Origin of the sequence: Pseudomonas sp. NPDC087185, assembly GCF_044744955.1 — a bacterium.
Classification (GTDB): Bacteria; Pseudomonadota; Gammaproteobacteria; order Pseudomonadales; family Pseudomonadaceae; genus Aquipseudomonas.
Map to the genome: position 1 here is coordinate 193841 of NZ_JBIUZK010000005.1, position 57671 is coordinate 251511.

48 protein-coding genes (2 of these 48 running past the window's edge) are annotated in these 57671 nt (G+C 64.2%); 17 read left to right on the forward strand and 31 right to left on the reverse strand.

Annotation, left to right across the window (positions count from 1 at the left end; translation table 11 throughout):
- A protein-coding gene (locus ACIPIJ_RS18535) for a primosomal protein N' (protein WP_401079301.1) crosses the window boundary here: on the reverse strand, window positions 1-1138 show its 5' portion. 1082 nt of this gene lie to the left of the window's left edge; 1138 of the gene's 2220 nt are visible here — the first part of the coding sequence; its start codon is at window positions 1136-1138; its stop codon lies beyond the left edge, outside the window.
- Window positions 1139-1305: 167 nt separating this feature from the next.
- Here ACIPIJ_RS18535 and rpmE point away from each other — a divergent pair, with 167 nt between their 5' ends.
- The 3 genes from rpmE to ACIPIJ_RS18550 all read left to right on the forward strand — a co-directional run bounded on the left by rpmE (window position 1306) and on the right by ACIPIJ_RS18550 (window position 3794).
- Entirely contained in the window at window positions 1306-1521 is a 216-nt protein-coding gene (gene rpmE / locus ACIPIJ_RS18540; RefSeq protein ID WP_054891182.1) for a 50S ribosomal protein L31, read from the forward strand.
- A gap of 2 nt (window positions 1522-1523) precedes the next feature.
- Window positions 1524-2345 (forward strand): thermonuclease family protein, encoded by an 822-nt coding sequence (locus ACIPIJ_RS18545; RefSeq protein WP_401079303.1) that lies wholly within the window; start codon window positions 1524-1526, stop codon window positions 2343-2345.
- Window positions 2346-2525: 180 nt separating this feature from the next.
- Entirely contained in the window at window positions 2526-3794 is a 1269-nt protein-coding gene (locus ACIPIJ_RS18550) for a malic enzyme-like NAD(P)-binding protein (protein WP_401079305.1), read from the forward strand.
- A 132-nt stretch (window positions 3795-3926) separates the two neighbouring features.
- Here the strand turns inward: ACIPIJ_RS18550 and ACIPIJ_RS18555 are convergent, their stop codons facing one another.
- Window positions 3927-6377: a penicillin-binding protein 1A gene (locus ACIPIJ_RS18555; RefSeq protein ID WP_401079846.1), complete on the reverse strand. Its 2451-nt coding sequence runs from the start codon at window positions 6375-6377 to the stop codon at window positions 3927-3929.
- 180 nt (window positions 6378-6557) lie between these two features.
- Here ACIPIJ_RS18555 and pilM point away from each other — a divergent pair, with 180 nt between their 5' ends.
- The 11 genes from pilM (at window position 6558) to ACIPIJ_RS18610 (ending at window position 21482) form a co-directional block, all read left to right on the forward strand.
- Window positions 6558-7406 carry a type IV pilus biogenesis protein PilM gene (pilM, locus tag ACIPIJ_RS18560; RefSeq protein WP_401079307.1) on the forward strand — a complete coding sequence of 283 codons (849 nt, stop codon included), beginning with the start codon at window positions 6558-6560 and terminating at the stop codon, window positions 7404-7406.
- Window positions 7406-7942 (forward strand): PilN domain-containing protein, encoded by a 537-nt coding sequence (locus tag ACIPIJ_RS18565; protein ID WP_401079309.1) that lies wholly within the window; start codon window positions 7406-7408, stop codon window positions 7940-7942. Before pilM ends, ACIPIJ_RS18565 begins: the two co-directional genes overlap by 1 nt.
- A complete protein-coding gene (locus ACIPIJ_RS18570; protein WP_401079311.1) occupies window positions 7939-8955 on the forward strand; it encodes a pilus assembly protein PilP in 1017 nt (338 codons plus the stop codon). Before ACIPIJ_RS18565 ends, ACIPIJ_RS18570 begins: the two co-directional genes overlap by 4 nt.
- The gene (locus ACIPIJ_RS18575; RefSeq protein ID WP_401079313.1) at window positions 8879-10147 is read left to right on the forward strand and encodes a type IV pilus secretin PilQ; all 1269 of its coding nucleotides are present in this window, start codon (window positions 8879-8881) and stop codon (window positions 10145-10147) included. The genes ACIPIJ_RS18570 and ACIPIJ_RS18575 overlap by 77 nt, the downstream gene beginning before the upstream one ends.
- Window positions 10148-10151: 4 nt before the next feature.
- Window positions 10152-10670 (forward strand): shikimate kinase AroK, encoded by a 519-nt coding sequence (aroK, locus tag ACIPIJ_RS18580; protein WP_401079315.1) that lies wholly within the window; start codon window positions 10152-10154, stop codon window positions 10668-10670.
- 94 nt (window positions 10671-10764) lie between these two features.
- Window positions 10765-11862 carry a 3-dehydroquinate synthase gene (gene aroB / locus ACIPIJ_RS18585; RefSeq protein ID WP_401079317.1) on the forward strand — a complete coding sequence of 366 codons (1098 nt, stop codon included), beginning with the start codon at window positions 10765-10767 and terminating at the stop codon, window positions 11860-11862.
- A 15-nt stretch (window positions 11863-11877) separates the two neighbouring features.
- Window positions 11878-13482: an SPOR domain-containing protein gene (locus ACIPIJ_RS18590; protein ID WP_401079319.1), complete on the forward strand. Its 1605-nt coding sequence runs from the start codon at window positions 11878-11880 to the stop codon at window positions 13480-13482.
- Between the two features lie 374 nt (window positions 13483-13856).
- A complete protein-coding gene (gltB, locus tag ACIPIJ_RS18595; protein WP_401079321.1) occupies window positions 13857-18302 on the forward strand; it encodes a glutamate synthase large subunit in 4446 nt (1481 codons plus the stop codon).
- A 106-nt stretch (window positions 18303-18408) separates the two neighbouring features.
- Window positions 18409-19827: an FAD-dependent oxidoreductase gene (locus ACIPIJ_RS18600; RefSeq protein ID WP_401079323.1), complete on the forward strand. Its 1419-nt coding sequence runs from the start codon at window positions 18409-18411 to the stop codon at window positions 19825-19827.
- Window positions 19828-19957: 130 nt separating this feature from the next.
- Window positions 19958-21022 carry a uroporphyrinogen decarboxylase gene (gene hemE, locus ACIPIJ_RS18605; RefSeq protein WP_401079324.1) on the forward strand — a complete coding sequence of 355 codons (1065 nt, stop codon included), beginning with the start codon at window positions 19958-19960 and terminating at the stop codon, window positions 21020-21022.
- Window positions 21023-21134: 112 nt separating this feature from the next.
- Entirely contained in the window at window positions 21135-21482 is a 348-nt protein-coding gene (locus ACIPIJ_RS18610; protein WP_401079326.1) for a YgiW/YdeI family stress tolerance OB fold protein, read from the forward strand.
- A 105-nt stretch (window positions 21483-21587) separates the two neighbouring features.
- Here the strand turns inward: ACIPIJ_RS18610 and ACIPIJ_RS18615 are convergent, their stop codons facing one another.
- A complete protein-coding gene (locus ACIPIJ_RS18615) occupies window positions 21588-22832 on the reverse strand; it encodes an MFS transporter (protein ID WP_401079328.1) in 1245 nt (414 codons plus the stop codon).
- A gap of 109 nt (window positions 22833-22941) precedes the next feature.
- Here ACIPIJ_RS18615 and ACIPIJ_RS18620 point away from each other — a divergent pair, with 109 nt between their 5' ends.
- Entirely contained in the window at window positions 22942-23835 is an 894-nt protein-coding gene (locus tag ACIPIJ_RS18620) for a LysR substrate-binding domain-containing protein (RefSeq protein WP_401079330.1), read from the forward strand.
- 14 nt (window positions 23836-23849) lie between these two features.
- Here the strand turns inward: ACIPIJ_RS18620 and ACIPIJ_RS18625 are convergent, their stop codons facing one another.
- From ACIPIJ_RS18625 to ACIPIJ_RS18705, 17 genes are read right to left on the reverse strand one after another with little or no spacing between them, the layout of a single operon-like run.
- Window positions 23850-25076 carry a beta-ketoacyl-ACP synthase gene (locus ACIPIJ_RS18625; RefSeq protein WP_401079332.1) on the reverse strand — a complete coding sequence of 409 codons (1227 nt, stop codon included), beginning with the start codon at window positions 25074-25076 and terminating at the stop codon, window positions 23850-23852.
- Window positions 25076-25804: a 3-oxoacyl-ACP reductase FabG gene (fabG, locus tag ACIPIJ_RS18630; RefSeq protein WP_401079334.1), complete on the reverse strand. Its 729-nt coding sequence runs from the start codon at window positions 25802-25804 to the stop codon at window positions 25076-25078. Before fabG ends, ACIPIJ_RS18625 begins: the two co-directional genes overlap by 1 nt.
- Window positions 25797-26267 (reverse strand): 3-hydroxylacyl-ACP dehydratase, encoded by a 471-nt coding sequence (locus tag ACIPIJ_RS18635; protein WP_401079336.1) that lies wholly within the window; start codon window positions 26265-26267, stop codon window positions 25797-25799. The genes fabG and ACIPIJ_RS18635 overlap by 8 nt, the downstream gene beginning before the upstream one ends.
- Complete coding sequence (locus ACIPIJ_RS18640; RefSeq protein WP_401079338.1) at window positions 26264-27457, reverse strand: beta-ketoacyl-[acyl-carrier-protein] synthase family protein; 1194 nt, start codon at window positions 27455-27457, stop codon at window positions 26264-26266. Before ACIPIJ_RS18640 ends, ACIPIJ_RS18635 begins: the two co-directional genes overlap by 4 nt.
- Complete coding sequence (locus ACIPIJ_RS18645) at window positions 27454-27939, reverse strand: hypothetical protein (RefSeq protein WP_401079340.1); 486 nt, start codon at window positions 27937-27939, stop codon at window positions 27454-27456. Before ACIPIJ_RS18645 ends, ACIPIJ_RS18640 begins: the two co-directional genes overlap by 4 nt.
- Complete coding sequence (locus ACIPIJ_RS18650; RefSeq protein ID WP_401079342.1) at window positions 27936-30266, reverse strand: MMPL family transporter; 2331 nt, start codon at window positions 30264-30266, stop codon at window positions 27936-27938. Before ACIPIJ_RS18650 ends, ACIPIJ_RS18645 begins: the two co-directional genes overlap by 4 nt.
- Complete coding sequence (locus tag ACIPIJ_RS18655) at window positions 30256-30849, reverse strand: outer membrane lipoprotein carrier protein LolA (RefSeq protein ID WP_401079344.1); 594 nt, start codon at window positions 30847-30849, stop codon at window positions 30256-30258. The genes ACIPIJ_RS18650 and ACIPIJ_RS18655 overlap by 11 nt, the downstream gene beginning before the upstream one ends.
- Window positions 30846-31271: an acyl-CoA thioesterase gene (locus ACIPIJ_RS18660; RefSeq protein ID WP_401079346.1), complete on the reverse strand. Its 426-nt coding sequence runs from the start codon at window positions 31269-31271 to the stop codon at window positions 30846-30848. The genes ACIPIJ_RS18655 and ACIPIJ_RS18660 overlap by 4 nt, the downstream gene beginning before the upstream one ends.
- Complete coding sequence (gene hutH, locus ACIPIJ_RS18665) at window positions 31264-32808, reverse strand: histidine ammonia-lyase (RefSeq protein ID WP_401079348.1); 1545 nt, start codon at window positions 32806-32808, stop codon at window positions 31264-31266. Before hutH ends, ACIPIJ_RS18660 begins: the two co-directional genes overlap by 8 nt.
- Entirely contained in the window at window positions 32789-33721 is a 933-nt protein-coding gene (locus ACIPIJ_RS18670) for a glycosyl transferase (protein ID WP_401079350.1), read from the reverse strand. The genes hutH and ACIPIJ_RS18670 overlap by 20 nt, the downstream gene beginning before the upstream one ends.
- Window positions 33718-34452, reverse strand: a complete 735-nt coding sequence (locus ACIPIJ_RS18675) for a glycosyltransferase family 2 protein (RefSeq protein ID WP_401079352.1) — start codon at window positions 34450-34452, stop codon at window positions 33718-33720. Before ACIPIJ_RS18675 ends, ACIPIJ_RS18670 begins: the two co-directional genes overlap by 4 nt.
- On the reverse strand, window positions 34445-36124 hold the full coding sequence (locus ACIPIJ_RS18680) for an AMP-binding protein (RefSeq protein ID WP_401079354.1): 1680 nt from the start codon (window positions 36122-36124) through the stop codon (window positions 34445-34447). Before ACIPIJ_RS18680 ends, ACIPIJ_RS18675 begins: the two co-directional genes overlap by 8 nt.
- Window positions 36121-36663: a hypothetical protein gene (locus ACIPIJ_RS18685; protein WP_401079356.1), complete on the reverse strand. Its 543-nt coding sequence runs from the start codon at window positions 36661-36663 to the stop codon at window positions 36121-36123. The genes ACIPIJ_RS18680 and ACIPIJ_RS18685 overlap by 4 nt, the downstream gene beginning before the upstream one ends.
- Complete coding sequence (locus ACIPIJ_RS18690) at window positions 36660-36914, reverse strand: acyl carrier protein (RefSeq protein WP_401079358.1); 255 nt, start codon at window positions 36912-36914, stop codon at window positions 36660-36662. Before ACIPIJ_RS18690 ends, ACIPIJ_RS18685 begins: the two co-directional genes overlap by 4 nt.
- 9 nt (window positions 36915-36923) lie before the next feature.
- Entirely contained in the window at window positions 36924-37196 is a 273-nt protein-coding gene (locus tag ACIPIJ_RS18695; RefSeq protein WP_401079360.1) for a phosphopantetheine-binding protein, read from the reverse strand.
- On the reverse strand, window positions 37165-37983 hold the full coding sequence (locus tag ACIPIJ_RS18700) for a lysophospholipid acyltransferase family protein (RefSeq protein ID WP_401079362.1): 819 nt from the start codon (window positions 37981-37983) through the stop codon (window positions 37165-37167). The genes ACIPIJ_RS18695 and ACIPIJ_RS18700 overlap by 32 nt, the downstream gene beginning before the upstream one ends.
- On the reverse strand, window positions 37959-38675 hold the full coding sequence (locus ACIPIJ_RS18705) for a beta-ketoacyl synthase chain length factor (protein WP_401079364.1): 717 nt from the start codon (window positions 38673-38675) through the stop codon (window positions 37959-37961). Before ACIPIJ_RS18705 ends, ACIPIJ_RS18700 begins: the two co-directional genes overlap by 25 nt.
- Window positions 38676-38987: 312 nt before the next feature.
- Between ACIPIJ_RS18705 and ACIPIJ_RS18710 the strand changes: the two genes are divergently transcribed.
- Window positions 38988-39761, forward strand: a complete 774-nt coding sequence (locus ACIPIJ_RS18710) for a ParA family protein (protein ID WP_401079366.1) — start codon at window positions 38988-38990, stop codon at window positions 39759-39761.
- 39 nt (window positions 39762-39800) lie between these two features.
- Here ACIPIJ_RS18710 and trxC read toward each other — a convergent pair whose 3' ends face one another.
- The 7 genes from trxC to betI form a co-directional block, all read right to left on the reverse strand.
- A complete protein-coding gene (gene trxC / locus ACIPIJ_RS18715; RefSeq protein ID WP_401079368.1) occupies window positions 39801-40235 on the reverse strand; it encodes a thioredoxin TrxC in 435 nt (144 codons plus the stop codon).
- Between the two features lie 37 nt (window positions 40236-40272).
- The gene (gene selO, locus ACIPIJ_RS18720; protein ID WP_401079370.1) at window positions 40273-41733 is read right to left on the reverse strand and encodes a protein adenylyltransferase SelO; all 1461 of its coding nucleotides are present in this window, start codon (window positions 41731-41733) and stop codon (window positions 40273-40275) included.
- A 45-nt stretch (window positions 41734-41778) separates the two neighbouring features.
- On the reverse strand, window positions 41779-45087 hold the full coding sequence (gene mscK, locus ACIPIJ_RS18725; protein ID WP_401079372.1) for a mechanosensitive channel MscK: 3309 nt from the start codon (window positions 45085-45087) through the stop codon (window positions 41779-41781).
- 58 nt (window positions 45088-45145) lie between these two features.
- Window positions 45146-46888 (reverse strand): potassium/proton antiporter, encoded by a 1743-nt coding sequence (locus ACIPIJ_RS18730; protein WP_401079374.1) that lies wholly within the window; start codon window positions 46886-46888, stop codon window positions 45146-45148.
- A 262-nt stretch (window positions 46889-47150) separates the two neighbouring features.
- Window positions 47151-48848: a choline dehydrogenase gene (gene betA, locus ACIPIJ_RS18735; protein WP_401079376.1), complete on the reverse strand. Its 1698-nt coding sequence runs from the start codon at window positions 48846-48848 to the stop codon at window positions 47151-47153.
- 76 nt (window positions 48849-48924) lie between these two features.
- On the reverse strand, window positions 48925-50397 hold the full coding sequence (gene betB, locus ACIPIJ_RS18740; protein ID WP_401079378.1) for a betaine-aldehyde dehydrogenase: 1473 nt from the start codon (window positions 50395-50397) through the stop codon (window positions 48925-48927).
- Window positions 50398-50435: 38 nt separating this feature from the next.
- Window positions 50436-51092 (reverse strand): transcriptional regulator BetI, encoded by a 657-nt coding sequence (gene betI / locus ACIPIJ_RS18745; RefSeq protein WP_401079380.1) that lies wholly within the window; start codon window positions 51090-51092, stop codon window positions 50436-50438.
- Window positions 51093-51568: 476 nt separating this feature from the next.
- Between betI and ACIPIJ_RS18750 the strand changes: the two genes are divergently transcribed.
- Entirely contained in the window at window positions 51569-53572 is a 2004-nt protein-coding gene (locus tag ACIPIJ_RS18750; RefSeq protein ID WP_401079382.1) for a BCCT family transporter, read from the forward strand.
- A 53-nt stretch (window positions 53573-53625) separates the two neighbouring features.
- On the opposite strand, the gene ACIPIJ_RS18755 is transcribed toward ACIPIJ_RS18750, so the two are convergent.
- The 4 genes from ACIPIJ_RS18755 to gpmI all read right to left on the reverse strand — a co-directional run.
- The gene (locus ACIPIJ_RS18755) at window positions 53626-54393 is read right to left on the reverse strand and encodes a divergent polysaccharide deacetylase family protein (protein ID WP_401079384.1); all 768 of its coding nucleotides are present in this window, start codon (window positions 54391-54393) and stop codon (window positions 53626-53628) included.
- 8 nt (window positions 54394-54401) lie between these two features.
- Window positions 54402-55724, reverse strand: a complete 1323-nt coding sequence (locus ACIPIJ_RS18760; RefSeq protein WP_401079386.1) for a S41 family peptidase — start codon at window positions 55722-55724, stop codon at window positions 54402-54404.
- Window positions 55725-55803: 79 nt separating this feature from the next.
- On the reverse strand, window positions 55804-57093 hold the full coding sequence (locus tag ACIPIJ_RS18765; RefSeq protein ID WP_401079388.1) for a murein hydrolase activator EnvC family protein: 1290 nt from the start codon (window positions 57091-57093) through the stop codon (window positions 55804-55806).
- Between the two features lie 220 nt (window positions 57094-57313).
- A protein-coding gene (gene gpmI, locus ACIPIJ_RS18770) for a 2,3-bisphosphoglycerate-independent phosphoglycerate mutase (RefSeq protein ID WP_401079390.1) crosses the window boundary here: on the reverse strand, window positions 57314-57671 show its 3' portion. The gene runs 1178 nt beyond the window's last position; the window shows 358 of its 1536 coding nt (coding positions 1179-1536); its start codon lies off the right edge, out of view; its stop codon occupies window positions 57314-57316.

A 57671-nucleotide genomic window follows, 5' to 3' on the forward strand; every position in this document is an offset into this window, starting at 1 on the left:
GTAGCAGGCGGTAGCGGCCGGTCAGGGCGTTGTGCAGGGTTTCCAGCGAAGGGGTGGCCGAGCCAAGCAGAATCGGGATGTTTTCCTGGTGGGCACGCACCAGCGCCAGGTCGCGGGCGTGGTAGCGCAGGCCCTCCTGCTGCTTATAGGAGCCGTCGTGCTCCTCGTCGATGATGATCAGGCCCGGGTTTTTCATCGGCGTGAACAGTGCCGAGCGCGTGCCGATGATGATATCGGCCTCGCCATCACGCGCCGCCAGCCAGGCGTCGAGGCGTTCGCGGTCATTGACCGCCGAGTGCAGCAGGGCGATGCGGGCGTTGAAGCGCTGTTCGAAGCGGGCCAGCGTCTGCGGGCCGAGGTTGATCTCGGGGATCAGCACCAGCGCCTGCTTGCCGGCTTCCAGGGTTTCGCGGATTAGTTGCAGGTACACCTCGGTCTTGCCGCTGCCGGTAACGCCAGCCAGGAGGAAGGCATTGAAACCGTCGAAGCCCTCGCGCACGGCATCGAAGGCTTCACGCTGTTCGTCGTTGAGCGGCAGTTCTGGCTGAGCCAGCCAGTGCTCATGGCGCTGCGCCGGCAGGTGGCGGCGCGTTTCGAGCCGGACCAGGTCCTTGGCCAGCAACAGGTCGAGGCTGTCTTTGTTCAGGTTGAGCTTGCTCAGCAGGCTGTGCGCCACGCCGTGCGGGTGCTGGGCCAGGGTCTTGAGGGCATCGCGCTGGCGCGGCGCACGGGCGATGCGCGGGTCTTCGAGGCGGGCGTCCGGGGCGACGTGCCAGAAGCGTTCCTGGCGCATCTCGGCCGGTTCGCCCTGGCGCAGCAGCGTGGGCAAGGCCCAACTCAGGGTGTCGCCAAGGCTGTGCTGGTAGTACTGGGCTGTCCACAGGCACAGCTTGAACAGCGACGCCGGCACCGGCGATACCGGGTCGAGCAGGGCGCTGGCCGGTTTGAGCTTGTCGGCAGGGACCTCGCTGTGGTCGCACACCTCGACCAGCACGCCGATCATCTCGCGGCGGCCGAATGGCACGCGGATGCGCATGCCCGGGGTGAGTGCCTGGCGCGCCATGCTCGCCGGCGCCCGGTAGTCGAACAGGCGACGCAGCGGGGAGGGCAGGGCAAGGCGCAGGATGACGTCGGACACGCGGAAGGTCTCGCAGGGCGTTTCAAAGACTGGCGAGCCTAGCAGACGACGGTCGGTGCAAGCGACAACTTGCGTTGGTGTGAAGCTCTGGTATTATTTGCCGCCTAATTACGTGCGGTATTCAACAATTGGTGTTGGGTGGCGGCACGCAGCTCGAGGAAGTGACCATGAAAGCTGATATTCATCCGAACTACGAAGCGGTTGCAGTGACTTGCAGCTGCGGCAACAAATTCGAAACGCGTTCGACCCTGGGCAACACCCTGGCGATCGACGTTTGCAACCTGTGCCACCCGTTCTACACCGGTAAGCAGAAAGTCCTGGACACCGGTGGTCGCGTACAGAAGTTCGCCGATCGCTTCGGTATGTTCGGTACCAAGAAGTAATCATGCGCATGGCGAACCCTTCGGGCTTCGCATTGTTGCTGAAAAAGGCGCCCCTTGTGGGCGCCTTTTTTGTGGGCGCGATCTGGCAGGCGTCGGCCCTGGCGTTCTGCCCGCTGCCAGGCAAGCCGCAGCAGGCGGCGGTGCGTCAGGTGGTGGATGGTGACACGCTGCGCCTGACTGACGGCCGCAGTGTGCGCATGATCGGCATCAACGCCCCGGAAATCGGGCGCAAGGGGCGTACCAGCGAGCCTTATGCCGAGGCTGCCAAACAGCGGCTGCAAGCGTTGGTCAAAGCCAGTGACGGCCGTGTAGGGCTGGTGCCGGGCATCGAGGGCAAGGACAAGTACGGGCGCACGCTGGCCAATATCTATGGCCGCAATGGCGACAATTTCGAGGCGCGCTTGCTCAGCGAGGGGCTTGGCTACCGTGTCGCGGTGGCGCCCAATATACGCCTGGTGGCTTGTCAGCAAGCTGCCGAGCAGGCGGCGCGCAAGGCCGGTGCCGGCCTCTGGCGTAGCTCCCCGGTGCTGCGCGCCAGCGAGGTCAGGCAGTCGGGGTTTGCGGTTATCGGTGGCAACATTCAGAGCATTGCACGCAATCGCGGCGGCATCTGGCTGGAGCTGGAAACTGACGTGGTGCTGCAGGTTCCCGCTCGTCTGCAACGCAACTTCCCCGCAGGCTTCTTCGATAACCTCAAGGGACGCCAGGTCGAGGCGCGCGGTTGGGTGCTGGATCGTTCCCGCAAGGGTGGGCTCAAGCCAGGGCAGCGACGCTGGGTGTTGCCAATAACCGATCCGAGCATGCTGGAGCGTGCTTCAGGCTGAAAAGATGTAGACATTTCGCTATTGGATTGTACACACTGATGGCTCCAATGCCACCGTGTGTTATAGCGTAAAGTCGTAGGCTAAAGGCCTTGACACAAGTGACCGGCCAGTCTTGTAGCTCCCCGGCTCTTTGCGTATCCTCGGCGGTCCGTCAGAACAGTAAATAGCGGAATGCCCACCATGTCAGACCTGAAAACCGCCGCTCTCGAATATCACGCTCAACCTCGTCCGGGGAAACTGAGCGTCGAGCTCTCCAAGCCCACCGCCACCGCCCGTGATCTCGCCCTGGCTTACAGCCCAGGCGTTGCAGAACCGGTGCGTGAAATCGGCCGTGATCCTGAGCTGGCTTACAAATACACCGGCAAGGGCAACCTGGTTGCGGTGATTTCCGATGGCACCGCCATCCTCGGTCTGGGTGACCTTGGCCCACTGGCGTCCAAGCCGGTCATGGAAGGCAAGGGTGTTCTGTTCAAGCGTTTTGCCGGTATCGACGTATTCGACATCGAAGTCGAGTCGGAAAGCCCACAGGCTTTCATCGACACCGTTCGCCGCATCTCGATCACCTTCGGTGGTATCAACCTCGAAGACATCAAGGCACCTGAGTGCTTCGAAATCGAGCGCACCCTGATCGAACAGTGCGACATTCCAGTATTCCACGATGACCAGCACGGCACCGCGATCGTTACCGCGGCCGGCATGATCAACGCCCTGGAAATCGCCGGCAAGAAGCTCGAGGACGCCAAGATCGTCTGCCTGGGTGCCGGCGCTGCCGCCATCTCCTGCATGAAGCTGCTGGTCAGCATGGGCGCCAAGGTCGAGAACATCTTCATGATCGACCGCAGCGGCGTGATCCACGCAGGCCGCGACGACCTGAACCAGTACAAGGCCCAGTTCGCCCACGCCACCGACAAGCGTACCCTGGCTGATGCCCTGGACGGTGCCGACGTGTTCGTTGGCCTGTCCGGCCCGAACCTGCTCAGCCCGGAAGGCCTGAAGTCGATGGCGGCCAACCCGATCGTGTTCGCCTGCTCGAACCCGGACCCGGAAATTTCGCCAGAGCTGGCTCACGCCACCCGCAGCGACGTGATCATGGCCACCGGTCGTTCCGACTACCCGAACCAGGTCAACAACGTACTGGGCTTCCCGTTCATCTTCCGTGGTGCCCTGGACGTTCGCGCCAAGCGCATCAACGAAGAAATGAAGATCGCCGCCGCCATCGCCCTGAAGGATCTGGCCAAGCTGCCGGTGCCTCAGGAAGTGTGCAAGGCCTACGGTGTTGATGCCCTGGAGTTCGGCCGTGAGTACATCATTCCGAAACCTCTGGACGCACGTCTGATCACCGTTGTTTCCGATGCCGTGGCCAAGGCCGCGATCGAATCCGGCGTGGCTACCCTGCCGTATCCGAAGCACTACCCGCTGAACAGCGTGGATGAAGTGTTCAACGGCTGATTCAGCCCGTAGCGACACAAAAAAGCCCCGGCTCGTATGAGTCGGGGCTTTTTGTTTGCCTTGATATTGGTGCTGTTAGGGCCGGCCATTTCGCGGGACAAGCCCGCGAAAAGGCCAGCGCCGATCCTGCGATCAGAACAGGTCCATCGGTGCCGCTTCATCCGCCGGCAGCGGGCTGCCTGGTGCAGCACCATTGCCCAGCTCATCCACCGACGGTGGCGAATCCTCGGCCTTGAACAGCTCGAAGTACGCATTCGGCGTGCTCGGCGAGGCCGCACGGCCGCTGACTGGGTCGACCCGCAGGCTGAGGATGCCTTCCGGTTCGGCAGGTGCGTGGTTGGGCTTGTCCTTCAGGGCCGCGCCCATGAAGCTCATCCAGATCGGCAGCGCCGCAGTGCCACCGTATTCGCGACGGCCCAGGGTCTCGGGCTGGTCGAAACCGACCCACACGGTGGTGACGTAATCGGCATTGTAGCCGGAGAACCAGGCGTCCTTGGACTCGTTGGTGGTACCGGTCTTGCCCGCCAGGTCAGTACGGCCCAGCGCCAGCGCCCGGCGCCCGGTACCGCGCTTGATCACGTCCTGCAGCATGCTGGTGAGGATGTAAGTGGTACGGCCGTCGATGATCTGTTCGGCGATGACCGGCGCCTGGGGGGCGGGCGCTATCTGGCCAAAGGCGGATGGTGCCTCGCCCGGCATTGCCGCTGTGCTGAAGGGCTGTTCCGGTGCGGCCAGGCCTGCAGGGGCTTCGGCGCCTTGCGGCACGCGAGCCGGGTTGGCGGTAAACAGCGTCTCGCCGTTGCGGCTCTCGATGCGGTCGATCAGGTACGGGTTGATCTTGTAGCCGCCGTTGGCGAAGGTGCTCCAGCCGGTGGCAATCTCCATCGGTGTCAGCGTCGCGGTGCCCAGCGCCAGCGACAGGTTGCGCGGCAGGTCCTGCTTGTTGAAGCCGAACTTGGCGATGTAGTCGATGGTGCGGCCTACGCCCATGGCCTGCAGCAGGCGGATCGATACCAGGTTGCGCGACTTGTACAACGCTTCACGCATGCGGATCGGGCCGAGGAAGGTGTTGGTGTCGTTCTTCGGTCGCCATTCCTTGTCCAGGTACTCGTCGACGAACACGATCGGTGCATCGTTGACCAGGCTGGAGGCGGTGTAACCGCTGTCCAGCGCCGCGCTATAGATGAACGGCTTGAAGCTCGAACCGGGCTGGCGTTTAGCCTGCATGGCGCGGTTGTAGTTGCTCTGCTCGAACGAGAAGCCGCCGACCAGTGCGCGAATTGCGCCGTTGTACGGGTCGAGGGTGACCAGCGCACTCTGTGCCCCCGGCACCTGGCTGAACTTGAGCTTGCCGTCGTCCAGGCGCTGCAGGCGCACCAGGTCGCCGACCTGGGCCACGTCTGCCGGCGATTGCGGCGCTCGGCCTTGGGAGTTGCTGTTGAGGAACGGGCGCGCCCACTTCATGGTGTCCCAGGCGACGGTTTCTTCCTTGCCGCCACGGGTCAGTACCGTCAGGCCGCCCTTGTCGACGTGGGTAACGATGGCCGGTTCCAGCCCGCCCAAGGTACGCTGCTTAGTCAGTTCCTGCAGCCAGGCAGCCTGGGTCTTGCCCGGGAAGCGTGACTCGGGGCCACGGTAGCCGTGGCGCTCGTCGTAGTCGGAGAGGCCATTGAGCACGGCCTTGTTGGCCATTTCCTGCATGTCGCTAGGCACTGTGGTGGTGACGCGGAAGCCTTCGGTGTAGGCCTCGCTGCCATAGCGGCCGACCATTTCGGCGCGGGCCATCTCGGCGATGTACGGCGCATTCACCTCAGGCGTCGGTACGTGGTAGCTGGCGTTGAGCGGCTCGGCCAGGGCGGCCTGGTAGCTCGCCTCGTCGATCTTGCCGAGCTTGTACATGCGGCCCAGGATCCAGTCGCGGCGCTCTTTCGCACGTACCGGGTTGGCCAGGGGGTTGAAGCGCGAGGGCGCCTTGGGCAAGCCGGCGATCATCGCCATCTGCGCCAGGCTCACGTCACGGATCGACTTGCCGTAGTACACCTGCGCGGCGGCGTCGATGCCGTAGGCGCGGTTGCCCAGGTAGATCTTGTTCACGTACAGCTCGAGGATCTCGTCCTTGGTCAGTTCGCGCTCGATCTGCAGGGCCAGCAGAATTTCGTTGGTCTTGCGCGAGAAGCTGCGCTCGCTGGTCAGGAAGAAGTTCTTCGCTACCTGCATGGTGATGGTGCTGCCGCCGGTCTGGATGTGACCGGTTTTCACCAGCTGGGTCGCGGCGCGCATCAGGCTGCTCGGGTCGACCCCATAGTGATTGAGGAAATTGTCGTCTTCGGCTGACAGAAGCGCCTGAATGAACTGTGGGGGAATTTCCGCGAAACGGATCGGCGAGCGGCGCATTTCGCCGAACTCGGCAATCAGCTTGCCGTCGCTGCTGTACACCCTCAGGGGGATCTGCAACTGGATGCTTCTGAGCGAATCGACCGACGGCAGGTTGGGGCTAAGATACAGAAACGCACCGCTCACACCGAGTACGAGCGCGCAGATGACTGCGACGAAAGACCACCAGAAGAACTTCAGCAGGCGTATCAAGGCTTTTGGGTGTCCAGGTTGAGGGGTGAATTGCGCACGGAGCCGGCGGACGAAAAAACGCTGGGCATTATAAGCATTTTTCGCCTCGCCGGGTGACCGGCCGGGCGGCCCGCTGCACCGCCTGGCCGTCTGGGCCTGGTGCGGGTGCGGGTTTACGGTTGCCACAAAGGAGCAGCGATGCTTGGACGTATGGGCAAGGATGCCGGTTCACTGTTGGGGGTAGAAATTGCCTCCGATTCCGTACGAATGGTGCAACTGCGGCGGCGCAAAGGGCGGTATGAGCCTATTGCCTGGGCGCTTGAAGCGTTCGAGCCGTTTGCCGCTGGCGACTGGTGGCAGGCCCCTGATCGGGTCGTGGCGGCGCTGCGCAGTGCTTATCGGCACAGTGGCAGCCGCCAGCGTCGGGCCGCAGTTGCGTTGCCGGCCTCGCAGGTTATCTGCAAGTTGTGCCAGTTGCCGGCAAATCAGCCTGAAACCGAGATGGAAGCGCAGCTATTGGCTGACGCGGACCGATTGTTCCCGTTTCCGTTGGAAGACCTGGTGATGGACTTCCAGTTATTGGGCGCTTCAAGCGTGCACGTCGGCATGCAGGACGTGATGGTGGCCGCCTGTAGACAGACGGTGCTACAGCCTCTTGAGGCGCTGTTCGACGAAGCCGGGTTGCAACTGGAAGTGGTGGAGGTCGACAGCATTGCCTTGCAGCGGCTGGTGCCACTACCGCGTACAGGCGGTTGTGCGCTGCTGCGGTTAGAGCCCGATAGCGCAACGCTGCATAGCTGGTCGCAGGAGGTGCTGCCCCAGCGCCGAGCGTTAGCTCTGGAGCGGTTGGGTGAGTCATTTGTCGATGGCTTGCAGCTGGATGATCTGGTTGTCACCGGCACCGCGATGCTCGAACAAGGCCGCCTTCAAGCGCTGAGTGAACGCTTGAATGTGCCGTGCCGGCTTTTGCCTTCGTTGGAAGGCCTTGAATGTCACGACAGCAGCATGGCGTTGGCGTGCGCCCTGGCATTGGGAGGGCTGCATTGATGTTGCGTATCAATCTTCTGCCCTGGCGCGAGCAGCAACGCCTGATGGCACTTCGTCGCTTGCGCTGGATGGTGGTCGGCGGTGTGTTTCTGGCGCTTTGCGTTGTGCTGCTCATGGACCAGCTGGCACGCCACCGGGCGCAGCAACAGGCTATGGCCAACGCCACTCAGCAGAGGGCAATTGGCGTGCTGGATGTTCAGTTGGAAGAGCTCGAGCGTGCCAGGGCAACGCTCGGGTCGGTACGCGCGCAGGCTGACATGCTGGCCGGATTGCACGCTGACCGAGGGCTTCTGATGGCGCTGTTCGCCGACCTGGAGCGGGCGCTGCCCGAGGGTCTTCAGGTGGTCGAGCTGAATCTCGAGGGGGCGCGGCTGCAGATTGTCGGGCTGGCCGTGTCTGGTGCAGTGGTGGCGCAGTTCATGCGGGACCTTGGGCGCTCCAGCGTGGTGCTCGACCTGGAGCTCAAGCGGGTGAAGAGCCTGTCGGCGGGTGATGAATTTCTCTTGCTGGCGCGCGTGTCGGCGTCCTGGTCGTGACCTTGCTTCATCGTTTGGATTGGCAGACGTTCATCGTGCGTTCGCGCCCCTTTCAATGTGTGTTGTCGTTAGGTGCAGCCTGCCTGGTGTTTGCGCTTGGCTGCCTGATCCGCCTGCCGGAATGGCGGCAGATGCATCAGGTGGAGCAGGCGAGGCACCGGGCATTGAGCGAGGAGCAGCAGGCCAAGGCCGCCCAGCTGCTGGCACACACGCTCACCCAGGAAACCCTGAGGCAGACCACGCAAGACCTGCAGGACAGTCGCTGGCGCCTTGCGGCGGGCGGTGACATCAGCGATCTGCTCGACCAGCTGACCGCCTCGGGGCATGCGTATGGGCTGCACTTCGAGCAACTGGACGTGCTGGATGAAGTGGCAAAGCCCGGTTTCCGCCAATCACCCCTGCAGGTACAGGTGGTTGGGCGGTATGCGGCGCTGCGTATGTGGTTGGATGACTGGCTTGGCCAAATCCGCCTGCTACGTGCCGGCGACTTGCAGATGGCCAGCGCTGAAGAGCGGCCTGGGCTGCTGCGTTTGCGCCTGAGGGTCAATGCTTTTCAAGCTGATGGGCCTGTACCGGAGCCGGGCTCGCTGGCCCTGATGCCTGCGCGAGACGAGGTGGTACCGCCGGCGCTCGACCCGTTTTCAGCTTGGTCGACGCGGGTTGTCCGGGAAGGGCTTGCCAAGGTGCCGCTGGCTCAGCTGGAAATGGTCGGGAGCTTGTCGCGGGGTATGGGGCACGAGGCCCTGGTGTTATCTGCCGGGCGGTTGTATCGCGTGCGGCTCGGTGACCCCTTGGGGCGTGACGAGGGCGTTGTGGTGCACATTGGCGAGCGGCAAGTGGAGGTGCGCGAACGGCTGTTCGTAGGCGGCACGTGGCGCGAGCGCATGACAATGCTGACGCTCAGGAAGGGCGTGGACAGAGGGGGCAAGGACGACGATGAAAAGCTTGATGACGTGGCTGATGGTGGCCGTGCTGCCGATGCCCTTGCTAGCGGCAACGCCCTATCGAGGTGAGCCGATTTCGCTGAACTTCCAGGATGTGGAAGTGCGCTCGGTGTTGCAGGTGCTGGCCGATTACGCCGGTATCAACCTGGTCGCCAGCGACACGGTAAAAGGCAACGTTACCCTGCGCCTGCAGGATGTCCCGTGGGACCAGGCCCTGGAGCTGGTACTGCGCAGCAAGGGCCTGGCCCGGCGTGAGGAAGGCAATGTGCTGCTGGTGGCCCCGGCGGACGAGCTGGCTGAGCAGTCCCTGGGTGCGCGTATCGGGCAGCAACTCGATGAGCAGTTGCTGCCGTTGCGCCGCGAGTTGCTGCCGATCCATCATGCCGAAGCGTCTGAGCTTGCCGAGTTGCTGCTGGCAACGCTAGCCGACGACGGCATCTTGACCGGCCGTGGCAGCTTGAGTGTCGATACCCGCACCAACACCCTGGTGGCGCATCAGCCTGAAGATCGGCTGGCCGAGTTGCGGCAACTCGTGGCCCAATTGGATGTGCCGGTGCGTCAGGTGGCGATCGAGGCGCGAATCGTCGAGGCCAACGTCGACTACGAGAAAAGCCTCGGCGTGCGCTGGGGGCAGCAGTTCTATGGCGAGGCGCCGCAATTGGGCAAGGATGTGTTCGTCGACCTGGGCGTGGAGCGGGGCGGTTCCAGCATTGGCCTGGGGTTGTTGCGCGGTGGCGTGCTGCTGGACCTGGAACTCAGCGCCATGGAAAAGACCGGTAATGGCGAAATTATCTCCCAGCCCAAGGTGGTCACCGCCGACAAGGAGACTGCGCGGATTCTCAAAGGCACCGAGGTGCCTTACCAGGAAACCACCCGAAGCGGCGCTACGTCGGTTGCATTCCGCGAGGCATCGCTGTCGCTGGAGGTTACCCCGCAGATCACCCCGGACGGCAAGGTCATCATGACGGTCAAGGTGACCAAGGACGAGCCTGACTTCGTCAACGCCTTGAACGATGTGCCGCCGATCCGCAAGAACGAGGTGAATGCCAAGGTGCGGGTGGCTGATGGGGAGACCATCGTCATTGGTGGTGTGTACTCGACCACGCAAAACAATGTGGTCGACAAGGTGCCATTTTTCGGCGATCTGCCGTATGTTGGGCGGCTGTTTCGACGCGATGCATTACAAGAGAAAAAATCCGAGCTGCTGGTCTTCCTGACTCCGCGTATCATGAGTGACCAGGCGATTGCTGTGAGTCGTTGATTCTGTGCGAAATTTGATACTTGTAGGGCCCATGGGCGCTGGTAAAAGCACCATCGGGCGCCTGTTGGCCAAAGAACTGCGCCTGCTGTTCAAAGATTCCGACAAGGAAATCGAACTGCGAACCGGCGCCAACATCCCGTGGATCTTCGATAAAGAAGGCGAACCGGGCTTTCGTGACCGTGAGGAGGCGATGATCGCCGAGCTCTGCGCGCTCGATGGCGTGGTCGTGGCAACCGGTGGCGGCGCGGTGATGCGCGCGGCCAACCGCCAGGCGTTGCACCAGGGTGGCCGGGTGATCTACCTGCATGCCTCGGTGGAGCAGCAGGTCGGGCGTACCGCGCGCGATCGCAACCGGCCGTTGCTGCGCACCGCCAATCCGGAGGCGACGTTGCGCAACCTGCTGGAGGCGCGCGACCCGCTCTATCGCGAGATCGCCGACCTGGTTGTGGAAACCGACGAACGGCCGCCACGTATGGTGGTGCTCGATATTCTCGAGCGCTTGCAGCAGTTGCCGCCCCGCTAAGCCGGGACTATTCTCGGCCAGCGCCGAGGCGAGGTTCAACGTTACCGCGTGGGTCGCTCAGCCGGCGCCGCGCCCAAGTACATTGTGGGGATACATGCAGACACTTAAGGTCGACCTGGGCGAGCGCAGCTACCCGATCTACATTGGCGAAGGCCTGCTTGACCAGCCAGCGCTGCTGGCGCCACATATTGCCGGCAGGCAGGTTGCCATTGTTTCCAACGAAACCGTCGCGCCTCTGTATCTCGAACGCCTGAGCAAGACCCTCGGTGCCTATTCGGTGTTGCCAGTGATCTTGCCTGACGGCGAGGCCTACAAGAACTGGGAAACCCTTCAGCTGATCTTCGACGGCCTGCTCACCGCCCGGCACGACCGCCGGACCACCGTGGTGGCCCTCGGCGGCGGCGTGATCGGTGACATGGCCGGCTTTGCCGCGGCCTGCTACCAGCGCGGTGTCGATTTCATCCAGGTGCCAACCACCCTGCTGTCCCAGGTCGACTCCTCGGTTGGCGGCAAGACCGGCATCAACCATCCGCTGGGCAAGAACATGGTCGGTGCCTTCTATCAGCCCAACGCAGTGCTGATCGATACTACCAGCCTCAAGACCCTGCCCGGGCGCGAGCTGTCGGCGGGCCTGGCCGAAGTGATCAAGTACGGCCTGATCTGCGACAAGCCTTTCCTCGGCTGGCTTGAAGACAATATCAAGGCCCTGCGTGCCCTGGAGCCCGCAGCCCTGACTGAAGCGATCCGTCGTTCCTGCGAGGCCAAGGCTGCCGTGGTTGGCGCCGATGAGCGTGAGTCTGGCGTGCGCGCCACGCTGAACCTGGGGCATACCTTCGGGCACGCCATCGAAACACACATGGGCTACGGTGTCTGGTTGCATGGCGAAGCCGTGGCAGCGGGCACGGTGATGGCCTTGGAGATGTCCATGCGCCTGGGCTGGATCGACCAGCCTGAGCGCGATCGCGGAATCCGCCTGCTGCAGGATGCAGGTTTGCCGGTGGTGCCACCACAGGAAATGACCCCGGCGCATTTCATGGAGCACATGGCGGTCGATAAAAAGGTGATTGATGGGCGCCTGCGCCTGGTGCTGCTGCGCCAGATGGGCGAAGCCGTGGTCACCGACGACTATCCGAAAGAGATTCTTCAGGCCACGTTGTCGGCGGATTACCGCGCGATCGTGGCCCAGCTTTGAGGTTGTGACAGCGCAATGACCAGTTTGCATGCCGATGAGGCGTTTCTCGACCACTACCAGTTGAGCCACGATCCGTTCGCGCCGCGTGTGCCCGGCTTCAAGTTTTTCCCTGCCCAGCGCAAGCCTGTACTAGGCCAGCTGCATCACTTGGCCCGCTATAGCCAGTTGATGCTGGTGGTCACGGGCCCGGTAGGCAGCGGCAAGACCCTGCTGCGCCAGGCCCTGGTGGCCAGCACCAACAAGCAGTCGGTGCAGAGCGTGGTGGTGTCGGCCCGCGGCGCCAGCGATGCCGCCAGCGTGCTGGGCCAGGTAGCCCAGGCACTGGAAGTGGCCCAGCCCGAGGTTCAGGCGATTCTGGCCAAGGTGGTGCAGCTTGCCCTGACCGGGCAGGAAGTCTACTTGCTGGTGGACGATGCGGAACAACTCGACGAGTCGGCACTCCAAGCGTTGCTGGAACTGGCGGCAGGTGTCCCGGAGGGGCGCCCGCACGTGTTCCTGTTCGGCGAGCCGTCGCTGATCGCCGGGTTGGATGAGATCCATGTCGAGGAAGAGCGTTTCCACGTCATCGAACTCGCCCCCTACAGCGAGGAAGAGACCCGCGAGTACCTGGAGCAGCGCCTGGAGGGCGCTGGCCGGGGCATCGAAGTGTTCACCCGTGAGCAGCTCGTCGATATCCATGAAAACTCCGACGGTTGGCCTGGCAACATCAACCAGGTCGCCCGCGATACCTTGATCGAAGCCATGATCGCCAGCCGTAGCACGGCAAAGCGACCATCCATGGGGTTCAAAATGCCTAAGAAACACGTGCTCGCGTTGTCCGCTGTGGTCGTGGTCGCCGTTGCTGCCGCGGTTCTCATGCCCAAGAAAGGCGACAAGGCGCCGACTGATTCGCCCGCTGCCCAGGCACAGTTGCCGCTGGGTGATGGCAAGTCGAACGACCCGGCCATCGAGTTCTCCGGCTCTTCGCAGCCAATGCCGCTGCCACTGGTTGGCCAGTCGCAGCCGGTGATGCGTGAGCCGCTGGCTGAGGCCGCAGGCATGGGCGACGGTGAGGAAGGCGGACCAGCGGGCAACACCGCGCTGCAACCTGCCAACCCGCCGACCGTCACTACCGTCGCGCCTCCGCAAGGTGTGGCTGCAGGCCCGGCCCCGAGCATGGCGCAGGCCACCACCAGCCCCGCACCGGCTCAACCGGTAGCGCCTGTTCAGAAGCCTGTTGCAACCCAGCCGGCCAAGCCGGTTGCGCCTGCCAAGCCGGCCCCGGCGCCGACCCAGGTGGCCACGGCCAAGCCCGCTGCCAAACCTGCTGAAAAACCTGCCGCTGGCGCAGGCAACGGTGGTTGGTACTCGGGCCAGAAGCCTGGCAATTATGTGGTGCAGATCCTTGGCACCAGCTCCGAAGCGTCGGCCCAGGCCTTCGTCAAGGCGCAGGGTGGCGACTATCGCTACTTCAAGAAAAACCTGCAGGGCAAGCCGCTGTACGTGATCACTTACGGCAGCTTTGCCAACCGCGACGCAGCGGTTGCGGCAATCAAGAACTTGCCAGCGAAGGTCCAGGCTGGTAAACCTTGGCCACGTACCGTCGCCAGCGTCCAACAAGAGCTGGCCACGGCTCGCTGATTACCTTCCGGGCGGCACCACCCCGCTGCCCAGTTGCTGAGCGAAAACTGACTTTCGTCTAGCCTGCTGCGCCCGAGCGCGGCAGGCTTTTCTGTCCCAGACTGCCGGCCACAAGCCCATCTTGCAGTCATGGCTGAAACGCTTCAGACTCGAGCCAAGCCGCTATCACGGCGCATGGCGCAAAAACATTCAAAATTGCGACATAAATTTTCAATGGTGAGACATGAAAATTTGTGGGCATCGCTGTCGCTGTGCAACAATGGTTTTCCATGGCCACCGCAAAAAAGCTGGCATTTGATCGGCGTGGATGGTAAGTGGTTGTTAAAAAAGAGATTTGCCTCCGGTTGAGAGGTAAACCTGGTGAGAAAGTGTCTATGAAAACAGGTCTGTACCATCCCGAAGAATTCAAGGACAACTGTGGTTTTGGCCTGATCGCCCATATGACGGGCGAACCGAGCCACCACCTTCTGCAAACCGCCATGCAGGCATTGACTTGCATGACCCACCGCGGCGGCATCAACGCCGATGGCAAGACCGGTGACGGTTGCGGTCTGCTCATGCAGAAGCCCGATCAATTCCTGCGTGCCGTGGCCCAGGAACACTTCGCCGTCGAGCTGCCCAAGCAGTACGCCGTCGGCATGGTGTTCTTCAATCAGGACCCGGTAAAAGCCGAAGCCGCCCGCGCCAACATGGACCGCGAAATCCTGGCCGCCGGCCTGACGCTGGTCGGCTGGCGCAAAGTGCCGATCGACACCAGCGTGCTCGGCCGCCTGGCCCTGGAGCGCCTGCCGCAGATCGAACAGGTGTTCATCGGCGGTGAAGGCCTGAGCGATCAGGAATTCGCCATCAAGCTGTTCAGTGCGCGTCGCCGTTCGTCCGTGGCCAACGCCCACGACGCCGACCACTACATCTGCAGCTTCTCGCACAAGACCATCATCTACAAAGGCCTGATGATGCCGCGCGATCTCGCGGCCTTCTACCCAGACCTGGACGACGAGCGCCTGCAAACCGCGATCTGCGTGTTCCACCAGCGCTTCTCCACCAACACCCTGCCGAAATGGCCGCTGGCACAGCCGTTCCGCTTCCTCGCCCACAACGGCGAGATCAACACCATCACCGGCAACCGCAACTGGGCCATGGCCCGTCGCACCAAGTTCGCCAACGACCAGATCCCCGACCTCGAAGAGCTCGGCCCGCTGGTCAACCGCGTCGGTTCCGACTCGTCGAGCATGGACAACATGCTGGAGCTGATGGTTACCGGCGGCATCGACCTGTTCCGCGGCGTACGCATGCTGGTACCGCCAGCCTGGCAGAACGTCGAGACCATGGACGCCGACCTGCGCGCCTTCTACGAATACAACTCCATGCACATGGAGCCGTGGGACGGCCCGGCCGGTATCGTCATGACCGAAGGCCGCCACGCGGTCTGCCTGCTCGACCGTAACGGCCTGCGCCCGGCGCGTTGGGTGACCACCAGCAATGGCTACATCACCATCGCGTCGGAAATCGGCGTGTGGGGCTACAAGCCTGAAGAAGTCGTTGCCAAGGGCCGTGTCGGCCCGGGTCAGATCTTTGCCGTCGACACCGAGACCGGCCAGATCCTCGACACCGATGCCATCGACAACCGCCTGAAGTCTCGCCACCCGTACAAGCGCTGGTTGCGTCAGCACGCCACGCGTATTCAGGCGACCCTGACCGATGACCAGGGCGCGGCCAGCTACGACGCTGACCAGCTCAAGCAATACATGAAGATGTTCCAGGTCACCTTCGAAGAGCGTGACCAGGTGCTGCGCCCGCTCGGCGAGCAGGGCCAGGAAGCGGTCGGCTCGATGGGTGACGACACGCCGATGGCCGTGCTGTCGCAGCGCGTGCGCTCGCCGTTCGACTTCTTCCGCCAGCAGTTCGCGCAGGTGACCAACCCGCCGATCGACCCGCTGCGCGAAGCGATCGTCATGTCCCTGGAAATCTGCCTGGGCGCCGAGCGCAATATCTTCCAGGAGTCCCCGGAGCATGCTTCGCGGGTCATCCTCAGCTCGCCCGTCATCTCGCCCGCCAAGTGGCGTTCGCTGATGAACCTGGAACGCGAAGGCTTCGAGCGTCAGCTGATCGACCTCAACTACGAGCAGGGCGTCGGCCTGGAAGCGGCCATCCGCAACATCGCCGACCAGGCCGAAGAAGCGGTGCGCAGCGGCAAGACCCAGCTGGTGCTGAGCGACCGTTATATCGCCCCTGGCAAACTGCCGGTGCACGCCTCGCTGGCCGTTGGCGCAGTCCACCACCGCCTGACCGAGCAAGGCCTGCGTTGCGACAGCAACATCCTGGTCGAAACCGCGACCGCCCGTGACCCGCACCACTTTGCCGTGCTGCTGGGCTTCGGCGCCTCGGCCGTTTACCCGTACCTGGCCTATGAAGTGCTGGCCGACCTGATCCGCACCGGCGAAGTGCTGGGCGACCTGGACGAAGTGTTCAAGTACTACCGCAAGGGCATCTCCAAGGGCCTGCTGAAAATCCTGTCGAAGATGGGCATCTCGACCATCACCTCGTACCGTGGCGCGCAGCTGTTCGAAGCCATCGGCCTGTCCGAGGAAGTGGTTGGCCTGAGCTTCAAGGGGGTTTCCAGCCGCATCAAGGGTGCGCGGTTCGAAGACTTGGAAAGCGACCAGAAGCTGCTTGCCGCCGAGGCCTGGAGCGCGCGCAAGCCGATCCAGCAAGGTGGCCTGCTGAAATTCGTCCACGGTGGCGAATACCACGCCTACAACCCGGACGTGGTCAACACCCTGCAGGCTGCCGTGCAGCAGGGCGACTACGCCAAGTTCAAGGAATACACCATGCTGGTCGACCAGCGCCCGGTGTCGATGATCCGCGACCTGCTGAAAGTGAAGGTGGCCGACGAGGCCCTGCCGCTGGAGCAGATCGAGCCGCTGGAGGCCATCCTCAAGCGCTTCGACTCCGCCGGCATCTCGCTGGGCGCGCTGTCGCCAGAAGCTCACGAAGCCCTGGCCGAGGCGATGAACCGCCTGGGTGCGCGCTCCAACTCCGGTGAGGGCGGTGAAGACCCGTCGCGCTACGGCACCATCCGCAGCTCGAAGATCAAGCAGGTGGCCACCGGCCGTTTCGGTGTGACCCCGGAATACCTGGTCAACGCCGAAGTGCTGCAGATCAAGGTCGCCCAGGGCGCCAAGCCCGGTGAAGGCGGCCAGCTGCCAGGTGGCAAGGTCAACGGCCTCATCGCCAAGCTGCGCTATGCGGTTCCGGGCGTGACCCTGATCTCGCCACCGCCGCACCACGATATCTACTCGATCGAAGACCTGGCCCAGTTGATCTATGACCTCAAGCAGGTCAACCCGCAGGCCCTGGTATCGGTCAAGCTGGTGGCGGAAGCCGGCGTCGGCACCATCGCCGCTGGCGTGGCCAAGGCCTATGCCGACCTGATCACCATCTCCGGTTACGACGGTGGCACCGGCGCTTCGCCGCTGACCTCGATCAAGTACGCCGGCGCCCCGTGGGAACTGGGCCTGGCCGAAACCCATCAGACCCTGCGCGGCAACGACCTGCGCGGCAAGGTGCGGGTACAGACCGACGGCGGCCTGAAAACCGGCCTGGACGTGATCAAGGCGGCCATCCTGGGCGCCGAGAGCTTCGGCTTCGGTACCGCACCGATGATTGCCCTGGGCTGCAAGTACCTGCGCATCTGCCACCTGAACAACTGCGCCACCGGCGTGGCTACCCAGAACGACAAGCTGCGCAAGGACCACTACATCGGCACCGTCGACATGGTGATCAACTTCTTCACCTTCGTCGCCGAAGAAACGCGTGAGTGGCTGGCCAAGCTGGGCGTGCGCAGCCTGGGTGAGCTGATCGGCCGTACCGACCTGCTCGACGTGCTGCCGGGTGACACCGAGCGCCAACAGTATCTGGACCTGTCGCCGCTGCTGGGCAGCTCGCACATCCCGGCGGATAAGCCGCAGTTCTGTGAAGTCGACAAGAACCCGCCGTTCGACAAGGGCGAGCTGGCCGAGAAGATGGTCGAAATGGCCCTGCCGGCCATCCGCGACCAGGCGGGTGGCGAGTTCGCGCTGGACATCTGCAACTGCGACCGTTCCATCGGTGCGCGCATCTCCGGCGAAATCGCCAAGCTGCACGGTAACCAGGGCATGGCCGCGGCGCCGATCACCTTCCGCTTCAAGGGCACTGCGGGCCAGAGCTTCGGCGTGTGGAACGCCGGTGGCCTGAACCTGTACCTCGAAGGTGACGCCAACGACTACGTCGGCAAGGGCATGACCGGTGGCAAGGTGACCATCGTGCCACCGGCCGGCAGCCCGTTCGAAACCCAGCACAGCGCCATCGTCGGCAACACCTGCCTGTACGGCGCCACCGGCGGCAAGCTGTTCGCCGCCGGCACCGCAGGCGAGCGCTTCGCTGTGCGTAACTCCGGCGCCCACGCTGTTGTCGAGGGTACTGGCGATCACTGCTGTGAATACATGACCGGTGGCTTTGTCTGCGTCCTGGGCAAGACCGGTTACAACTTCGGTTCTGGCATGACTGGCGGCTTCGCCTATGTGCTCGACATGGACAACAGCTTCGTCGACAAGCTCAACCACGAACTGGTGGAAATCCAGCGGATCAGTGGTGAAGCGATGGAAGCCTACCGCAGCCACCTGGCGCGGGTCCTTGGCGAATACGTGGAAGAAACCGGCAGCGCGTGGGGGCGTGAGCTCTCCGAGAACCTGGACGACTACGTGCGGCGCTTCTGGCTGGTCAAGCCGAAGGCGGCCAACCTCAAGCAACTGCTGTCCAGCACCCGTGCCAACCCGCAGTAAAACAGCTGCAAGTGACGGGCCCCGCACGCGGGGGCCGTCGTGCTCAAGTGATCGTCTTGCAGCTTGCAGCCTGAGGCTGGCAACTGCGGTAAAGAGGTTTTGAAAAATGGCTGAACGTCTGAGTAACGACTTCCAGTTCATCGAAGTGGGCCGCAAGGACCCGAAGAAAAAGCTGCTGCGCCAGCGCAAGAAGGAGTTCGTGGAAATCTACGAACCGTTCAAGCCGCAGCAATCCGTGGAGCAGGCGCACCGCTGCCTGGGCTGCGGTAACCCGTACTGCGAATGGAAGTGCCCGGTGCACAACTTCATCCCCAACTGGTTGAAGCTGGTTTCCGAAGGCAACATCCTGGCCGCGGCGGAGCTTTCGCACCAGACCAACACCCTGCCGGAAGTGTGCGGCCGCGTGTGCCCGCAGGACCGTCTGTGCGAGGGTGCCTGCACCCTGAACGACGGCTTTGGCGCGGTGACCATCGGCTCGGTGGAGAAGTACATCACCGACACCGCCTTCGCCATGGGCTGGCGCCCGGACATGTCCAAGGTCAAGCCGACCGGCAAGCGCGTCGCCATCATCGGTGCTGGCCCGGCGGGCCTGGGCTGTGCCGACGTGCTTGTGCGCGCCGGGGTAACCCCGGTCGTGTTCGACAAGAACCCGGAAATCGGCGGCCTGCTGACCTTCGGCATCCCCGAGTTCAAGCTGGAAAAGACCGTGCTGAGCAACCGCCGTGAAGTCTTCACCGGCATGGGTATCGAGTTCCGACTGAACACCGAGGTGGGCACCGACATCACCATGGAACAGCTGCTCGCCGAGTACGATGCGGTGTTCATGGGCATGGGTACCTACACCTACATGAAGGGAGGTTTCCCGGGCGAGGACCTGCCCGGCGTGCATGATGCGCTGGACTTCCTGATCGCCAACGTCAACCGCAACCTGGGCTTCGAGAAGTCGCCGGAAGACTTCGTCGACATGCAGGGCAAGAAGGTCGTGGTACTGGGCGGTGGCGACACGGCGATGGACTGCAACCGCACCTCGATCCGGCAGGGCGCCAAGACTGTGACCTGCGCCTATCGTCGTGACGAAGCCAACATGCCAGGTTCGCGCAAAGAGGTGAAGAACGCCAAGGAAGAAGGCGTGAAGTTCCTTTACAACCGCCAGCCCATCGCCATTGTCGGCGAAGACAAGGTCGAAGGCGTGAAGGTGGTCGAGACCCGTCTCGGCGAACCGGACGCCCGTGGCCGCCGCAGCCCCGAGCCGATCCCGGGCTCCGAAGAGATCCTCCCGGCCGATGCCGTGGTAATCGCCTTCGGCTTCCGCCCAAGCCCGGCGCCGTGGTTCGAGCAGCATGGCATCCAGATGGACAGCCAGGGCCGCGTGGTGGCACCAGAACAAGGCAAGTTCAAGCACCAGACCAGCAACCCGAAAATCTTCGCCGGTGGCGACATGGTGCGCGGTTCGGACCTGGTGGTGACCGCCATTTTCGAAGGCCGCACGGCAGCGGAAGGTATTCTGGATTACCTCGAAGTCTGAGGTTGCACTGGGTTTTGTATACAAAATCTATTGATCCAGGACATACCGATAGACAAAAGGCACGGCAAACAGCCGTGCCTTTTCTGTGTGCGTCTGAGAAAATGCCCGCACTTTTTTGCCGGATGCCGACATGACTGCCCTGAAGAACGATCGTTTCCTGCGTGCACTGCTCAAGCAACCCGTAGACGTCACCCCGGTGTGGATGATGCGCCAGGCCGGTCGCTACCTGCCAGAATACCGCGCCAGCCGCGCCAAGGCTGGCGACTTCATGAGCCTGTGCATGAACCCGCAGTTCGCCTGCGAGGTCACCCTGCAGCCACTGGACCGCTACCCGCTGGACGCGGCGATCCTGTTCTCGGACATCCTCACCATCCCCGACGCCATGGGCCTTGGCCTGTACTTCGAAACCGGCGAAGGCCCGCGTTTCAAGAAAGTCATCAGCACCCCGGCCGACATCGAAGCGCTGCAGGTGCCTGACCCACAGAAAGACCTCGGCTACGTGATGGACGCGGTCAGCACCATCCGTCGCGAACTCAACGGCCGCGTGCCGCTGATCGGTTTCTCTGGCAGCCCGTGGACGCTGGCCACCTACATGGTCGAAGGCGGCTCGTCCAAGGACTTCCGCAAGACCAAGGCGATGGCCTACGACAACCCGCAAGCCCTGCACCTGCTGCTGGACAAGCTGGCCCAGTCGGTCACCAGCTACCTCAATGGCCAGATTCTGGCAGGCGCGCAGGCGGTGCAGATCTTCGACACCTGGGGTGGCAACCTGTCGGCAGCGGCGTACCAGGAATTCTCCCTGGCCTACATGCGCAAGATCGTCAGCGGCCTGATCCGCGAGCACGAAGGCCGCAAGGTGCCGGTTATCCTGTTCACCAAGAACGGCGGCCTGTGGCTGGAAAGCATTGCCGAAGCCGGTGCCGACGCCCTGGGCCTGGACTGGACCTGCGAGATCGGCGATGCCCGCCGTCGCGTCGGTGACAAGGTAGCGCTGCAAGGCAACATGGACCCGACCGTGCTGTACGCCAAGCCCGAGGCTATTCGCCAGGAAGTGGCGCGCATTCTGGCGAGCTACGGCAAGGGCACGGGCCACGTGTTCAACCTGGGCCACGGCATTACCCCGGAAGTCGACCCGGAGCATGCCGGTGTGTTCATCAACGCCGTGCACGAGCTGTCGGCGCAGTACCACCTGTGATCTGATGTGCCACAAAAAAACCGGCCTATGCGCCGGTTTTTTTGCGTTAAGTTTAAATTCAGCGATCGTCGTTAATCTGGTCCCATCGAAACCGAAACAGGACCCGATCCTCATGAAAGCTCGTTACCTTGCCCTGATCCTCGCCCCTCTGTTCAGCACCGCCGCCCTCGCTGCCGGCTACACCGGCCCAGGCGCCCAGTCGGTCACCACCGTCGCCGCTGCCAACGACGCCGCCGATGACACGCCGGTGGTGCTGCAGGGTTATGTGACCAAGAAGATCAACAACGACGACAAGTACGAATTCAAGGACAACACCGGCACCATCACCGTCGAAATCGACGATGAAGACCTCCCGCCGACGCCGTTCAACGACAAGACCAAGGTCAAGCTGACCGGCGAGGTGGAGAAACACCTGATGAGCCGTGAAGTGGATGTGGATATCGTCGAGATCGTGAACTGATCCGAAGGCCCAATCGCCGGCAAGCCGGCTCCCACAGGGTTCAGCAGCGCTGCTGAAACTGTAGGAGCCGGCTTGCCGGCGATTGGGCTGCAGAGCAGCCCTGTATCAGGCAGTCTTGGGTGCAAGCCTGCTTAACTTCAAAGCCACCAGCAACGCCACCGCCAGCAAGCTGCCAATGAACAGCCCGATCCCGTTCCAGCCCCACTGGTGCCAGAACACCCCACCGGCCGTCCCGGCCACGCTCGACCCCGCGTAATAGCAGAACAGGTACAGCGATGAAGCTTGCCCCTTGGCCTTCAACGCCCGGCGGCCGATCCAGCTGCTGGCCACCGAATGCGCGCCAAAGAAGCCGAAAGTAAATACCAGCATGCCCAGGATCACCAGCGCCAGCGGTGACGCCAAGGTCATCAACATACCGCCTGCCATCACCACGATGCTGGCCCAGAACACCTTGCGCCGGCCCAGCTTGTCAGCCAGGGCGCCGACCTGCGCCGAACTGTAGATGCCCGACAAGTAAACCACCGACAGCAGGCCGACCAGCGCCTGGTTCATGTGATACGGCTCGGCCAGCAGGCGGTAGCCGATGTAGTTGAACAGGGTGACGAAGGCGCCCATCAGCAGGAAGGCCTCGAGGAACAGCCAGGGCAGGCCGGCGTCCTTGAAGTGCATGACAAAGCCGTCCAGCAGGCTGCGTGGGTGCAGCGTCTGCGAGCGGAAATTGCGCGATTCGGGCAGCACCTTCCAGAACACCAAGGCCGCGATCAGGGCCAGGCCACCGATAGTCAGCATTGCCGTGTGCCAGCTGACGAAGTCGATCAACACGCCAGTGATCAGCCGGCCGCTCATGCCGCCAATGGCGTTGCCGCCAATGTACAAGCCCATGGCCAGGCCGATGTGCTGTGGGTGAATCTCCTCGCTCAGGTAGGTCATCGCCACCGCCGCCAGGCCGCTCAGCGACAGGCCGACCAGTGCTCGCGTCGCCAGTACGCCTTCCCAGGTCGGCATCACCGCACTGACCATGGTCGATAACGCAGCGCACAGCAGCGCGAACACCATCACCGGTTTGCGCCCGATGCGGTCGGAGATCGGCCCGGTGATCAGCAGGCCGAACGCCAGCATGGCGGTCGACACCGACAGCACCAGGCTGCTCTGTGCGGCGTTGATCGAGAACTCCTGCGACAGCAGCGGCATCATCGGCTGCACGCAATACAGCAGGGCGAAGGTGGCAAAACCACCACTGAACAGGGCGAGCACGGTCTTCATGAAGGCGGGCGTGCCTCTTTCGATCCAGATCTCGTTCAGCGGGGCAGGCTCGGGGTCGACGGGGAGGGGGGATACAGCAGTTTTCACGGGCGGGTGCCTCTGGCGCAATGAAAAAAGCATATAGCTGGCTAATGATTAGTTCCAATATATTGTTCGACCTATTTAAGACGTTTCACGACCTGTTCTGGAGGCAGACATGGAACTGCGCCACCTGCGGTATTTCATTGCGGTTGCCGAAGAGCTGCATTTTGGCCGGGCGGCCCAGCAGCTGGGCATTTCCCAGCCACCATTGAGCCAGCAGATCCAGGCCTTGGAGCAGGAGCTGGGGGCCCGGCTGTTCGAGCGTACCAATCGTCGGGTCGAGCTGAGCGAGGCTGGGCGGCTGTTCCTCGAGGAGGCCCGCCAGGTGCTGGCGCAGGTGGAGAAGGCGGCCGATGTGGCGCGCCGGGCGCAATTGGGTGAGCTGGGCGAGATGAAGATCGGCTTCACCTCCTCGGCACCCTTCACCTCGAAAATCCCCAAGGCCATCCATGCTTTCCGTCAGCGCTTCCCGGCCGTGCACCTGAACCTGAAGGAGATGAGCAGCCGCGATGTCGCCGAAGGTGTATTCGACGAGTCCATCGAGGTTGGGCTGATGCGGCCCATGCCACTACCGGAAGGTCTGGTTGCCACCGAGCTGTTCCGCGAGCCGCTGGTGGCGGTGATCAATGCTTCGCATCCCCTGGCCGAGGGGACCGAGCAGGGTGTGCACATGGCGGCGCTGGCCCATGAGCCGTTCGTGTTCTTTCCGCGCAGCTACGGCAGCGGGCTGCACGCGCAGTTGCTGAGCCTGGCGCGGCAGGCGGGGTTCAGCCCGCATTTTGCCCAGGAGGCAGGCGAGGCGATGACCATCATCGGGTTGGTGTCTGCGGGGTTGGGGGTTTCGGTGTTGCCGGCTTCTTTCCAGCGCATGCGCATCGAGGGCGTGGTGTACCGCACCTTGCTGGACGAGGGGGCAACGTCGGCCGTGTGGCTGGTGCAGCGCGAGCGCGGCGCGTCAGCGATGGCCAAGGCCTTCGCTGAGTTGCTTACCGGGCTGATGACGAGCTGAACACCGAGCGCTTTTCAAACCCAGCGGCGGAAGATCAGCGAGGTGTTGACCCCGCCAAAGGCGAAGTTGTTGTTCATCACGTACTCATTGCTCATCACCCGGAAATCACCGGTCAGGTAGTCCAGTTCGCCACACAGCGGGTCGACCTGGTCGAGGTTGAGCGTGGGCACGTAGCGGTCGCTGTTCATCATCTCGATGCTGAACCACGACTCCAGCGCACCACAGGCCCCTAGGGTATGCCCCAGGAAGCTCTTCTGCGAACTGATCGGCATGCGTGGGCCGAACAGGCTGCTGGTGGCCTGGGTCTCGGCGATGTCGCCCTGTTCGGTGGCGGTGCCGTGGCCGTTGACGTAGCCGATCGCCTCGGCGGCCAGGCCGGCATCATCCAGGGCCAGCTGCATGGCCCGGCCCATGGTGACCTGCTCCGGCCGGGTGATGTGCTGGCCGTCGGCGTTGCTGCCGAAACCGACCACTTCGGCGTAGATCTTCGCCCCGCGCGCCAGCGCGTGCTGCAGTTCTTCGAGCACCAGCATGCCGCCCCCCTCACCGATCACCAGGCCATCACGGTCTTTGTCATAGGGGCGTGGGGTGAGCTGCGGCGTGTCGTTCTTCAGGCTGGTGGCATACAGCGCATCGAACACCATCGCTTCGGTAGGGCACAGCTCTTCGGCGCCGCCGGCGAGCATCAGCGGCAGGCGGCCGTACTTGATCGCTTCATAGGCGTAGCCAACCCCCTGGCTGCCGCTGGTGCAGGCGCTGGAGGTCGGGATCAGGCGCCCGGTAAGGCCAAAGAAGATGCTGATGTTGGCTGCGGTGGTGTGCGGCATCATGCGCACATAGGAGTTGGCGTTCAGGCCGTCGGCCACCGAATTCATCAGCATGTTGCCGAAGGTCTTGATCTCGTCGGTGCTGCCCGTGGACGAGCCGCAGGCTACGCCCATGCGCCCGTCGCGGATGCTGGGGTCGTCGAGCAACCCGGCATCGGCCAGGGCGCGTTCGGCAGCGGCGACCGCCAGGCGCGAGACGCGCCCCATGCTGCGCAGCTGCTTGCGGGTCCAGTGGCTGGGCACTTCGAAGTCGTCGATGGGGCCGGCCAGGCGCGTGTTGAGCTCGGCAAAGCGGTCCCACTCGTGCATGCGGCGGATGCCGCTGCGCTGCCCGGCAACGTGCCCGGCGATGGTCGCCCAGTCGTTGCCCAGGGCAGTGATGCCGGCCATGCCGGTGACCACGACGCGGCGCATCAGCACAACCCTCCATTGACGGCCAGCACCTGGCGGGTGATGTAGGCCGCCTCGGGCGACATCAGGAAGTTCACCGCACCGGCCACTTCCTCAGGCGTGCCCATGCGCCCGGCGGGGATCATTTTCAGCAGCTCGTCGACGGGCACGTGATCGTCGAGCATGGCCGTGTCGATCAGCCCCGGCGCCACGCAGTTGACGGTGATCCTGCGCTTGCCCAGTTCGATCGCCAGCGCCTTGGCAGCGCCGATCAGCCCGGCCTTGGAGGCGCTGTAGTTGACCTGGCCACGGTTGCCGATCAGGCCGGAAACCGAGGTGATGCAGACGATGCGCCCCGGCGCCCGGCGGCGAATCATCGGCATGGTCAGCGGCTGCAGGACGTTGAAAAAACCGTCGAGGTTGGTGCGCATCACCAGGTCCCAGTCCTCTTCGCTCAGCCCCGGGAACGCGCCGTCACGTGTCAGGCCAGCGTTGCACACCACGCCGTAATAGGCGCCATGGCTTTCCACATCCTGCTCCAGGATGGCCTTGCAGGCCGCACGGTCGGCGACATCGAACTGCAGCACCCGTGCTTGCCGGCCCAGCTCGCGGACCTGGGCGGCCACGGCATCGGCGTCGGCGCGGCCGTTGCGGCAATGCAGCACCAGGTCGTAACCGGCTTGTGCCAGGCGCAAGGCAATGGCCCGGCCGATGCCGCGGCTGGAGCCGGTGACCAGGATGGTGTCAGTCATGGGTGGGTTCCTCAGGGCCGGCTTCTGCCAGGTAGCGGGCGGGTTGCGGCGGGGTATAGACATTCAGACGTGCGCTGGCGTGGATGCCGGGGCCGCGCAGGTGGCATTCGAACACACCCATACCGTTGTCGTCTTCCAGCGAACGCATGGCGTGAACGTGCAGCTCGGCACCCAGCGGGAAGTGTTCCACATCGCATTGGTATTTGCGCGTACCGAGCAGAAAGCCCAGCGCCACCGGCTGGCCATTGCGGCGCGCACGGCAACCGGCAAAAGCTGCCACGCTCTGCGCCATCAGCTCGATACCGAGCCAGGCCGGCAGGCTGCCGTCGGCACGGTTGAACAAGCCGCCCTGGCGCACCACGGTATGGGTGTGGATCTGCTCGTCGTCGCAGCTGTCGACCTGATCGATCAGGATCATCTCGCCCGCGTGGGGCAACAGCTCGGCCAGTGGCCAGGGGATCATGGTGCATCTCCGAGAATCAGGCTGACATTGTTGCCGCCAAAGGCGAACGAGTTGCTCATCAACCGGCGTGGCCGCTCGGTGGGCAGCCGATGCTCAGCGGTCACCAGGTCGAGTGCCGGCAGCAGCGGGTCGGCCTGGCCGTCCCAGGCATGCGGCGGCAGCCTGCCAAGTGGGTTGTGCCCGCTGAGTACCAGCCAGCAGAACGCCGCTTCCAGCGCACCTGCAGCCCCCAGGGTATGCCCGGTCATGGGTTTGCTCGACGAGCATGGCAAGCCGGCCCCGAACAGTCGGTGCACGGCCTGGCTCTCCATGGCGTCATTGTGCGCCGTGGCGGTGCCATGCAGGTTCAGGTAGCCGATCTGCGCAGGTGTGAGGCCTGCATTGTCGAGGGCTTTGGCCATGGCGTGCAAGGCGCCGTTGCCGGTCGGGTCCGGCGCCGAGATGTGGTGGGCATCTGAGCTGGCGCCGGCGCCGAGCAGGGCAATGGACCGGCCTTGAGCATTGCCTTCGCGGCTCATCAGGAACAGGGCTGCCCCCTCGCCGATATTGATCCCGGCACGGTTGGCCGAGAAGGGGTTGCACGGTTGTTCGCTGACCGCCTCCAGGGCGCTGAAGCCGTTGAGGGTCAGGCCGCACAGGGTGTCCACGCCACCGCACAGCACGGCATCGCACACCCCCAGTTGCAGCAGCCGTCGGGCGCTCATCAAGGCCCGGCCACTGGAGGTGCAGGCCGTGGAAATCACATAGGCCGGCCCGCTCAGCTGCAGCCAGTCGGCCAGAAACTCGGCGGGGGCGCTCAGGGCTTGCTGGTCGTAGCGATAGTGCTTGGGGAACTCGCCGGCCTGCAGGTGGTGGGCAATGCCTGCGCTGGCTTCTTCGATGCCCGAGGTGCTGGTGCCGAGTATCACGGCAATGCGCTGCGGGCCGTGAAGGGCAATGGCCTCGCGGATGGCCGGCTCGATCTGCAGGGCTGCGGCATACAGCAGCTGGTTGTTGCGGCTGTGATGTTCGGCCAGCGGTACCGGTGCCAGTGCGCCGCTTACGGCACCGACGGGCAGGCAACGTTCGGGCACCCAGCCAGCCTCGGGCTGCATGCCGGAGCAATCACCGGCAAGCAGGCGGGCGGCGACTTCGGCCTGGCCTTGGCCAAGGGCACAGACCAGGCCCAGCGCATTCAGGTAGGCGGTCATGGGGCGTTCTCGTTTGGCATTGGCTCGACGTGATAATTCAGGCCTTGGCCCAGGGTCAGATCGAAGACGCCGGGGCCCCGGTAACTGACCTGCCAGCGTGCGTTCAACCAGCGTTGCTGGCCCTGCTGGCGCGCTTCAGGGTAAAGCCACTGCAACTGCTCGGCGGGGGTCAGGGCAAACAGCACGGCGGCAAACAGCTCACGTGCCGCTGAGTTGGGCGGCAACAGGCCGTCGGCTTGCCACTGTTGGCCGTCGAGCAACTGGCGGGCCTGGGGGATGCCCAACAGGTCGAGCAGCGACCAGCGCAGGCGGTCGTCTTCGCGCTGTACGACCAGCAACCAGTCCTGGCGCTGCCCGGCCTGCTCACGCTGCACATGCAGCTGCTGCGGCAGTTCGAGCGTCGGCGCGTGGGCCGGCAGGGGTGGGTGCGTAGCGCAGGCACCGAGCAGCAGGCACATGGCGACAGTGATCAGGTACTTCATGCGTGCTCCTGTGCGGCGCGTGTGCCTGGACGCTGGGCGGCCCAGGGCGCCAGCAGGAAGCTGAAAGCCAGGCCCAGGCTTACCGCCAGGCCGAAGTTGCTGACGGCCGGGGTGGCGGACAATGCCAGCAGGCCAAACGACAGCCAGGTGGTCAGTGCCGCCAACAGGGTGCCGAGCAGGCTCACGGCGGCCCCGCCGATATGTTCATGCATGAGGATCGCGTAGTCGACGCTGATGGCCGTCACCAGCAGCAGGCCGAACAGGCTGAACAGCGTCAGCGGTTGGCCCAGCCAGCCCAGGCACGCCAGGCTGCACAGCGCCGCCAGCAGGGGCAGGGCGACGATGCGCAGCGCACCGCGCAGGCCGAATGGCAGCACCAGCAGGGCCAGGATCAGCACGCAGGACAATAGCTTCAGTTCGGCGGCACTCACCTGAGTCGCGGCAAACAGCTGGTTCAGCTCACCCAGTCGATCCACCAGTTGCACGCCTTCCAGGTCTTCGACCTGCAGGCGCAGCAAAGCCGCATCGCCCAAGCCCTGCAAGCTGACGATGGCCGCCACGCCAGCGCCATCGTTGCCCAGCCACAGCGGCCGCCACGCCTCCCCTAAAGGCCCTGCCAGCACCTGCTCGATGGTCTGCGTCGGCAGGTGCTGCAACTGCTCCAGCTCGGCCTGCAGCGCTGCCTGGGGCACACCCAGGTTCAGCAACGGTTGCCAGTGCTGTGGCAACGCCGCCAGGGCTTGGCGTACCTGGGCCTGTTGCGCCGGGCTGGCGGCCAGTTGCCCGAGGCTCATGTAGCCTTTGAGCTTGCCCAGGTCGACCAGTTCGTCAAGTGTGCCCGACAGCAGGCTCAGGCGTTCGAGCAACTGTTGTTGATCGGCGCCATGCACCAGGTAGAACTGGCTGGTGGGCTGGTAGCCGGTGATGCGTGCGACGGCTTGCGCCTCTTCGAGCAACTGCGGCGGGCTGGCGACCCATTGGCGGATGTCGTTGTGGCTGCTCAGGCGCCACAGGCCCGCCGCGCAGAACACCATCAGCAGCCCCAGCAGCACGGCGCTGGGCACTTTGCGCAGCAGCCGTTCGCGCCAGCGGGTGAGTGCTTGGGCGACCTGCAACGGCCAGCGTGCTGGCTGTAATTGCATGCCAGCGAGCAGCGCGGGCAGCAGGCACACCGCACTCAGGTAGGCGCCTATCAGGCCGGCTGCCGAGAACGCGGCAATCTGGGTCAGCGCCGGGAAGGGGGTGAAGGCCAGGGCCAGGTAACCGATGCAACTGGTCGCCAGGCTCAGGCTCATGCCGGGCAGGGTCAGGCGCACGGCCGGCCAGCTGCGCCAGGGCTTGAGGCTCCAGCTCTTGGACAGATAGTGCAGCGGGTAGTCCACCGCTACACCGATCAGGCTCGAGCCGAGGACCAGGGTCATCACATGCATCTGGCCGAACAACGCCACACACACCACCGAGCCGAACAGCATGCCCACCAGCACTGGCACGAAGGCCAGCAGCACCCGCCAGCGCCGGAAGGCCAGCAGCAACAGCAGCAGGATGCCCACTGTCGCGCCACCGCCCACCCAGGTGATTTCCCGGCTGGCCTGCTGCTGGCCGGCTGCCGCGTGCAGCAACCCACTGGCTGCCAGCAGGTGAGCGCCAGTTTTGTCGGCCTGCAGGCGGCCCTCGGCCAGCAGCTCGGCGACTTGCAGCGGCAGGTGGAGGTCGAAGGCATTGCCCAGGGTGCGGGCGCGCAGCAGTACCCAATGTTTCCCGTCAGCCTCGGCGATCAGCGCGCCATTGGCGGTGTCCAGCGCCACGTTGGCGGGTTTCGGCTGGCTGTTCTGGATACGCCCGGTCAGGCCCAGCCAGTCGTCCTGGCTGGGGACCAGGCTGAACCCGGTGAAGGGGTCGAACAGGCTTTGCACGCGCTGCTCGACAAAGGCGTCTGGGTGCTCGACCAATTGCTGGCGGTCGCTGGCCGCCAGCATGGCCAGGCGGCCTTGCAGGAGCTGCTCACGCAGGGCCTGCAGGTCGGTCTGCAGGCTCCACTGTACTGTTTCGAACAACCCGCTGGCCTGCCAATGCGCTGCCAGTGCCTGCGCCAGGGCCAGCGCTTGCTCGCGGTCGCTGTGGCCGACCAGCACCAGCAGTTCACGGTTGAGCGGCTCCTGCATGCGCTGTTCGGCCCGCTTGAGCAACGGGTCCTCGGTGGCGCCAGGCACCAGCGTCATCAAGTCGGCCGACAAGGGCGCTGCGCGCTGCCACTGCCAGCCGGCGATGGCAAGCATGGCCAGCAGCAGCCCCAGGAAGAGGCGCGGCAACAGGCGTTCAGTCGGCAAAGTCGCTGCGCTCCGTATCGCTCAGCGCGCTGGCGGCGCTGCTTTCGGGCATGCGCAGCACGGTGCTGTCACCTTGGGTCTCGCTCAATTCGATGCGTTCTACAAACCGCCCGCCGCTGATATCGATGCGTGTGAAGACCTGCTTGAGCAGCAGCGAGCGCGGCGTCAGCTGCAGTTGCCAGTGTTGCGCGGTGCCCGACAGGGCCAGCTCGAAGTCCCGTTGCAGGCCGCTGCTGTCGCCTTGCAGCACGGCGAAGAACAGTCGGTTCTGCTCGGCCCCGGCGCTGCGGTTGGGCAGGGTCTGCCAGCCGCTGGGGTCACGCCGGGCGATGCCGTTGGCGTCGATGCGGTAATCCTGGCGCAGCGGCGTTTGCAGCAGCCACAGCAGGCCATGGTCGCGGGCGAGCACGAAGCGGCCCTTGCTCAGCAGTGGCTGCGGCAGGGCGCGCAGGTGTTTTTCCTGCACGAACGGGCCGCTCACCACGGCCGGCTCGCTCAGCTGCTTCTGCAGGTCGTCGAGGCCGAAGGCCAAGGCAAGCGGGCTGACGAGCAGCAGGCCGAACACGGCCAAAAGGCGCTTCATGCCAGCACCTGCTGCACGGCGTCGAGCATCACCTGCGGCGACGCCAGCTGCATTTCGCCGCTTTCGATGTGCACGGCCACCTGCACGGTGCTGGCGCGGGTCATGCGCTCGCCGGTATCGGCATCGCTGATCAGGTAATGGACCTTCAGGCGGTTCTCCCATTCCACCAGGCTGGCGCGCACGCGCAGGCGCTGGCCGAAGGTGGCGCCACGGATGTACCGCAGCTGCAGGTCGATCACCGGCCAGGCGTAACCGCTGGCCTGCATCTGCAGGTAATTGTGCGCCAGGCGGTCGAGCAGCGCGCAGCGCGCCACTTCCAGGTACTTGACGTAATGCCCGTGCCAGACGATGTGCATGCTGTCGACATCAAAGAAGGGCACGATGATCTCGCTGTCCACGTGGAACACGCCGGGGTTACGCATGCAGCCTCCAGTGGCGTTCGCCGATACGCTGCAGGCACAGGCGCAGGTCGCCTTCCAGGGCACGGTCTTCGATCACCGGGGCAAACTCCGCCAGCAGCGCCTCGTGCATCTGTGCCAGGGCTGGTGGCAGGCCGTAGCCCTGGTCGTGGCGGGTCCGTAGCCAGACCGCCTGGTTGGCGGCCAGCAGCGAAGCGGCGGCAACCTGCTCGGTCAACTCCAGCACGCGCAGCGCATCGCGTGCGGCGATGGTGCCCATGCTCACCTTGTCCTGGTTGTGGCACTCGGTGGAGCGCGAGAACACGCTGGCCGGCATGGTCTGCTTGAGGGCTTCGGCGGTCCAGGCGCTGGCGCCGATCTGTACGGCCTTGAAGCCGTGGTTGAGCATCGCCCGGTCGGCCTCGGCGCCGGACAGGTTGCTCGGCAGGCCATGGTTGTAGCGGGTATCGACCAGCAGCGCGAGCTGGCGGTCGAGCAGGTCGGCGACATTGGCCACCAGGGTCTTCAGGCTGTCCATGGCGAAGGCGATATGGCCGCCATAAAAGTGCCCACCATGCAGCACCCGCTCAGCGTCGCCGTCGATGATCGGGTTGTCGTTGGCGCTGTTCAGTTCGGTTTCGATGAAGCCGCGCAACCAGCCCAGGCTGTCGGCCAGCACGCCCAGCACGTGCGGTGCGCAGCGCAGCGAGTAGCGGTCCTGCAAGCGATGCAGCGGCGGCAGCGGGGCGTCGATGGCCAGGTCCTGGCGCAGCCAGGCGGCGACCTGCGTCTGGCCGGGGTGCGGTTTGGCGGCGAACAGGCGCTCGTCGAAGTGTTCCGGGTTGCCCTGCAGGCCGATGACATTGAGTGCAGTGATGCGCGTGGCCAGTTGCAGCAGGTAGTGGGCGCGTGCGAAGGCCAGGCAGGCCAGGCCGGTCATCACCGCCGTGCCGTTCATCAAGGCCAACGCTTCCTTGGGCCGCAGCACCAGCGGCTGCCAGCCCAGTTCGCGGTGCACGTCGGCACTGCTGCGGCGCTGGCCCCGGTACATCACCTCGCGTTCGCCGGACAATGTCGCCGCAACATACGACAGCGGCGTCAGGTCACCACTGGCACCCACCGAACCCTCTTCAGGGATCAGCGGCAGTATGTCGTGGTTGAGAAAGTCGCACAGGCGCTCCAGCAGCACCACGCGTACGCCCGAAACGCCATGGCTCAGCGAGCGCAGGCGGGCAGCCAGCACGGCGCGGGTGGCGGGGGCGTCGAGCAGTTTGCCCAGGCCGCAGCCATGGAAGGTGTACAGGTGCCGAGGCAGGGCTTCGACGTGCTCCAGCGGTACGGCCACCACGCACGAGTCGCCATAGCCGGTGGTCACGCCGTAGATCACACCTTCCTTGTCGAGCAGGGTGTCGAGAAAGCGCGCGCCGTGGGCAATGCGTTCGCGGTAGGTGGCGTCATCCTGCAGGCGCACCGCTGCACGGCCTTCGGCCAGGGCCAGGACATCTTCGATTGCCAGCGGCGACTCGCCGAACGTGACAGGCTCATGCGGATGCATCGTCATCGGTCTTCCAGAAGGGGTAGAAATTGAACCACTGCAAGGGCGCCTGGGCACAGTAATGGCCCAGGCGTTCGGCATAGCGCGTGGTCCACTCGGCGATCAGCTGATCGCGCTGGCCGCGGCGCCACTGCAGGCGCTCGGCAAAGGGTTCGAGGGTAATGCGGTAGCGGCCCTGGTGTTTGATGCAGAACAGCAGGTTGAGTGGGCATTCGAGCATGCCGGCCAACAACCACGGGCCTTGCGGGAAGGCCGCCGGCTGGCCGAGGAAGTCCACCTCGACCGTGCGCGCACCCTGCAGCGGTACCCGGTCGCCGGCGATGGCCAGCCATTCGCCACGCTCCAGGCGTTCGGCCAGTTGCAGCATGATCGCCGGGTCCAGTTCACTGACTTGGATCAGCCGTACATTGCTCGCTCCGGCTTCGCCCAACAGGCGGTTGAAGCGCTCGGCGTGGCGCGTATGCACCAGCACGTTCATGGGGACTCGCTCGCCGAGTTCGGCCAGGGCGCGGCACACCTCCAGGTTGCCCAGGTGTGCGCCTACCAGCATCTGCCCACGTGTGCCCCGCAGTTGCGGGCGCAGTTGGGCCGGGTCGTCGATGTCGATGTCGGCCAGGCTCAGCTTGCCATGCCACACGTCGAGCTTGTCCAGCAGGGCGTCGGCGAAGGCCATGAACTGGCGGAACACCTGCCAGTGGCTGGGGCGCGCGGTCTGCCCGCCGCTCCACTGGTGCAGGCGTTGCTGGTACTGCCAGGCGCTGCGCCGGGCGCGGCGGCCGAACAGGAAGAAGTAGGCGACGATCAGGTGGATCAGCGGGCTCAGCGCACGGCGGCCGAGCAGGCGCAGCAGTGCGGCGGTCAGCTTCATCAGCCAGAAGCTGCCGCGTTCCTGTTGTCTGGCCCAGTGCCGTTCGCTCATCGGCGCCACCTGCGCCACAGGATCAGCGGCGCGCGCACGAGCATGCCGAAAAACAGCTTGGCGTGCATTTTCGAGATCAGCGCGTTGTCGTGCACCAGGCGAAAGTGCGAACGGCCATCCTGCGGGTAATGCACCCGGGTCGGCAGCCAGCGCATGGGCTGCTCGCGCCATGCCAGGCGCACCAGGATCTCGGGGTCGAAGTCCATGCGCCGGCCCAGCTTTACGCTGCCGATCAGCGCCAGGGTGGCGGGCAGCGGATAGACCCGAAAGCCGCACATCGAATCGGGGATCTGCAGCGACAGGCTGTTGATCCACACCCACACGTGGGTGAGGTAGCGTGCATACAAGCGCCCCTTGGGCACGCTGGCATCGTATTGTGGATAACCGCACACCAGCGCTTGTGGATAAGCCTGCGACTGGGCCAGGAATAGCGTGACGTCGGCCAGGTCGTGCTGGCCATCGGCGTCCACCTGCAAGGCATGGCTGAAACCCAGCCGCGCCGCTTCGCGCAACCCGGCCATGACCGCGCCGCCCTTGCCCTGATTGACCGGGAGCGTAACCAGGTAGACCTGCTGCTGGTCAGCCAACTGCTGCAACACCTGGGCGCAAGGCGCATGGCTGGCGTCGTCGACCAGCACGCAGGGCAGGCCGGCACGCAGCAGGTCGGCGACCACGGCCGGCACCGCCTGCTCGTGGTCGTACACCGGGATCACCGCGCAGGGTTTATGCACGCTCAGCCTCCAGCAGGATACGGCCGCTGGAGCAGACCTGCCCGGCGCAGTCGAAATTGAAGTACAGCTTGCCGCGTTCAGCGTCAAAGCGCAGGGTCAGCGTCAGTTCATCGCCAGGGCGCACCACGTTCTGGAACTTCAGCACCTCCATGCCGACGAAGCGCTGCTTGGGCGCGAGCCGCTCCCCGGCCAGGGCGATGGCCCAGTCGATCTGCACCACCCCGGGTAACACCGGGGTCTGCGGGAAATGGCCGGGGAAGCAGGCGAGGTCCGGCGGCACGGCCAGGCGCAGCTGCAGTTCATCGCCCAGCACCGTTTGGCCCAGCACTTCAGGGGCCATGCTGCGTGCGGCCAGCAGCAGCGCCTGCACCTCTGCCTGGGGCAGCTTGCCCTGGGTGTTGAGCGGCAGCTGGCGCAGCAGGCGCCAGCGCCGTGGCAGGGCCATGGCTTCGCAGTGCCCGCCCAGATGGTCGCGCAAGCTGCCGATCACGGCGCGTCGGCCTTGGTTGCGCAAGGCATGCAGGCCGGCGGGCGACAGCACCAGCAGTGCGCCGAGGTAGGCACGGCCCTGCTCGATCACGCCCAGGCGCGCCTCGCTGACCCAGGCGTGGTCGCACAGCAGTTGTTCGAACATCGGCAGTGAAATGCGTTTTTCTTCCAGCTTGACGATGCGGTCGAGGCGGCCGAGCAACTGAAAACGGCCATCGGCAGCCATTTCGGCGGCATCGGCACTGCGTTCGACATGCCCGGCCGGCAAGTACGGCGAGGCGATGCACAAGGCGCCGTGCTCATCCTGGCTCAGTTGCACATCGGCAAACGGCTGCCACAGCCTTCCACCCTGGCGCCAGGCGATGCCACCGGTTTCGGAGCTGCCGAGGATCTCCGTGGGCCATTGGCCCAGCCGCTGGTGCAGCCTGTGTGCGGCGTCGGCAGGCAGTTCGCCGCCCGAGGAGAATACCCGGCGCACCTGGCTCAGGGCCGGCCAATCGAGGTTATCGCCCATGCGCTTGAGCAGCGCCGGGCTGGCCACCCAGGCGAAGGCCGGGTGCGGCAGGCTTGCGCGTTGCAGGTCTTCGGGGAAGGGCAGTTGGCGGCGTTCGAAACCGCGCCCGGCACACAATGGCCAGAGCACGCGGAACAACAGGCCGTAGATATGCTGGGTGGCGACACTGCCGACGATCCAGGCCTGGCCCAGCGCTTCGCCCCACAACCGCTCCAGGGCCAAGACCTCGTTGGCCAGCTGGCGCAGTTGCTTGTCGATACGCTTGGGCTCGCCACTGGAACCCGAGGTGCACAGGCTGATGCGGCATTGCTCGAGGTCGAGCTCGGCAGGCGCCAGCGGCGCGCCTTGCAGGTCGGCAATCGTGATGTCGCCGGGCAGGTCGCTGAGCCACAGGTCGACCTGCGGGCTCCAGCGTGTGCGGGTGCCCGGCTGCAGGTCGGCTGGCAACAGCACCTCGACGCCCGCGCGCCAGGCGCCGAGCAGGGCGATAGCCAGTTGCGCAGCATCGTCCAGGTGCACGGCCAGGCGCTGCACGCCACGTTTTTGCAGGCCGCCCGCCAGGCGTAGGGCCTGCTCGCACAGTTCGGCATGGGCCAGCGCGGGGGCCTGGGTAACTGGGCGCGGCGCCGCGAGGGGCTGCAGAAGGTGTTCGAGGTTGATCCAGTTCATGAGCGCGCTCGCACACGTTGTCTGATTCGCCATTCGACGGCGAACAGCAGGCCCATGGCGGCATACGCAATCAGGCCGTTGTACAGGGTCCACCAGCTCAGTGGCGCCCACAGGGTAAGGCCGGCGGCGATCAGGCCGTTGACCAGAAAGAACACACACCACACCTGGGTCACGCGCCGCGTGTAGCGCACCGCCCTGGGCGGCAGCTGGGGTTCACGCAGGCGTGCCAGCCGTTCGGCCATCGGCATGCCGCGCAGCAGGCTGGTGCCGAACAGGGCCAGCAGGAAGCTGTTGATCAACACCGGATACCAGCGCAACAGCTGCGCGCTGTCGGACAGCCCCAGCAGCGCGCAGAAGCCCAGCGCCGCAACGGTCATCCACACGTTGCCCGGCCGCCGGGTGCTGAGTGCGCGGCCCAGCCACAGCGCACCCAGCAGCAAACCGAACTGCCAGGGGGCGAAGTGGGCCATGCCGAAGTACACGGCAAACGGATACAGCACACCGGCCAGCAGCAGGCCGAGGCCGACCAGGCGCTTCATGCCGCCGGGTTGACCAGACGGAACACGGCTTCGACCACGTCATTGACGGTGCGTACCGACTTGAAGTCGTCGGCGGCGATTTTCTTGCCGGTCTGGCGCTTGATGTGGTCGAGCAGGTCGATGGCGTCGATGCTGTCGATTTCCAGGTCCTGGTACAGGTTGGCTTGCAGGCTGATGGCCGCGGGGTCGAGCTCGAACAGTTCGACCAGGGCGTCGCTGAGGATGTTGTAGATGTCTTCGCGGGTTTGCATGGTGCGGTCTCAGGCGGCCTGACGGGCAGTGACGAACGCGGCCAGGGCGGCGACGTTGCTGAAGTGGTTACGGGTGTCCTTGGCATCGGCGTCGATCTTGATGCCGTAGCGCTTCTGCAGGGCCAGGCCCAGCTCCAGGGCATCGACCGAGTCCAGGCCCAGGCCTTCTCCAAACAGCGGTTGCTGGTCGTCGATGTCTTGCACGCTGATGTCTTCGAGGCCCAGTGCGTCGATGATCAGTTGTTTTAGGTCACGGTTGAGGTCTTGTAGTGGCACGCTCATCGGTGGCGAGCTCCTTGATGTAGTACTGGTGCAGGTAATCGTTGAGTTTGCGCGACGCTTGCGGCGCAGGCCCCTGGGTGGCAAACGCCTGGGGGTCGATATCGGCGCCGACGGCGAGGGTAAAGTGCACGCGGCGGCCGGGGATGCGGTACCAGGGTTCGTTCTTGGTCAGGGTGGTAGGGCTGACCTTGATCGTCACCGGCGTGATGATTTTCGCACCGCGCAAGGCGATCGCCGCGGCGCCGCGATGAAAGGCTGGCGCCTGGCCGGGCGGCGTGCGCGTGCCTTCCGGGAAGATGATCAGCGGCTGGCCCTGGCGCAGTGCCGTGACCGCATTGTCGAGCATGTCGATGCTGCCGTCATTGCCGATGTACTGGGCTTCCTTGATCGGGCCGCGGGTAAAGGGATTGCCGAACAGGCTGTGCTTGACCACGCAATTGGCCTCGCGCACCAAGCCGATCAGGAACACCACGTCGATCAGCGAAGGGTGGTTGGCGATGATCAGCTGGCCAGGGCGGCCCAGGCGCTCGGCGCCGTCGATCTGGTACGTCAGCACGCCCAGCCCGCGCATCAGGCGAATGAACCGCCAGAACAGCCAGCTGATGGTATGGCGGGCACGCTGGCGATGGCGCACCGGGCCGCCTGGCAGGCAGGCCAGCAGGGGGAACACCAGCAGCCCGAGGCACAGGCTGCCCAGGCCGAACACGGCAAAGCTCGCCGCAGTGGCCAGCAGGCGCCAGTAATAGGCATCGCGGAACCTGCTCACGGCTGTCGTTGCCAGTTCCATGCGCGGCGCTTCCACGAGTGAGTGAGGGTTTCACGCCCTTGCAGCGTGGCTTGCAACCAGCTCAGGGCGTGGGGCAGTTGGGCAGGTCGGGCTGACGACGCAGGCTGCGCGGTCAGCCGCCATTGCTGGCCAGGGGTCAGCAACAGGCCCACGGCATAGGCGAATGGCACATCGTCGATCCACGGGCGATAGGCTTCTGCCGGCAGCTCTTCGGTCACGATCAGCAGCACCGCAGCCGCGCCTTCGGCCAGTAGTGCGGCAGCTTCCAGCACACCGTGTTCGAAACCGTCGCCGGCAGCGGCAAGGGCAGTCATTTCGCTGGTTTCGCCGCGCAGGATCGACCACAGGCCGACCACCGCGTTGTGTACCGAGAGGCTGAACTGGGTAGGCGACAGCGGTTGCTGTGTGGCCAGTTCGCTGAGCATCGAGAAGGTTTTCGGGGTTTCGCCGTGACGCGAGACGAAGACCAGCGGCAATGCCCCCCGCCCTTCGGCCAATGGCCAGCCAACGGCGAACGCCATGCGCGCCAAGTGGCTGAGGCGACGGCGCTGCAGGGCAGGCAGGAACGACACGTCCGGCGCAGGCCCGTCGCGCTGCGGGCTCAAGCTGCCCAGCGCCCAGGCCTGCCAGTCGGCAGGCGTGTCCAGGCCGGGAGCCCAGGCGCGCCATTGGCTGATATCGAAGGTGATCACGATGTTTTCAGACTTCCCGCCCTGTGGGGTTTGCTTGCGCAGGGAGTAACACGAAACCGGGTTGGCGCATTCGATGAACGGCGCGCGATTATCCCGGTGCCGGGGGTGTGTAGCAAATACAGGTTACATGATTTGCCATCAGACAATGGCTATGTGGGAATGCGCCGATGTCGGTAACTGCTGTAAGTGATTTCCGATGGACGGTGCGGGGCGGTTGTTGGTCGCCGTTTGTGCCGGTTGGGCCAAGAGGTGCTGGCCATTGCCGTTGCGCCGCCACATACTCGGGCATTCGTTGATACACGGAGGTCTCTCATGCGGCGCGTGGTGTTCAATCAGAAAGGCGGTGTGGGCAAGTCGAGCATCGCTTGCAACCTGGCGGCAGTGAGTGCCAGCGAAGGCTATCGGACCCTGTTGATCGACCTGGATGCCCAGGCCAACTCGACGCAGTACCTGACCGGCCTGACCGGCGATGACATCCCCATGGGCATCGCCGACTTCTTCAAGCAAAGCCTGTCCAGCGGGCCGTTCAGCAAGAAGAACAAGGTCGATATCTACGAAACCCCGTTCGACAACCTGCACGTGGTCACTGCCACCCCCGAGCTGGCCGACTTGCAACCCAAGCTCGAAGCCAAGCACAAGATCAACAAGCTGCGTAAGTTGCTCGACGAGCTGGACGAGGATTACGATCGCATCTACATCGATACCCCGCCTGCGCTCAACTTCTATGCGGTTTCTGCGTTGATTGCAGCAGATCGCGTACTCATTCCCTTCGACTGCGACAGTTTCTCGCGTCAGGCCCTCTACGGCCTGCTGGCCGAGATCGAAGAGTTGAAGGACGACCACAATGAAGACCTGATGGTCGAAGGCATCGTCGTCAACCAGTTCCAGTCCCGCGCCAGCCTGCCGCAGCAGATGCTGGATGAGCTGCTGGCCGAAGGCCTGCCGGTGCTACCGGTCTACCTCAACAGCTCGGTGAAGATGCGCGAATCGCATCATGCCAGCTTGCCGCTGATTCACTTGGAGCCACGGCACAAGCTGACGCAGCAGTTTGTCGAGTTACACGATATGCTTGAGCGCAGCGAATAGCCGTCATATTACGAATCGTTTCTAGCCAGCGCTTGAAAATCAAACCCCCTGGCTGCGCAACCACTCCAGCAACGACTGCAGTGGAAACGCGCCAGCCTGGCGGCTGACTTCGCGGCCGTTCTTGAACAGGATCAGGCTGGGGATCGAGCGGATGCCCAGTTGCCCGGCCAGGTTGCGGTGGGCTTCGCTGTCGAGCTTGGCCAGGCGGCAGTGGCCGCTGAGCTGGCGGGCGGCCTGTTCGAAGGTGGGGGCGAAGGATTTGCACGGGCCGCACCAGTCGGCCCAGACATCGATCAGCAGCGGCAGGTCGCCTTTGATCTGGCTGGCATAGTTGGCTTCGCTGAGTTCGAACGGCTGGCTCAACAGCACATCCTGTTTGCAGCGGCCGCATTTTGGCGCATCGCCCAGGCGCGCGGCGGGCAGGCGGTTGAGGCCGTTGCAGTGAGGGCAGGGGATCAGCAGTGGGTCGGTCATGTCATTCCTTACAGGTTTGCACAGGGGCTGGCGTGGGTCACGAGGAACAGCTGATTTCCAAGTGCTTGCCCCATTCTGGCGGCCGCTCGGCATAGGCCTGCATGCCGGTTTGTTCCTCGAATGGTTGGGTCAACACCTGGTGCAGCCGCCGCACCTCACTGTAGTCGCCAGCCTCCGCTGCCTCGATGGCCTTCTGCGCCAGATAGTTACGCAGCACATACAGCGGGTTCACCGCATGCATCCGCTCACGGCGGCCTTCTGCGTTGCCCGGTTCGCGCTCGCAGCGGGCCAGGTAGTCCGCGCCCCAGGCATCGAAACCGGCCAGGTCGATGAAATCGTCGCGTACAGCATTCAGCGCCTCAGGCACCGGCTGCTCGCCCAACGTGCGGAAGAACAGGTTGTAGTCCACGCCGCCACTCTGCATGCGCTGCAGCAGGCGCTCGACCAGCGCCATGTCGTCGTCCTCGGCGGTGGTAAGCCCCAGGCGTCGGCGCATCAGGTCCAGGTAGTGCGCTTGGTACAGCGGCAGGAACAACCCCAGCGCCTCCTTCAATGGCTCGACCTCGATCACCGTGGTCAATGCCTGGGCCAGGGCGCTGAGGTTCCAGTGGGCGATCGGCACCTGGTTGGCGTAGCTGTAGCGGCCACGGTCATCGGAATGGTTGCAGATGAAGTTGGCGTCGAAGTCGTCGAGGAAGGCGAACGGGCCAAAATCGAAGGTGATGCCCAGGATCGACATGTTGTCGGTGTTCATCACCCCGTGGCAGAAACCATAGGCTTGCCAGCGTGCGATCAGTTCGGCGTTGCGTTCGACAATGGTGCGGAACATGGCCAGGTAAGGCTGCTCGGCCTCGCGGCACTCGGGATAGTGCTGTTCCAGCACGTGGTCGATCAGTACACGCTGCTGTTCCGGCTGCTTGGTGTAATAGAAATATTCGAAATGGCCGAAACGCACGTGGCTCTGCGCCAGGCGGGTGAGCATGGCGGCGCTCTCCTGGGTTTCGCGCCAGACCGAAGTGCTCGAGCCGATTACGCACAGCGCCCGGCTGCTGGGGATGCCCAAGGCGTGCAAGGCTTCGGAGGCGAGAAACTCGCGAATCGACGAGCGCAGCACGGCGCGGCCGTCGCCCATACGCGAATAGGGCGTCTGGCCGGCGCCCTTCAGGTGCAGGTCCCAGTGCTCGCCTGCGTCGTTGAGCACTTCGGCCAGCAGCAGGCCACGGCCATCGCCCAGGCGCGGGTTGTACGAACCGAACTGGTGGCCGGAATAGACCATTGCCCGCGGGTCGGCCTGTTCCCAGAGCTTGTGGCCGCTGAACAGCTCGGCAAACACAGGCGCTTCTGCCTGGGCCGGGTCGAGGTCGAGCAAGGCCATGGCCGACTCGCTTGCCACCACCAGGCGCGGTGCTGCGATAGGCTCGGGCAGGACCTGGGTGGAGAACGCGTCGCCCAGGCGGGCGAAGCGGTTGTCGAAGGTGAGTTGGTCGAGGGCTTTCACGGGCTGCTCCTGGGGTTCAGCACAGAATAAAGCATTCGAGCCCGATCAGCCCTGTGCAGTGCCATCCGGTTTGGGCTGTTCCACGGGAATCAACTGCTGCTTGCCGCCCTTGGTGTCCATCAGGAACACCTCGACCTGGCGGACCGAGATCTTGATGTTGTGCGCCTTGAACTCGCGGTTGATGTAGCGGTTGATCTCGTCCAGGGTGGGGTTGCGGTCGCCCAGGTCGCGCACGTGCATGCGCAGCTCATGGTCCAGCGAGCTCTCGCCGAAGTTGAGGAAGTACACGATCGGCTCCGGGTCCTTGAGCACCCGCGGGTTCTCGTGGGCGCCCTTGAGCAGCAAGTCGCGCACCAGGTCCAGGTCGGAACCGTAGTCGATGCCCAGCTTCAGCGTCACCCGGGTGACCGTGTCGGTCAGCGACCAGTTGATCAACTGGCCGGTGATGAAGGTCTTGTTGGGGACGATGATGTCCTTGCGGTCGAAGTCGGTGATAGTGGTGGCGCGGATGCGGATCTTGCTCACCGTGCCGGACAGGTTGCCGATGGTGATGGTGTCGCCGATGCGCACCGGGCGCTCGAACAGGATCATGATGCCGGAGATGAAGTTGGCGAAGATCTCCTGCATGCCAAAGCCCAGGCCTACCGACAGTGCCGCCACCAGCCACTGCAGCTTGTCCCAGCTCACCCCGAGGGTCGACAGGGTGCTGACGATGCCGATGCCGACGATCGTGTACGACAGCAGCGTGGTGGTGGCGTAGGCGCTGCCCTGGGCCAGGTTCAGGCGCGACAGCACCAGCACCTCCAGCAGGCCCGGCAAGTTGCCGGCCAGGGCGAAGGTGATGCCGACGATCACCAGCGCGCCGAGCAGGTCGCCGAGGCTGATCGGCACCATGCTGGCAGCGGTGCCGGTGCCGCTGGTGTATTCGTACAGGGTGAAGTTGTTGAGGTAGGCGAATACCGAGATCAGGTCCGACCACACCCAGTACAGGCCGGCAATGAAGCCGCCGAGCAAGGCCAGGCGGATCAGGCGCAGCGACTGCTGGTTGACCTGTTCGATGTCCAGCGTCGGCTCTTCGGTGATGACTTCGCCATCCAGCCCTTCCTTGGCCGCCGCACGCTTGCTCAGGGCGCGTTGGTAGGCCAGGCGTCGCGCGGCCACCGACAGGCCACGCACGAAGGCGGCCTCGATCACCAGCCAGAACATCAGCAGGTACAGGGTGTAGATAAGGCGGTCGGTGAGCTTGAGGGCGGTGTAGTAGTAGCCAAAGCACACCGCCACGAACAAGGCGATTGGCAAGGCGGTGAATGCTACCCCGACGGCCCGGCGGAACAGCGAGGTGTCGCGGTGCGCCGGGCTGCTGGCCAGCAGGCGGCTGAGCAGCCAGGCCATCAGCGCATAGCAGGTCAGCACCACACCGATGCCCAGCACGTCGTCGGCCAGCGCCGATGGCTGATGTTCAGCCACTGCCACCACGCCGACCAGGGCCAGCACCACGGTGCCCAGCCGGCGTACCCAGCCGCGCAGGAACTCGACCTGTGGCTTGTGCCAGCGGAAGTGGATTTCCGCCACGCCGCCGGGGGCGAGGATGCGGTAGGCGGTATAGAACACCAGCCAGGCCTGCGCCAGTTGCCACAGCGCCGCGCCCAGGTTGGCGTTCTGCCCGCGGGCGTCGATCTGCAGGGCATAGCTGCACAGGGCCAGGCCCAGGCTCACCGGCATCGCCAGGAGTATGTTGATCAGGATCGCCTGCGGCGTGTGCCACTGGCTGTCACGGCGGAAATGGCCGATGTCCTGGTGCACTTTGCTCAGCCGCTGGTACAGGTATTTGCGGCGCCACAGCAGGGCGCCGATCACCAGCAGCAACGGTAGGAACAGCAGCGGGCGCTGGCTCAGGCCATCGCCCAGTTCCTTGAGGCCAGAGCCCCAGGGCAGGTCGGCGACCTGCTTGGCGAAACGTTCTGGGACGAATTTCAGCCAGTCCCAATCCAGCGGCTTGTTGCTGGGGATCCAGAACATTTGTTCGTCGAGTGTAGTGCGCAGGCCCTGCGCGGTACCGAGCAGCTGCTTCTGGTTGAGCTGCAGGGTGATCGATTCGTTGAGCAGCGCCGACAGTTCACGGTTCAGGCGTTCGAGCAGGTCGCTGCGGGTGATGGCGACTTCCAGCAGCGCCTTGCGCAGGGCCGGGGTGACGTCTTCCTGCGGCTGATTCGCCAGCAGCTTGTCGACGTAGGTCACCGGGCTGCTCATCTGCTCGCGCTGCTGGTTGATCTCGAACTGGTACAGGCGGATGTCGGCAATCTGGTCGGCCAGGTCGCGGTCGAGCTTCAGGTGCGGCAGCGCCTGCTTTTGCTTGTAGAGGATCTTCGACAGCAGCAGGCTGCCCTTGAGCACGCTGATCTGCTCGTCCAGGGCCTGGTCGGCCTGGGTCAGGCTGTCCAGTTGCTGCTTGGTGCGCAGGTTCTGCTGGGTCAGCTCGTTGAGGCGGTCGGTGCTCTTGAGCAGGTAGTCGGAGAGCTTGAGGTTGGCCGCGCTTTCGCTGGCCAGCAAGCTGCTGCCGCCGGCCTTTTGCGCCTCGATCGACTGCTGGGTGACGGTTTGCTGGGATTGCGCCAGGCGCTTTTCGTTGATCAGCGTCTGCAGGTCCTGGATTTCCTGTTCCAGGCGGGCGGCGCGCTCGATCAGCAGATCATGCCGGGCATTGCCGAGGTCTTGCAGCAGGCCGTTGCCGGCCAGCTCCTGGCGGCGCAGCAGGGTGACGGCGTTGAGCGAGGCCAGTTCGGCAGCGAGCTGGTTGCGCTGGTCGGCGTTGATCGCCTTGCCGCCGTCCTTGCCGCTTTTGAGGATGTTGTTGATCTGCTGGGTGCGGGTCTGGTTGTTGCTGATCTCGGCTTGAGCGCGCTCGGGGCGGGTCTGCGAATTGATGATCAGGCTGTTGGCTTCGGACAAGGCTTTCTGCAACTCACCTTGCAGGGTGTTGCGCTCGCTGAGCAGTTGCTCCAGTTGCGGCACGCTGAGGCTTGCGTAGCGCTGGGCGACGGGTTGCGCTTTGCTGTCCTTGAGCTTGGCCAGCTCCTTCTGGCTGTCGCTGGCCTCTTTCGGCGCGCCGGCCAGCTGCTGCTTGAGCGCAGCCAGCTTCTTCTCGCTGTCTTCCTTGTTGCCGAGCAGGCTCAGGGTCTGCTCCAGCACCTGCTGCAGGGCCTTCTGGTCAGCCTCGGGCAGCTTGCGCTCGGCGATCTTGTCGAGGCTGTGCTGAATGCTGGTGGCGGTCGGGGCCTCGGCCGCGGCAGCCGCGAACGAAAGGGACAGGCACAGCCCGAACAGGGCTGTGCGAAGGTACACGCGCAGGGACATAGGCAGACTACTTGTGGATCAGGCGGTAACGGAGTTTAGAGGAACAATTCTGCTCCAGTTAGAGGAACAATCCTGGTCCGGGTCGCGTTCCTTCGGGGAATCTGACGCCCACTTTCTGGATCTTGTTCCCGTCCATGGTCGCCACGGTCCAGATCGTGCCGTGCCATTCGACCTGGTCGCCTACTACTGGAGCGCCTCCGACCTTCTGTCGGATGAACTGCGCCAGTGGCATTTTCGCGTCCAGGCCGTCGAGTTTCAGGCCGTACAGCGCGGCCACCGCGCCCAGTTCGGCATCGCCTTCGAGCACGAAATCGCCGAAGAAACGCAGGTCCAGGCCGCGCTGTGGCGCTTGGCTGAACAGCTTGCCCAGTGCTGGCAGGTTATGTTCGTGGCCGATCACGCAAAGCATGTCGCCGACCTCCAGCACGGTACTGCCCGACGGGTGCAGCAACTGCTCGTCACGGAACAGCGCAGCGATACGGGTGCCTTCGGGCATCTTCAGCTCGCGCAGGGCAGCGCCGATGCACCACTTTTCCGCACCCAGGCGGTAGACGAACAGCTCCCACTCGCTGGTGATGTGCACCTCCAGCGCGGAACGTGAAATAGGCGCCGGGTCCGGCGGTACCGTGACCTTCAGCAGCTTGGCCATCCACGGCAGGCTGGTGCCTTGCACCAGCAGCGATACCAGCACGATGAAGAACGCCAGGTTGAAGAACAGTTGTGCATCCGGCAGCCCCGCCATCAGTGGGAATACCGCCAGGATGATCGGCACTGCGCCGCGCAGGCCGACCCACGAAATGAAACCTTTCTCGCGGCCGTGGAAGGCTTTGAACGGCAGCAGGGCGGCAACCACCGACAACGGCCGGGCGATCAGGATCATCCACAGCGCCAGGCCCAGCGCCGGTAAGGCGATCGGCAGCAGGTCGTGCGGAGTAACCAGCAGCCCCAGCACCAGGAACATGCCGATCTGCGCCAGCCAGGCCATGCCGTCGAGCATGTGCAGGATGCCGTGGCGGCTGCGGATCGGCTTGTTGCCCAGCACCAGGCCGCACAGGTAGACGGCGAGGAAACCACTGCCGTGCAGGGCGTTGGTCAGCGAGAACACCACCAGCCCGCCGGCGACCACCAGGATCGGGTACAGGCCGCCGGCCAGGTTGATGCGGTTGACCAGTTGCAGCATCAGCCAGCCGCCGCCCAGGCCGAGCAAACCACCGATGCCGAATTCGCGCAGCAAGTGGGTCAGCAGGCTCCAGTGCAAGCCGGTCTGGCCGCTGGCAATCATGTCGATCAGGGTGACAGTGAGGAACACTGCCATGGGGTCGTTGCTGCCCGACTCGATCTCCAGGGTGGCGGTGACCCGCTCGTTCAGGCCCTTGCCGCCGAGCAGCGAGAACACCGCCGCAGCGTCGGTAGAGCCAACGATGGCGCCGATCAGCAGGCCCTGGATCAGGCTCAGGTTGAACAGCCAGGCGGCGACCAGGCCGGTAAGGGCAGTGGTGATCATCACGCCGACCGTGGCCAGCGACAGCGCCGGCCACAAGGCCACGCGGAAGCTCGCCACTCGCGTGCGCAGGCCGCCGTCGAGCAAGATCACTGCCAGTGCCAGGTTGCCCACCAGGTAGGCGGTCGGGTAGTTGTTGAAGATGATGCCGCCACCGTCCACGCCGGCGACCATGCCGACAGCGAGGATGATGACCAGAATAGGGATGCCCAGGCGTGACGACAGAGAACTGACCAGGATACTTGCGCCCACCAGCAATGCGCCGATCAAGAACAGGCTGTTGATGGTGCTTGCATCCAAAGGCAGGTACTCCGGGACAGCGCGAAAAAAGGGACTTGCCGGAAAGATCTAGCAGGTCGCGTGCCAATCGATTCTAACCTGATGAATTGGCAGCATGTAAAGCGTTTCTGCAGATGTAGAAAAGGCACCGCAGTGGGTGCCTTGTCTGTGTTGCATGTGCGGGCCTCATCGCCGGCAAGCCGGCTCCCCCAGGATGATCGCAGGCCTGGAGGCGGCGCTGTAAGTGTGGGAGCCGGCTTACCGGCGATGAGGCCGGTGCTGATCAGCCCTGTTTCACTTCACGCATCGGCTTGCCTTTGACCGGTGCACCGTTGGCCACGTAGTACTTGGCAGTGCTACGCGGCAGCGGCTTGCGGTTGCGGATCTTGTCCGAGATTTTTTCGGCGATCATGATGGTGGTGGCGTTCAGGTTGCCGGTGATGATGATCGGCATGATCGACGCATCAACCACACGCAGGCCCTGCATGCCATGCACGCGGCCTTCGCCATCGACCACGGCCATGTCGTCGGTGCCCATCTTGCACGAGCAGGACGGGTGGAAGGCGGTTTCGGCGTGCTCGCGGATGAACTTGTCCAGCTGCTCGTCGGTTTGTACGTCGGCGCCCGGGCTGATCTCGCGGCCACGATATGGGTCCAGCGCTGGCTGCGCCATGATTTCGCGGGTCAGGCGGATACCGTCACGGAATTCCTGCCAGTCCTGCTCGGTGGCCATGTAGTTGAACAGGATGCTCGGGTGCTGGCGCGGGTCCTTCGACTTGGCCTGGATGCGGCCACGGCTTGGTGAACGCATCGAGCCCATGTGCGCCTGGAAGCCGTGTTCCTTCACGCCATTGGAGCCGTTGTAATTGATCGCCACCGGCAGGAAGTGGTACTGGATGTTCGGCCACTCGAATTCAGGGCGGGTACGGATGAAACCACCGGCCTCGAACTGGTTGCTGGCGCCGATGCCAGTGCCGTTGAACAGCCACTCGGCGCCGATGGCCGGCTGGTTCCACCACAGCAGCGACGGGTACAGCGACACAGGCTGAGTGCAGGCGTACTGCAGGTACAGCTCAAGGTGGTCCTGCAGATTTTCACCGACGCCCGGCAGGTCGTGCACCACCGGAATGTCGAGGCTTTCCAGCAGGGCGCGCGGGCCCACGCCAGAGCGCTGCAGCAGCTGCGGCGAGGCGATGGCGCCGGAGCTGACGATGACTTCCTTGCGGGCGCGGGCTTCGACACGCTCTTCGCTGTCGCCAACCAGGTAGGTCACGCCAACGGCGCGCTTGCCGTCGAACAGCACGCGATCGCTCAGGGCGTGGGTGACGATGGTCAGGTTAGGGCGCTTCTTGGCCTGGTCCAGGTAACCGCGTGCGGTGCTGGAGCGGCGACCTTTCTTGGTCACCGAGCGGTCCATCGGGCCGAAACCTTCCTGCTGGTAGCCGTTGAGGTCTTCGGTGCGCGGGTAACCGGCCTGCACGCCGGCCTCGACCATGGCGTGGAACAGCGGGTTGTTGCCGGCCTTCGGGGTCGCAACGCTGACCGGGCCTTCGCCGCCGTGGTAGTCGTTGGGGCCGATATCACGGGTTTCCGCTTTACGGAAGTACGGCAGGCAGTCCAGGTAGGTCCAGTCTTCCAGGCCTGGCAGTTCTGCCCAGCCGTCGAAGTCCATGGCGTTACCGCGGATGTAGCACATGCCGTTGATCAGCGAGGAACCACCCAGGCCTTTGCCGCGGCCACATTCCATACGGCGGCCGTCCATGTGCGGCTCCGGGTCGGTCTCGTAGGCCCAGTTGTAGCGGCGGCCTTGCAGCGGGAAGGCCAGGGCGGCTGGCATCTGGGTGCGGAAGTCGAAGCGGTAGTCGGGGCCACCGGCTTCCAGCAGCAATACCGTGACGCTGGCGTCTTCGGTCAGGCGGGTGGCCAGGGTGTTACCGGCGGAACCTGCTCCGACGATGATGTAATCGAATTCTTGGGACATGTGAGTACCCTCGTTTGGCGGTGATCAGGGAGCGGGAACGCCCGTGCGCGCTGGCACGGGCGTGACTACATGCGGTTTAGAAAACCGAGGTGTAGCCGCCCAGCTCGACCTGGACCGACTTGATGCGAGTGTATTGAGCCAGCGAGCTGACGCCGTTTTCACGGCCCACGCCCGACTGCTTGTAGCCACCGACCGGCATTTCGGCCGGCGATTCGCCCCAGGCGTTGATCCAGCAGATGCCGGCTTCGAGCTTGTGGATGATGCGGTGGGCACGGCTGATGTCGTTGGTGCACACGCCAGCGGCCAGGCCGTATTCGGTGTCGTTGGCGCGGCGGATGACTTCTTCTTCGGTCTCGTAGCTGAGGATGCTCATCACTGGGCCGAAGATTTCTTCCTTGACGATGGTCATGTCGTCGGTGCAATCGGTGAACACGGTCGGGGCCACGAAGGCGCCCTTGGCGAAATCGCCTTCGGTCAGGCGCTCGCCACCGCACAGCACGCGGGCACCTTCTTCTTTACCTTTGGCGATGTAGCCGAGCACGCTTTCCATGTGCTGGAAGCTGACCAGCGGGCCGAAGTTGGTGTTTTCGTCTTCCGGGTTGCCGGCACGGATGCGCGCAACGCGCTCGGCGATCTTGGCTTCGAAGGCGGCTTTCAGCTCGGCAGGGATGAACACGCGGGTGCCGTTGGTGCAGACCTGACCGGAGCTGTAGAAGTTGGCCATCATGGCGATGTCGGCGGCCTTGTCCAGGTCGGCGTCGGCGCAGATGATCAGTGGCGACTTGCCGCCCAGTTCCATGGTGACTTCCTTGAGCGAGGAGCTCGAGGCGCTGGCCATGACTTTCTTGCCGGTGGTGGTGCCGCCGGTGAAGGAGACTTTTTCGATGCGCGGGTGCTCGGTCAGCCAGGTGCCGACTTCGCGGCCGCTGCCGGTCAGGACGTTGAACACGCCGTCCGGCAGGCCGGCTTCGGTGTAGATCTCGGCCAGTTTCAGGGTGGTCAGCGAGGTGACTTCGGACGGCTTGAAGATCATCGCGTTGCCGGCGGCCAGGGCCGGGGCGGATTTCCACAGGGCGATCTGGATCGGGTAGTTCCACGCGCCGATACCGACGGTGACGCCCAGCGGCTCGCGGCGGGTGTAGACGAAGGAGCTTTCACGCAGCGGGATCTGCTCGCCTTCGATGGCCGGTACCAGGCCTGCGTAGTATTCCAGCACGTCGGCGCCGGTGACGATGTCGACGTAGCGGGTTTCCGAGTACGACTTGCCGGTGTCCAGGGTTTCCAGTTGAGCCAGCTCGTCGTTGCGCTCACGCAGGATGTCGACGGCACGGCGCAGGATGCGCGAACGCTGCATGGCGGTCATCGCAGCCCAGACTTTCTGGCCACGTTCGGCGCTTTCGACGGCTTTCTCGACGTCAGCCTCGGTGGCGCGCTGCACGTGGGCGAGGACTTCGCCGGTAGCCGGGTTGATGGCTTCGAAGGTGGCATCGCTGCCAGCGTCGACATAACCGCCATCAATGTAGAGTTTTTGCGTTCCGAAACGGGCCATAGTGTCCTCGCAAGTGCAGTGTGTGGTTGGCTTGCGCGTCACGCTCCTGCCGTGTTGGCAAGTGCCGTGCGTGCGTGTTCAGCGGCCTGGTCCGATGTGTCCAGGGTGTGCTGTTTAGCCAGTTGTAGATCCATGTATTCGTATGCAATCCGTATCGCCTGGTCGGTGTCGAATGCATCCCCCGACAGGGCGCCACGCAGCCACAGGCCGTCGATCAGGGCCGCCAGGCCGCGGGCGGCTTTGCGCGCATGGTAAAGCGGCAAGACGCGGCGGAACTGGCAGCACAGGTTGGAATACAGGCGGTGATCGTTGATCCGCTGCAACCTGTGCAAATCGGGCTGGTGCATGCTGGAAGCCCAGAAGGCCAACCAGGTTTTCATCGCCGGGCCGTTCACTTGGCTGGCATCGAAGTTACCCTCGATGATCACCTTCAGGTGGGCGCGCGGGCTGTCGTCCGTCAGGGCCTGGCGACGTGCTCTAACGCCTTCGTTGAGCATGTTCATGATGTAACCCATCGTCGCTGCGATCAGGCCGTTCTTGTCCCGAAAGTAGTGACTGATGATCCCGTTAGACACGCCGGCCAAACGGGCAATGAGCGCAATGCTGGCGTCCCCCAGGCCGACCTGATCGACGGCCTGCAATGTGGCTTCGATCAACTGCTGGCGGCGGATGGGTTGCATACCGACCTTGGGCATCTTGCTATCTCCTCAGGCCCTGCGAGCAGACGACAGGCGGCTGACTCGGCGAAGGCCAGTCTATTTTGTTTTGATTGAACGTTCAATCAATAAAGAATAAGCTCTGCGACAATTTGTGCCATTGACAGTTCTTGAGCTGTTTCAGGAAGCACATCTTGACACCCCAGGAAATCGCGTAACCCCCGGAATACAAGGCGTTGACGGGCATGAGCGATGCGAAATGCAGATTCTGCCGAACGGTCATCGACCTGCGGCAGGCCCTTGGAGCGGGCGGGGTGCTCTGTGACGAATGCGCGCACCTACGCAGTGGGTTACGCATTTACAGCAGGCCACCTGTCTGTTTTTTGCAACGTATCGATTCGGGATCACGGTTTCCAGGGTGCTTTTATAACACCTGTAGCAGTGGGGCTATTGCACCAATTGCTCGGGAAAGACTGATTAGCCTCCACCGCCGTACTGCCCGGAGCATTCGTGCAATGAGTTCTGCCTCCCTAACCAAACCCCCCGCCGAGAGGGTACGGGTCAACCGCGTGGTGTTCTTCACCTCCGCGCTGATGATCCTCGTTCTGACTGCCTTGTTGATCGCTGTACCCGACACCGCCGGCCAAGTGCTGGGCGTGGCCCAGAAGTGGCTGACGCGCACTTTCGGCTGGTACTACATGCTGGTGATCTGCAGTTACCTGCTGTTCGTCGTCTACCTGGCGTTCTCCGACTACGGCAAGCTCAAGCTTGGCGGCAAGGATGACCAGCCTGACTTCAGCTACGGCGCCTGGGCCGGCATGCTGTTCTCCTCCGGTATCGGCATTTCGCTGCTGTATTTCGGCGCCTCCGAGCCGCTGGACCACTACTTCAACCCGCCGGAGGGCACGCCCGCCAGCCTCGAGGCTGCGCGCCAGGGCCTGCAGCTGACCTTCCTGCACTGGGGCCTGCACGGCTGGGCGATCTACGCCTTGGTCGGCCTGGCCGTGGGTTACTTCGCCTACCGCCACAACCAGCCGCTGGCACTGCGCTCGGCGTTGTACCCGCTGGTGGGTGAGCGTTGGGTCAAGGGCGCTGCCGGCAATGCCGTGGACATCTTCGGCATGTTCGTCACCTTGCTGGGCCTGGTGACCAACCTGGGCATTGGCTCGATGCAGGTGTCTTCGGGCCTGGAATACCTGTTCGGCATGGACCACAGCAAGACCAACCTGCTGGTGGTGATCCTGGTCATGGCCGGTGTGGCCACCGTGGCGGCGGTGTCGGGTGTGGAGAACGGCATCCGCCGCCTGTCCAACCTGAACATCATGCTGTTCAGCGGCCTGCTGATCTTCGTGCTGCTGGGGGGGGAAACCCTGCACCTGCTCAACGGCCTGGTGCAGAACGTCGGCGACTACCTCAACGGCATCGTGCTGAAGACCTTCGACCTGTATGTCTACGAAGGCGAAGCCGGCAAGTCCGAGCGCTGGCTGGGCTTGTGGACCGTGTTCTACTGGGCCTGGTGGATCTCCTGGGGCCCGTTCGTCGGCATGTTCATTGCCCGTATCTCCAAAGGCCGCACCGTGCGCCAATTGGTCAGCGGCGTGCTGCTGATCCCGCTTGGCTTCACCCTGGCCTGGCTGTCGATCTTCGGTAACACCGCGCTTGACCTGGTGATCAACCAGGGCGCCGTGGAGCTAGGCAAGACCGCCCTTGAGCAGCCGTCGATGTCGATCTACCAGCTGCTGGAATACTTCCCGGCCGCCAAGATCGTGATCGGTGTAGCGGTGTTCGTCGGCTTCGTGCTGTTCCTCACCCCGGCCGATTCCGGCGCGGTGATGATGGCCAACCTGTCGTGCAAAGGCGGCAAGGTGGACGAAGACGCGCCGCACTGGATGGTGGTGTTCTGGTCGGTGATCATCACCCTGGTCACCATCGGGCTTCTGTTCGCCGGTAACTTCGAGGCCATGCAGACCATGGTGGTGCTGGCCGGCCTGCCATTCTCGGTGGTGCTGGTCCTGTTCATGTTCGGCCTGTACAAGGCCATGAAGCAGGACGTTGCGGTGGAACAGGAGCGCGCCGAGCTGGCCGCCCGTGGCCGTCGCGGTTTCAGTGAGCGCCTGAGCCAGTTGGACCTGCAGCCTACCCAGGCAGTGGTGCAACGCTTCATGGACAAGCAGGTGAGCCCGGCGTTGAAAGAAGCTGCCGAGCAGTTGCGTACCTTGGGCTTCGAGGTCGAAAGCCGCGTTGGCCAGTCGCGCAACACCATGGGCCTGCGGGTGATGATGGAAGAGGGCAACCCCTTCGTCTACGAAGTGAGCCTGGATGGCTACATGGCCGCGCCGAGCGAAGCACCGGTGGAGGGTGAGCCGGAAGTGCGCCAGCGCTTCTACCGCGCCGAGGTGTACCTGCATGACGGCAGCCAGGAGTACGACCTGATGGGCTTCGCGCCGGAGCAGATCGTGCGTGACGTGCTGGATCAGTTCGAAAGCCACCGCCAGTTGCTGGGGCGTGTGTATAGCTGATTGCTGTTGATGCAAAAGAAAACCCGCTCATATGAGCGGGTTTTTTTATGGGGTCAGCGGTTGGTGTAGCGCCCGTTCTTGCCATGCCCCGGCATCGCCTGGTTGCCGCGTTCGGCGATCATCTGCTTGATGGGGATAAGTTCGATGCCCTGGCTCTTCAGGCGCGGCAGCTCCCGCTGAAGCACTTCAAGCGTCTGTGGGTAAGGGTGGCCGATGAGTACCGCCGAACCCTGCTTGTGTGCCAGGGTGATGCCTTGCTGCAACTGCCCGAGGATTGCCTCGGTGGTGCGCACGTCGTCGAGGAACACATCCCGTGACACATGCGCCAGGCCCTGCGCCTGCGCTTCAGCCGCCGCCACGGTGGCGGCACTGGTGCGGCTATCGACAAACAACAGGTGACGCCGTTGCAGCTCGCCCATCAACCAGGCCATCGGCTCGCGCTGGGCGGTCATGCGGCTGCCCATGTGGTTGTTGATGCCGGCGGCATACGGCACCTTGGCCAGCGCCGTGTCCAGGCGCCGGGCCAGCTCCTCGATCGGCGTGCCAGGGTGCCAGGCATAGGGGCCGGTGGCCGGGTCCATGGGCATGTGCAGGATCACCGTCTTGCCGGCCTTGTGCGCCTGGCGGGCAAAGTCACTGGCGTGCGGGGTGTCGGGCATGACCGCCATCGTGACCGGCCCGGGCAGGGCCAAGGTGCGGCTGTCGCGCTCGGTGCTCTGGCCCAGGTCGTCGATGATGATGCTCATGTAGGCCTTGCTGGCCGGCGCCGCTTGGGCGACGCCGGCCGACAGGCAGAACAGCAGGCACGGCAGGAAGCGCATGGGGGGGATCATTTGCCCGAGGTGATGTTCAGCCCTTTGAGCAGGCTCAGGGCCTGGCTCAGCTGGAAGTCATCGTCCTGTGGGCGTTCCTTGCGCTTGCTGCTGCCGGTCGGGCGGTCGGCGCCGCCGTTGCCGTTGCCCAGGTGACCTTGCAGGTCGGCTTCCTTGAAGTTGTCGGTATCCACTTCGGCGGTCAGCTTGGCCGGGCGTACTTCGATGTCTGGCACGATGCCCTGGGCCTGGATCGAGCGACCATTGGGGGTGAAGTACAGCGCGGTAGTGAGCTTCAGTGCGCGATCGTTGGCCAGTGGCAGCACGGTCTGCACCGAGCCTTTGCCGAAGCTGTCGGTGCCCATCAGCACGGCGCGTTTCTGGTCTTGCAGGGCGCCGGCGACGATTTCCGAGGCCGAGGCGCTGCCGCCGTTGATCAGTACCACCAGTGGCACGCCTTCGCTGGCGTCGGCCGGGTCGGCGGAGAAGCGCAACTCGGAGTTGGCGATGCGGCCCTTGGTGTAGACGATCAGGCCCTTGGTCAGGAAGTGGTCGGCCACTTCCACCGCCGACTGCAGCACGCCGCCGGGGTTGTTGCGCAGGTCCAGGACCACGCCGCGCAGCTTCTTGCCATTGTCCTTGCGCAGCTTGGCCAATGCTTTGCCCACTTCCTCACCCGTCTTGACCTGGAACTGGGTGATGCGGATGTAGCCGTAGTCGTTTTCCAGCAGCTGGCTCTTCACGCTCTTGACCTGAATCACCGCGCGGGCGAGGGTCACGTCGAACGGGTTGCCGCCGTCACGCACCAGGGTCAGGGTGATCTTCTCGCCGACCTTGCCACGCATCTTGTCCACGGCTTCGGTCATGGTCTGGCCACGGGTCGGGGCGCCGTTGATCTTGACGATCAGGTCGCCGGCCTGCACACCGGCACGTGAAGCCGGGGTGTCATCGATGGGCGAGACGACCTTGATGAAACCGTCTTCCTGGCCGACTTCGATGCCCAGGCCGCCGAATTCGCCACTGGTGCTTTCCTGCAGCTCCTGGAAGTCCTCGGGGCCGAGGTAGGCCGAATGGGGGTCGAGGTTGCTGAGCATGCCCTTGATGGCGTTTTCCAGCAGGGTCTTGTCGTCGACCGGCTCTACATAGGCTGCCTTGATGCGGTCCATGACCTCGGCGAAGGTGCGCAGCTCTTCGAGCGGCAGCGGCGCCTTGGCGGTCACCTCGGTGGCGGGCACCGCGGCGGGCTTGGCAGGCGCCGGCTCGGCAGCGAGGGCCAAGGGCGCGCCGACCGCCAGAGCGATGGTCAGGGCCAGCTGGGTGAGACGAGGCGAGTGCAGCATGTCGAACGAACTCCTGATCCTGTAGGCGCTCCCAAAGGAGCATCGGTGCAGCGCCGGGCGCTACGCCGTAAAAAGTGAACTAACCTCGGCACCATTGTGCAGGGTCGGTAGGCCGGCCCTGCTGGCGGATGGCGAAATACAAGCCTGCGGCATCCTGGCCGCCGCTGTCGCCAACGGTGGAAATGGCCTCGCCGGCCTTGACGATGTCCCCGGCGCTCTTGAGCAGGCTCTGGTTATGGCCGTAGAGGCTCAGGTAACCATTACCATGGTCGAGAATGACCAGAAGTCCAGCACCGCGCAACCAGTCGGCGAACACCACGCGCCCGCCGTGCACGGCGCGTACCTGGGTGCCGGGGTTGGCGCTGATCATCACCCCGTCCCACTTGGCGCGGGCATCGCTGCCACGGGCATCGCCGAAGCGTGCCAGCAGTCGACCATTGACCGGCCAGGGAAGTTTTCCCCGTGCGGAAGAAAATGCGCCGCCATAGCTGACGCTGTCGCTGGAAACCAGCGGGCCAAGGGTGGTACGCGCCTTTTTTGGCGGCTCGGTGATGTCTTCGCGTTTGGCCAGGGCTTCCTGCTGGCGGCGCTTTTCGGCCTCCTGCTGGGCCAGCAGGGCTTTCTGGCGTACCTCTTCGGCTTCGCGGGCCTGGCGGGCCAAGGTTTCCTCGATGGTCTTGAGCACCTTGGCCAGGTCCGCCTGGTCCTGCTCGCGGGCCTGCAGCTTCTGGCCGCCGTCCTTCATGTCGGTATTGAGCTTGGCCAGCACTTGCTGGCGCTTGCCGCGTTCGGCTTCGAGGGCTTGGCGGCGGCTGTCGAGGTCGGCGCGCTGGGCCAGCAACTGTTCTTGCTGGCGGGAGATGTCCTGTTCCACGTTGGCCAATTGGCGCAGCGTCTCGTTGAAGGCGCGCAATTGCTCCATGCGCGCCTTGCTCAGGTAGTCGTAGTAGCTGAGGGTGCGGGCGAACTTCTCGGGGTTCTGCTGGTTGAGCAACAGCTTGAGGTATTCCTCCCGGCCGTTGTTCTGGTAGGCCGAGCGCGCCTGGATGGCGATCAGTCGCTGTTGTTCAACGCGGGAGCTCTGGAGTTTTTTTTTCTCGGTATCAAGGCGCTCCAGATCGCCCTCGGTCTTTTTTAGTTCTTGTTGCAGGGCCTCCACCTGCTTCTCGAGGTTGCCGATGTCGGTCTCGGTGGCTTTGAGATCTTTTTGCACGCCGGCCTTTTCTTCCTGGAGCTTGCCCAGCGTCTTTTTGAGCTCGGCGATGTCCTGGCGGGTGGCGTCCAGTTGTTGCTGGGTCTGCACGCGCTCGTCGGCGAAGGCCGGGCTGAGCAGGCAAGACAGGGCTAGGAGGATCAGGGCGCGAAGCATGAGGTTGGGCGTACCAAGGATGGAGACTGGCCTAGTATGCCCGCCTGGGCCTGCAAAAAAAACGCCCCACCGCAGATGCGGTGAGGCGTTTGTCTGGAATTGCTGTGTACAGGGGCCGTTCTGCACCCCAATCGCCGGCAAGCCGGCTCCCACCAAAACTGCGGTGGACCCTGTGGGAGCCGGCTTGCCGGCGATTGGGCAGCAGGGCTGCCCCTTTGCCTCAGGCGTCGATCAGGATCGACGTACCGGTCATTTCCGCAGGCTTTTCCAGGCCCAGCAGTTTGAGCATGGTCGGTGCCACATCGGCCAATACACCGCCATCGCGGACTTTGACCGGGCGCTTGCCGACATAGATGAACGGCACCGGCTCGGTGGTGTGCGCAGTGTGCGCCTGGCCGGTACATTCGTCTTCCATCTGCTCGACGTTGCCGTGGTCGGCGGTGATCAGGGCTTCGCCGCCGACCTTTTCCAGCGCCTCGACGATGCGCCCGACGCAGGTGTCCAGGGCTTCGACGGCCTTCACCGCAGCCTCGAACACGCCGGTGTGGCCGACCATGTCGCCGTTGGCATAGTTGACC

Bases quoted from the DNA above. Each gene is read 5' to 3' on its own strand.
- ACIPIJ_RS18565 (WP_401079309.1), top strand. From the start codon at position 7,406: ATGTTGCGTATCAATCTTCTGCCCTGGCGCGAGCAGCAACGCCTGATG.
- ACIPIJ_RS18645 (WP_401079340.1), bottom strand. From the start codon at position 27,939: ATGAAGTACCTGATCACTGTCGCCATGTGCCTGCTGCTCGGTGCCTGC.
- ACIPIJ_RS18600 (WP_401079323.1), top strand. From the start codon at position 18,409: ATGGCTGAACGTCTGAGTAACGACTTCCAGTTCATCGAAGTGGGCCGC.
- ACIPIJ_RS18610 (WP_401079326.1), top strand. From the start codon at position 21,135: ATGAAAGCTCGTTACCTTGCCCTGATCCTCGCCCCTCTGTTCAGCACC.
- ACIPIJ_RS18640 (WP_401079338.1), bottom strand. From the start codon at position 27,457: ATGACCGCCTACCTGAATGCGCTGGGCCTGGTCTGTGCCCTTGGCCAA.
- trxC (WP_401079368.1), bottom strand. From the start codon at position 40,235: ATGACCGACCCACTGCTGATCCCCTGCCCTCACTGCAACGGCCTCAAC.
- gltB (WP_401079321.1), top strand. From the start codon at position 13,857: ATGAAAACAGGTCTGTACCATCCCGAAGAATTCAAGGACAACTGTGGT.
- ACIPIJ_RS18700 (WP_401079362.1), bottom strand. From the start codon at position 37,983: ATGGAACTGGCAACGACAGCCGTGAGCAGGTTCCGCGATGCCTATTAC.
- ACIPIJ_RS18695 (WP_401079360.1), bottom strand. From the start codon at position 37,196: ATGAGCGTGCCACTACAAGACCTCAACCGTGACCTAAAACAACTGATC.
- ACIPIJ_RS18660 (WP_401079346.1), bottom strand. From the start codon at position 31,271: ATGCGTAACCCCGGCGTGTTCCACGTGGACAGCGAGATCATCGTGCCC.
- ACIPIJ_RS18760 (WP_401079386.1), bottom strand. From the start codon at position 55,724: ATGCTGCACTCGCCTCGTCTCACCCAGCTGGCCCTGACCATCGCTCTG.
- ACIPIJ_RS18655 (WP_401079344.1), bottom strand. From the start codon at position 30,849: ATGAAGCGCCTTTTGGCCGTGTTCGGCCTGCTGCTCGTCAGCCCGCTT.
- ACIPIJ_RS18750 (WP_401079382.1), top strand. From the start codon at position 51,569: ATGAGTTCTGCCTCCCTAACCAAACCCCCCGCCGAGAGGGTACGGGTC.
- ACIPIJ_RS18625 (WP_401079332.1), bottom strand. From the start codon at position 25,076: ATGCGCCGCGTCGTGGTCACCGGCATGGCCGGCATCACTGCCCTGGGC.
- betI (WP_401079380.1), bottom strand. From the start codon at position 51,092: ATGCCCAAGGTCGGTATGCAACCCATCCGCCGCCAGCAGTTGATCGAA.
- ACIPIJ_RS18545 (WP_401079303.1), top strand. From the start codon at position 1,524: ATGCGCATGGCGAACCCTTCGGGCTTCGCATTGTTGCTGAAAAAGGCG.
- ACIPIJ_RS18590 (WP_401079319.1), top strand. From the start codon at position 11,878: ATGACCAGTTTGCATGCCGATGAGGCGTTTCTCGACCACTACCAGTTG.
- fabG (WP_401079334.1), bottom strand. From the start codon at position 25,804: ATGACTGACACCATCCTGGTCACCGGCTCCAGCCGCGGCATCGGCCGG.
- betB (WP_401079378.1), bottom strand. From the start codon at position 50,397: ATGGCCCGTTTCGGAACGCAAAAACTCTACATTGATGGCGGTTATGTC.
- ACIPIJ_RS18575 (WP_401079313.1), top strand. From the start codon at position 8,879: ATGAAAAGCTTGATGACGTGGCTGATGGTGGCCGTGCTGCCGATGCCC.
- mscK (WP_401079372.1), bottom strand. From the start codon at position 45,087: ATGTCCCTGCGCGTGTACCTTCGCACAGCCCTGTTCGGGCTGTGCCTG.
- pilM (WP_401079307.1), top strand. From the start codon at position 6,558: ATGCTTGGACGTATGGGCAAGGATGCCGGTTCACTGTTGGGGGTAGAA.
- rpmE (WP_054891182.1), top strand. From the start codon at position 1,306: ATGAAAGCTGATATTCATCCGAACTACGAAGCGGTTGCAGTGACTTGC.
- ACIPIJ_RS18635 (WP_401079336.1), bottom strand. From the start codon at position 26,267: ATGATCCCCTGGCCACTGGCCGAGCTGTTGCCCCACGCGGGCGAGATG.
- ACIPIJ_RS18710 (WP_401079366.1), top strand. From the start codon at position 38,988: ATGCGGCGCGTGGTGTTCAATCAGAAAGGCGGTGTGGGCAAGTCGAGC.
- hutH (WP_401079348.1), bottom strand. From the start codon at position 32,808: ATGACGATGCATCCGCATGAGCCTGTCACGTTCGGCGAGTCGCCGCTG.
- ACIPIJ_RS18680 (WP_401079354.1), bottom strand. From the start codon at position 36,124: ATGAACTGGATCAACCTCGAACACCTTCTGCAGCCCCTCGCGGCGCCG.
- ACIPIJ_RS18690 (WP_401079358.1), bottom strand. From the start codon at position 36,914: ATGCAAACCCGCGAAGACATCTACAACATCCTCAGCGACGCCCTGGTC.
- ACIPIJ_RS18550 (WP_401079305.1), top strand. From the start codon at position 2,526: ATGTCAGACCTGAAAACCGCCGCTCTCGAATATCACGCTCAACCTCGT.
- betA (WP_401079376.1), bottom strand. From the start codon at position 48,848: ATGTCCCAAGAATTCGATTACATCATCGTCGGAGCAGGTTCCGCCGGT.
- hemE (WP_401079324.1), top strand. From the start codon at position 19,958: ATGACTGCCCTGAAGAACGATCGTTTCCTGCGTGCACTGCTCAAGCAA.
- ACIPIJ_RS18755 (WP_401079384.1), bottom strand. From the start codon at position 54,393: ATGCGCTTCCTGCCGTGCCTGCTGTTCTGCCTGTCGGCCGGCGTCGCC.
- ACIPIJ_RS18620 (WP_401079330.1), top strand. From the start codon at position 22,942: ATGGAACTGCGCCACCTGCGGTATTTCATTGCGGTTGCCGAAGAGCTG.
- ACIPIJ_RS18685 (WP_401079356.1), bottom strand. From the start codon at position 36,663: ATGAAGCGCCTGGTCGGCCTCGGCCTGCTGCTGGCCGGTGTGCTGTAT.
- ACIPIJ_RS18765 (WP_401079388.1), bottom strand. From the start codon at position 57,093: ATGCTTCGCGCCCTGATCCTCCTAGCCCTGTCTTGCCTGCTCAGCCCG.
- ACIPIJ_RS18670 (WP_401079350.1), bottom strand. From the start codon at position 33,721: ATGAGCGAACGGCACTGGGCCAGACAACAGGAACGCGGCAGCTTCTGG.
- aroB (WP_401079317.1), top strand. From the start codon at position 10,765: ATGCAGACACTTAAGGTCGACCTGGGCGAGCGCAGCTACCCGATCTAC.